The organism is Coleofasciculus sp. E1-EBD-02 (assembly GCF_040218245.1).
Taxonomy (GTDB): Bacteria; Cyanobacteriota; Cyanobacteriia; order Cyanobacteriales; family Coleofasciculaceae; genus Coleofasciculus.
Genome location: NZ_JAVJQN010000155.1, coordinates 1 through 57,671, shown reverse-complemented (window position 1 = coordinate 57,671; position 57,671 = coordinate 1). Strand labels below are relative to the sequence as shown.

Annotated in this window: 48 protein-coding genes (1 of these 48 running past the window's edge); 25 read left to right on the top strand and 23 right to left on the bottom strand. The window is 46.4% G+C overall.

Going from position 1 to position 57,671, the window contains the following annotated elements; translation table 11 throughout:
* Both RIC07_RS25375 and RIC07_RS25370 read right to left on the bottom strand, forming a co-directional pair.
* Window positions 1-274, bottom strand: partial view of a serine/threonine protein kinase gene (locus RIC07_RS25375; RefSeq protein ID WP_446396929.1) — the beginning only. Its footprint begins 743 nt before the window's first position; the window shows 274 of its 1,017 coding nt (coding positions 1-274); it begins with the start codon at window positions 272-274; its stop codon lies beyond the left edge, outside the window.
* Window positions 275-480: 206 nt separating this feature from the next.
* Window positions 481-1,941 (bottom strand): sensor histidine kinase, encoded by a 1,461-nt coding sequence (locus RIC07_RS25370; RefSeq protein ID WP_446396928.1) that lies wholly within the window; start codon window positions 1,939-1,941, stop codon window positions 481-483.
* Window positions 1,942-2,488: 547 nt separating this feature from the next.
* On the opposite strand from RIC07_RS25370, the gene petJ reads away from it, so the two are divergent.
* A complete protein-coding gene (gene petJ / locus RIC07_RS25365) occupies window positions 2,489-2,821 on the top strand; it encodes a cytochrome c6 PetJ (RefSeq protein ID WP_446396927.1) in 333 nt (110 codons plus the stop codon).
* Between the two features lie 273 nt (window positions 2,822-3,094).
* On the opposite strand, the gene RIC07_RS25360 is transcribed toward petJ, so the two are convergent.
* The 9 genes from RIC07_RS25360 to RIC07_RS25320 form a co-directional block, all read right to left on the bottom strand.
* Window positions 3,095-3,565 (bottom strand): DUF29 domain-containing protein, encoded by a 471-nt coding sequence (locus tag RIC07_RS25360; protein ID WP_446396926.1) that lies wholly within the window; start codon window positions 3,563-3,565, stop codon window positions 3,095-3,097.
* 129 nt (window positions 3,566-3,694) lie between these two features.
* The gene (locus tag RIC07_RS25355) at window positions 3,695-4,645 is read right to left on the bottom strand and encodes a F0F1 ATP synthase subunit gamma (protein WP_446396925.1); all 951 of its coding nucleotides are present in this window, start codon (window positions 4,643-4,645) and stop codon (window positions 3,695-3,697) included.
* 74 nt (window positions 4,646-4,719) lie between these two features.
* Window positions 4,720-6,237: a F0F1 ATP synthase subunit alpha gene (gene atpA, locus RIC07_RS25350; protein WP_446396924.1), complete on the bottom strand. Its 1,518-nt coding sequence runs from the start codon at window positions 6,235-6,237 to the stop codon at window positions 4,720-4,722.
* A gap of 134 nt (window positions 6,238-6,371) precedes the next feature.
* On the bottom strand, window positions 6,372-6,929 hold the full coding sequence (gene atpH, locus RIC07_RS25345; RefSeq protein WP_446376836.1) for an ATP synthase F1 subunit delta: 558 nt from the start codon (window positions 6,927-6,929) through the stop codon (window positions 6,372-6,374).
* A gap of 5 nt (window positions 6,930-6,934) precedes the next feature.
* Window positions 6,935-7,462, bottom strand: coding sequence for a F0F1 ATP synthase subunit B (locus tag RIC07_RS25340; protein ID WP_446396923.1), 528 nt, complete (start codon window positions 7,460-7,462; stop codon window positions 6,935-6,937).
* A 414-nt stretch (window positions 7,463-7,876) separates the two neighbouring features.
* Window positions 7,877-8,368, bottom strand: coding sequence for a F0F1 ATP synthase subunit B' (locus tag RIC07_RS25335; protein ID WP_446396922.1), 492 nt, complete (start codon window positions 8,366-8,368; stop codon window positions 7,877-7,879).
* A 147-nt stretch (window positions 8,369-8,515) separates the two neighbouring features.
* The gene (gene atpE, locus RIC07_RS25330) at window positions 8,516-8,761 is read right to left on the bottom strand and encodes an ATP synthase F0 subunit C (RefSeq protein WP_006102085.1); all 246 of its coding nucleotides are present in this window, start codon (window positions 8,759-8,761) and stop codon (window positions 8,516-8,518) included.
* 147 nt (window positions 8,762-8,908) lie between these two features.
* Window positions 8,909-9,649 (bottom strand): F0F1 ATP synthase subunit A, encoded by a 741-nt coding sequence (gene atpB, locus RIC07_RS25325; RefSeq protein ID WP_446376840.1) that lies wholly within the window; start codon window positions 9,647-9,649, stop codon window positions 8,909-8,911.
* A 194-nt stretch (window positions 9,650-9,843) separates the two neighbouring features.
* A complete protein-coding gene (locus RIC07_RS25320) occupies window positions 9,844-10,197 on the bottom strand; it encodes an ATP synthase subunit I (protein ID WP_006101893.1) in 354 nt (117 codons plus the stop codon).
* A 201-nt stretch (window positions 10,198-10,398) separates the two neighbouring features.
* Between RIC07_RS25320 and RIC07_RS25315 the strand changes: the two genes are divergently transcribed.
* From RIC07_RS25315 to RIC07_RS25275, 9 genes are all read left to right on the top strand, one after another.
* Complete coding sequence (locus RIC07_RS25315) at window positions 10,399-10,629, top strand: hypothetical protein (protein WP_446396921.1); 231 nt, start codon at window positions 10,399-10,401, stop codon at window positions 10,627-10,629.
* 305 nt (window positions 10,630-10,934) lie between these two features.
* Complete coding sequence (larC, locus tag RIC07_RS25310) at window positions 10,935-12,224, top strand: nickel pincer cofactor biosynthesis protein LarC (RefSeq protein ID WP_446396920.1); 1,290 nt, start codon at window positions 10,935-10,937, stop codon at window positions 12,222-12,224.
* Window positions 12,225-12,437: 213 nt separating this feature from the next.
* The gene (locus RIC07_RS25305) at window positions 12,438-12,650 is read left to right on the top strand and encodes a DUF2997 domain-containing protein (protein ID WP_446396919.1); all 213 of its coding nucleotides are present in this window, start codon (window positions 12,438-12,440) and stop codon (window positions 12,648-12,650) included.
* A gap of 13 nt (window positions 12,651-12,663) precedes the next feature.
* The gene (locus tag RIC07_RS25300; protein ID WP_446396918.1) at window positions 12,664-13,206 is read left to right on the top strand and encodes a nucleotide exchange factor GrpE; all 543 of its coding nucleotides are present in this window, start codon (window positions 12,664-12,666) and stop codon (window positions 13,204-13,206) included.
* A 387-nt stretch (window positions 13,207-13,593) separates the two neighbouring features.
* On the top strand, window positions 13,594-15,180 hold the full coding sequence (locus RIC07_RS25295) for an Hsp70 family protein (protein ID WP_446396917.1): 1,587 nt from the start codon (window positions 13,594-13,596) through the stop codon (window positions 15,178-15,180).
* Between the two features lie 163 nt (window positions 15,181-15,343).
* On the top strand, window positions 15,344-16,159 hold the full coding sequence (locus RIC07_RS25290) for an aminotransferase class IV (protein WP_446396916.1): 816 nt from the start codon (window positions 15,344-15,346) through the stop codon (window positions 16,157-16,159).
* Window positions 16,160-16,323: 164 nt separating this feature from the next.
* Window positions 16,324-18,162 carry an ATP-dependent zinc metalloprotease FtsH3 gene (gene ftsH3 / locus RIC07_RS25285; protein ID WP_446396915.1) on the top strand — a complete coding sequence of 613 codons (1,839 nt, stop codon included), beginning with the start codon at window positions 16,324-16,326 and terminating at the stop codon, window positions 18,160-18,162.
* A gap of 260 nt (window positions 18,163-18,422) precedes the next feature.
* On the top strand, window positions 18,423-18,563 hold the full coding sequence (locus RIC07_RS25280) for a hypothetical protein (RefSeq protein ID WP_446372777.1): 141 nt from the start codon (window positions 18,423-18,425) through the stop codon (window positions 18,561-18,563).
* 588 nt (window positions 18,564-19,151) lie between these two features.
* Window positions 19,152-20,240: a hemolysin family protein gene (locus RIC07_RS25275; protein WP_446396914.1), complete on the top strand. Its 1,089-nt coding sequence runs from the start codon at window positions 19,152-19,154 to the stop codon at window positions 20,238-20,240.
* Window positions 20,241-20,304: 64 nt separating this feature from the next.
* Here the strand turns inward: RIC07_RS25275 and RIC07_RS25270 are convergent, their stop codons facing one another.
* The 5 genes from RIC07_RS25270 to RIC07_RS25250 all read right to left on the bottom strand — a co-directional run bounded on the left by RIC07_RS25270 (window position 20,305) and on the right by RIC07_RS25250 (window position 29,806).
* A complete protein-coding gene (locus RIC07_RS25270; protein WP_446396913.1) occupies window positions 20,305-20,775 on the bottom strand; it encodes a DUF3368 domain-containing protein in 471 nt (156 codons plus the stop codon).
* Window positions 20,772-21,038: a UPF0175 family protein gene (locus RIC07_RS25265; RefSeq protein WP_446396912.1), complete on the bottom strand. Its 267-nt coding sequence runs from the start codon at window positions 21,036-21,038 to the stop codon at window positions 20,772-20,774. The genes RIC07_RS25270 and RIC07_RS25265 overlap by 4 nt, the downstream gene beginning before the upstream one ends.
* Before the next feature lie 258 nt (window positions 21,039-21,296).
* Window positions 21,297-24,425 (bottom strand): MFS transporter, encoded by a 3,129-nt coding sequence (locus RIC07_RS25260; protein WP_446396911.1) that lies wholly within the window; start codon window positions 24,423-24,425, stop codon window positions 21,297-21,299.
* Between the two features lie 738 nt (window positions 24,426-25,163).
* Window positions 25,164-26,516, bottom strand: coding sequence for an MFS transporter (locus RIC07_RS25255; protein ID WP_446396956.1), 1,353 nt, complete (start codon window positions 26,514-26,516; stop codon window positions 25,164-25,166).
* Window positions 26,517-26,605: 89 nt separating this feature from the next.
* Window positions 26,606-29,806: a cyclic nucleotide-binding domain-containing protein gene (locus RIC07_RS25250; protein WP_446396955.1), complete on the bottom strand. Its 3,201-nt coding sequence runs from the start codon at window positions 29,804-29,806 to the stop codon at window positions 26,606-26,608.
* 299 nt (window positions 29,807-30,105) lie between these two features.
* On the opposite strand from RIC07_RS25250, the gene RIC07_RS25245 reads away from it, so the two are divergent.
* Window positions 30,106-30,639 (top strand): hypothetical protein, encoded by a 534-nt coding sequence (locus RIC07_RS25245; RefSeq protein WP_446396910.1) that lies wholly within the window; start codon window positions 30,106-30,108, stop codon window positions 30,637-30,639.
* An 81-nt stretch (window positions 30,640-30,720) separates the two neighbouring features.
* Here the strand turns inward: RIC07_RS25245 and RIC07_RS25240 are convergent, their stop codons facing one another.
* On the bottom strand, window positions 30,721-30,921 hold the full coding sequence (locus tag RIC07_RS25240) for a hypothetical protein (RefSeq protein ID WP_446396909.1): 201 nt from the start codon (window positions 30,919-30,921) through the stop codon (window positions 30,721-30,723).
* Between the two features lie 317 nt (window positions 30,922-31,238).
* Here RIC07_RS25240 and RIC07_RS25235 point away from each other — a divergent pair, with 317 nt between their 5' ends.
* The 4 genes from RIC07_RS25235 (at window position 31,239) to RIC07_RS25220 (ending at window position 39,939) form a co-directional block, all read left to right on the top strand.
* Window positions 31,239-36,767 (top strand): trifunctional serine/threonine-protein kinase/ATP-binding protein/sensor histidine kinase, encoded by a 5,529-nt coding sequence (locus RIC07_RS25235; RefSeq protein WP_446396908.1) that lies wholly within the window; start codon window positions 31,239-31,241, stop codon window positions 36,765-36,767.
* Between the two features lie 56 nt (window positions 36,768-36,823).
* Window positions 36,824-37,219, top strand: coding sequence for a response regulator (locus tag RIC07_RS25230; RefSeq protein WP_446396907.1), 396 nt, complete (start codon window positions 36,824-36,826; stop codon window positions 37,217-37,219).
* A complete protein-coding gene (locus tag RIC07_RS25225) occupies window positions 37,216-38,901 on the top strand; it encodes an adenylate/guanylate cyclase domain-containing protein (protein WP_446396906.1) in 1,686 nt (561 codons plus the stop codon). Before RIC07_RS25230 ends, RIC07_RS25225 begins: the two co-directional genes overlap by 4 nt.
* 168 nt (window positions 38,902-39,069) lie before the next feature.
* On the top strand, window positions 39,070-39,939 hold the full coding sequence (locus tag RIC07_RS25220) for a sugar kinase (protein ID WP_446396905.1): 870 nt from the start codon (window positions 39,070-39,072) through the stop codon (window positions 39,937-39,939).
* Here RIC07_RS25220 and RIC07_RS25215 read toward each other — a convergent pair.
* The 5 genes from RIC07_RS25215 to RIC07_RS25195 form a co-directional block, all read right to left on the bottom strand.
* Complete coding sequence (locus tag RIC07_RS25215) at window positions 39,923-40,195, bottom strand: hypothetical protein (RefSeq protein ID WP_446396954.1); 273 nt, start codon at window positions 40,193-40,195, stop codon at window positions 39,923-39,925. The two genes, RIC07_RS25220 and RIC07_RS25215, sit on opposite strands and share 17 nt — an antisense overlap.
* 543 nt (window positions 40,196-40,738) lie before the next feature.
* Window positions 40,739-42,268, bottom strand: coding sequence for an RNA-guided endonuclease InsQ/TnpB family protein (locus RIC07_RS25210; protein ID WP_446396904.1), 1,530 nt, complete (start codon window positions 42,266-42,268; stop codon window positions 40,739-40,741).
* Window positions 42,246-42,374 carry a D-galactonate transporter gene (locus tag RIC07_RS25205; protein WP_446396903.1) on the bottom strand — a complete coding sequence of 43 codons (129 nt, stop codon included), beginning with the start codon at window positions 42,372-42,374 and terminating at the stop codon, window positions 42,246-42,248. The genes RIC07_RS25210 and RIC07_RS25205 overlap by 23 nt, the downstream gene beginning before the upstream one ends.
* Window positions 42,374-43,660: a WD40 repeat domain-containing protein gene (locus RIC07_RS25200; protein WP_446396902.1), complete on the bottom strand. Its 1,287-nt coding sequence runs from the start codon at window positions 43,658-43,660 to the stop codon at window positions 42,374-42,376. The genes RIC07_RS25205 and RIC07_RS25200 overlap by 1 nt, the downstream gene beginning before the upstream one ends.
* Before the next feature lie 223 nt (window positions 43,661-43,883).
* Window positions 43,884-44,369 carry a hypothetical protein gene (locus RIC07_RS25195; protein WP_446375980.1) on the bottom strand — a complete coding sequence of 162 codons (486 nt, stop codon included), beginning with the start codon at window positions 44,367-44,369 and terminating at the stop codon, window positions 43,884-43,886.
* Window positions 44,370-44,476: 107 nt separating this feature from the next.
* Between RIC07_RS25195 and hetZ the strand changes: the two genes are divergently transcribed.
* The 10 genes from hetZ (at window position 44,477) to chlG (ending at window position 56,568) form a co-directional block, all read left to right on the top strand.
* Window positions 44,477-45,640, top strand: coding sequence for a heterocyst differentiation protein HetZ (hetZ, locus tag RIC07_RS25190; protein WP_446375982.1), 1,164 nt, complete (start codon window positions 44,477-44,479; stop codon window positions 45,638-45,640).
* Complete coding sequence (locus RIC07_RS25185) at window positions 45,633-46,748, top strand: hypothetical protein (protein ID WP_446396901.1); 1,116 nt, start codon at window positions 45,633-45,635, stop codon at window positions 46,746-46,748. Before hetZ ends, RIC07_RS25185 begins: the two co-directional genes overlap by 8 nt.
* A 130-nt stretch (window positions 46,749-46,878) precedes the next feature.
* A complete protein-coding gene (locus RIC07_RS25180; protein ID WP_446396900.1) occupies window positions 46,879-49,194 on the top strand; it encodes a transglutaminase TgpA family protein in 2,316 nt (771 codons plus the stop codon).
* Window positions 49,195-49,282: 88 nt separating this feature from the next.
* A complete protein-coding gene (locus tag RIC07_RS25175) occupies window positions 49,283-49,591 on the top strand; it encodes a P-II family nitrogen regulator (RefSeq protein ID WP_446396899.1) in 309 nt (102 codons plus the stop codon).
* A 994-nt stretch (window positions 49,592-50,585) separates the two neighbouring features.
* Window positions 50,586-52,043: a SpoIIE family protein phosphatase gene (locus RIC07_RS25170; RefSeq protein ID WP_446396953.1), complete on the top strand. Its 1,458-nt coding sequence runs from the start codon at window positions 50,586-50,588 to the stop codon at window positions 52,041-52,043.
* Window positions 52,044-52,066: 23 nt separating this feature from the next.
* Complete coding sequence (locus tag RIC07_RS25165) at window positions 52,067-52,306, top strand: hypothetical protein (RefSeq protein ID WP_446396898.1); 240 nt, start codon at window positions 52,067-52,069, stop codon at window positions 52,304-52,306.
* A 44-nt stretch (window positions 52,307-52,350) separates the two neighbouring features.
* Window positions 52,351-53,742: an argininosuccinate lyase gene (argH, locus tag RIC07_RS25160; RefSeq protein ID WP_446396897.1), complete on the top strand. Its 1,392-nt coding sequence runs from the start codon at window positions 52,351-52,353 to the stop codon at window positions 53,740-53,742.
* A 200-nt stretch (window positions 53,743-53,942) separates the two neighbouring features.
* Window positions 53,943-54,137: a cytochrome b6f subunit PetP gene (gene petP, locus RIC07_RS25155; RefSeq protein WP_006103502.1), complete on the top strand. Its 195-nt coding sequence runs from the start codon at window positions 53,943-53,945 to the stop codon at window positions 54,135-54,137.
* 32 nt (window positions 54,138-54,169) lie between these two features.
* Complete coding sequence (locus tag RIC07_RS25150) at window positions 54,170-55,270, top strand: Get3/ArsA fold putative tail anchor-mediating ATPase NosAFP (RefSeq protein ID WP_446396896.1); 1,101 nt, start codon at window positions 54,170-54,172, stop codon at window positions 55,268-55,270.
* A 317-nt stretch (window positions 55,271-55,587) separates the two neighbouring features.
* Window positions 55,588-56,568, top strand: a complete 981-nt coding sequence (gene chlG / locus RIC07_RS25145; protein WP_446396895.1) for a chlorophyll synthase ChlG — start codon at window positions 55,588-55,590, stop codon at window positions 56,566-56,568.
* An 83-nt stretch (window positions 56,569-56,651) separates the two neighbouring features.
* Here the strand turns inward: chlG and RIC07_RS25140 are convergent, their stop codons facing one another.
* The gene (locus tag RIC07_RS25140; protein WP_446396894.1) at window positions 56,652-57,596 is read right to left on the bottom strand and encodes a PAS domain-containing protein; all 945 of its coding nucleotides are present in this window, start codon (window positions 57,594-57,596) and stop codon (window positions 56,652-56,654) included.
* Between the last annotated feature and the right edge of the window lie 75 nt (window positions 57,597-57,671).

Here is a 57,671-nt window from a genome sequence, read left to right as displayed (position 1 = left end):
AAAACTGTCCTTCAACGAATGTCTTGTACACCTGGATGACATGAGGATGCCGACAGCCTTCTAGCCGCCGCGCCTCATTGACAAACTTACATTTGAGACTTTCCCGACGTAAAGGAGTTAGCTTTTTGAGTCGATCCTCATTCAGCGTTTTGATGACCAGTTCGTTTCCTTGTGCATCTGTCGCTAGGTAGGTAATACTGAAACCCGCCTTGCCTAATGTCTTTTCAATGGTGTATTGACCATTGTGTAGTTTCTGCCCTATTATCCACGCCATCGCCTGTGCATTTAAACCCTTTGTTCTTATTTTGGCAGATTTGTCATTTGTCAGGGAACAGGGAACAGGGAACAGGGAACAGGTAAGCGTTTTGAGTTAACTTCCCCATCTCCCCCAGCTCCCCCAGCTCCCCCTGCTCCCCCAGCTCCCCCAGCTCCCAGACGTAGCATGCTACGTCTCTACAAGCTTCCCCATCTCCCCCATCCCTACTGCACCAAGGGAATCGCCACGATAAACTGGGTTCCCTTTCCCTCCTGGGAGATACAGCGGATTTGACCCTGATGCTTGTCCACGACGATATTATGGGCGATGGATAACCCTAACCCTGTCCCTTTCCCCGTGGGTTTGGTGGTAAAGAAGGGATCAAATAAGTGATCCTGAGTCGCTTTTGGCATTCCGGGTCCATTATCGGCAATGGTAATCACCGCCCACGGCGTCTGAGACGCGCGATCGCACTCTGAAAGTATCCCCTGATTCTGCCAATATTCCCCACTTTGTACGGCTGTAGAAATTGTGATTTTTCGCGGTTCCGGCTGATTTTCTAAGGCATCAATCGCATTGGCAATCAGATTCATAAATACTTGATTAAGCTGACTGCCATAACACATTACAGGCGGCAGATCTCCATAATTTTTAATCACCTGAATTTCCGGGCGTTCCGCTTTGGCTTTGAGGCGATTGTGCAGAATCAATAAGGTACTCTCTAACCCTTGATGAATATCAACAAACTTCATCTGCTGCTCATCCAGACGCGAGAAGTTCCGCAACGACAGCACAATGTCTCGGATGCGGTTGGCTCCGATTTGCATAGACGACACCATTTTGGGTAAATCTTCAACAATAAACTCGATATCCTCTTCTTCGACAACGGCTTCAATCTCCGGTATTTCCACGGGACAATGTTTCTGGTAAAGCGCCAAAACCTGTAACACACTGTTAACATACTCGCGAGTATGAACCAGATTGCCGTAAATAAAATTGACCGGATTATTAATTTCGTGAGCAATTCCAGCCAGTAGTTGACCCACGCTGGACATTTTTTCGCTTTGAATCAGTTGACTCTGGGTTTGTTTAAGCTTCTCCAATGCTTCTTCGAGTTGTTGGGCTTGTTGTCGTGCCTTCAGTTCCGATTGTTGCAAGGCTTGTTCTACCTGCTTGCGCTCGGTGATATCAAAGCGAATGGCTAAATATTGGTAGATTTCTCCCTGTTCATCCAAAAAAGGAACAACGGTAGTATCCACCCAATAATAGGTTCCGTCTTTAGCTTTATTTTTGATTTCGCCTTTCCAGACTTTGCCCGATGCGATCGTCGTCCAGAATTCTTTAAAAAATGCTGGCGGATGATGACCCGATTTGATCAGGCGATGCGTTTTGCCAATTAACTCTTCTCGACGATATTGTGATATTTCGCAAAATTTATCATTGACATAGTGAATCACGCCCTGTTTATCGGTAAGCGCCACAATTGCGGCTCGATCTAACGCAAATTCTAAATCGGATAATTCCTTAAGCGTTCGCTCCAAATTCCTATTCACAAAGTTTTGCTGCCCAATCCCTAGATTCGCTAAAGTCTCTATACCTACAGCGTCTTTGAATCCTGTATTTATCCGTCCATTGGTTTGATAATTATAGGAACTCTCTTGCTGATGAAGCTTTTTGGCTGTCATTTTAGCTTTCCCTTTACTTAACTAAATATATTTAGGTTCACAGCTTAACCGCCACGTTTATAATATTTTAGGCGTTTGCCAATCCGTAAGGTGTGATTTACTTCACCAATTGGGGATATTTATCGTAAAAAAAATCGAGCATATTTGAGTTTTGTATCAAATAGTATGAGATTTATTACAAACCGTTTTCAAACTTAATCTTTCCTTAAAATTTAATCAATGTTCCGGATTGCTGATTCATCGTTCAAGCTCTAATTTAATTTTTTCTCCCCCGGCTCCCAGACGTGCCATGGCACGTCTCTACATTGGCTCCCCCAGCTTCCCCAGCTCCCCCAGCTTCCCCAGCTTCCCGGTGTCTCGGCTATTTGACTTTGGGACGAAACTCTGGATTAGGCGCGTATCCTGGTAAAATTTGTAGAAAGGCAGACACTATTGCATCATGCCTATAGCATCGGATTGATGGATTAGGTCAATTCTGTCCCACATTGCTGCAATTCATAATTGAGCAATAATACTTACTGTCTGTTTTGAGAAGAGGAGAACTACTGTGAAGAAAATTCTGTCCATCATTTTACTTGCCGTCGCTGTGTTTGGTTTGGCATTCAGCCGTCCGGCTCTAGCTGCTGATACGGTAAATGGCGCCAAAATTTTTGCTGCCAACTGTGCTGCTTGCCATATAGGGGGCAACAACATTGTTATGGCACAGAAGACCCTGAAAAAGGATGCCTTGGAGAAGTATGGCATGGACTCCATCGAGAAAATTGTCTACCAAGCCAAAAATGGCAAAGGGGCTATGCCTGCCTTTATTGGACGCTTAAAGGATTCTGAGATTGAAGACGTTGCGGCTTATGTGTTAGAGCAAGCTGAAAAGGGCTGGTAATTCAGATCCGTCACCCTGTAGAGACGTAGCATGCTACGTCTCTACATTCTTGTTTGGGGTGGGTTAATTCTTGGGAGCAGGGCGGGTTTATTCACATCTGTTGTCAGGAAACATAAGATCAATGATCATAGTCAAACCTGCCCCTACTGATACCAAATCCTGGTTAACTACCCCCTTTATGGGTGCTGAATGGGGTGTAGGGTGTGAGGAATAGCAGCCAAGGAATAAAGGGGGTGACAAAATCGGGCGCTCAAGTTTACACCAATGGCGCCCCTACAAGTCTTCAAAAAACCAATCTTCCTTTAACACATCTTCACTCGATGCGGGAGGAGCTTCTGGGAAAAATTGTATGGGTTTATCCATTAAACGCGCTATGACTTTTTTGGCATCCTGATACGTGTGAGGGAAAATTTCTACTAAGTAAGGTTTTAAGCTGGGACTATCTGACAATTCATCTCGAATCTGTTGCCGAAATGTAGTGATTTCGGATTTCCACTTATTTTTATTGTATTCTTTTTCTGATTCCCAGTAACGCAGCTTGAGCAAGTGTTCCCAAAGTCGGGTCAAGAGACTTTTAACCGCTCTTCTGTTATTTTTTCCCATGCTTTCCAATTCATCCAATAAATTTTCCCAATCAACATGGGTAAATTCTCTGGAGCGGAGTTGTTGTATCGTTGTCTCTAGCCAGAGGTGATAATCTTTATTGTATAAGGTTGAGGTATTTTGCTCTGTTGATGTTTTCATCAGCTTTTGGCAATTATTGGGAAGGGGCGATATTAGTGGTAGAGACGTAGCCTGCTACGTCTCTACATAAATATTAAACTATGGCGCTGGGCGCGGGCGCAAAGCTTTGCGCCCCTACCTCCCCTACGGCTAACCACCAAGAGCGCTGGCACCGCCGACGACTTCCAGAATTTCTTGAGTAATGGAAGCTTGTCGCGCTTTGTTGTACGACAGGCTGAGCGTGCCAATCAATTCAGTGGCATTATCACTGGCGTTGTTCATCGCCGTCATCCGGGCGGCTAATTCGCTAGCGGCTGACTCTTGTAATGCCCGCAGTAACTGGTTGTTCAAATACAACGGCAGTAAGGCATCCAGAATTTGTACCGGATCTTGTTCAAAGATCATGTCACGGGGTAAAGGACGGTTTTCCGTCGTCACTTTTTCCCGTTCTACCTCAAAGTTACCACCGCGAGTGGTGAGGCGGAAGATTTCGTCATCTTGGGCTTCTAATCCTTGGGCGGTTAAAGGCAACAAGGTTTGTACCACGGGGCGAGAACTAATTAAGGAGACAAACTTGGTATAAACCAATTCAACCCGATCCACGGTATCCGATAGGAACAATGACAGCAATTCATCGGCAATCATTGAGGCTTCGGTTGAGGTGGGAATTTGTTCTAAGCCCGTGTATTTGGCATCAATCGGCTGCTCCCGGCGCTCAAAGTATTGGATGGCTTTGCGCCCGATTAAGACATATTTGTAGTCGATGCCTTCTTTCTGGAGTTCCTTGGCGCGGTTTTCGGCACGGCGGATCACGTTATTATTGTAACCGCCACACAAACCGCGATCGCCAGACACGACGAGTAAGCCCACCGACTTGACGTCCCGTTGTTTGAGCAAGGGTAAGTCAGCCTCTTCAAACCGGAGACGATTCTGCAACCCGTAGAGGACTTGTGCCAACCGATCAGCAAAGGGACGAGTTGATGTCACCTGTTCTTGGGCGCGACGCACTTTCGCGGCTGCCACTAGACGCATCGCTTCGGTAATTTTCTGAGTATTTTTGACGGATTTTATGCGATCGCGAATCGCTTTTAAATTAGGCATAGTTTGTTTATTGTTAACTGTTGATTGTCCATGGTTCATGGCGTCTTACCGATGAACCATGAACGATGAACGCATTACGCAGAGACTAAGAATGTCTGCTTGTATTCAGCCAGGGCTTCTTTGAGCAGGTTTTCGGCGTCTTCGGTGAGGACTTTCTTCTCCTTGATAATCTCACCAAACTGTTGCTTGCTGGTTTTCAAGTAGTCCCGCAGTCCCTTAGTGAACGCGGTGACTTTCTCCACCTCAATGTCATCTAAGTAGCCATTGATCCCCGCGTAGACGAGGGCGACTTGCTCATACACAGACAAGGGTGAGTATTGGGGTTGCTTGAGCAGTTCCCGTAACCGTGCGCCCCGTGACAATTGGTCTTGGGTGGCTTTGTCTAAGTCTGAGGCAAACTGGGCGAAGGCTTGCAGGTCATCAAACTGTGCCAAATCCAGTTTCAGTTTACCTGCCACTTTTTTAATGGCTTTGGTTTGAGCCGCAGACCCCACCCGTGATACGGAAATACCGGGGTTAATCGCCGGACGTAGACCGGAGTTAAATAGGTCAGCCGACAAGAAGATCTGACCGTCAGTGATCGAAATCACGTTGGTGGGAATATAGGCGGATACGTCACCGGCTTGGGTTTCAATAATTGGCAGCGCGGTCATACTGCCCCCACCCAAGTCGTCATTCAATTTAGCTGCCCGTTCTAATAAGCGAGAGTGGAGATAGAATACATCCCCAGGATAGGCTTCCCGACCCGGTGGGCGGCGCAGCAGCAAGGACATCTGGCGATAGGCTTGGGCTTGCTTGGACAGGTCATCGTAGATCACCAGCGTCGCTTTGCCGTTATACATAAAGTATTCGGCAATAGAGGCTCCGGTATAGGGTGCCAGATATTGCAGGGTGGCAGGATCACTGGCGTTAGCGGCAACGATCACGGTGTAATCTAATGCGCCTCTCTCTTCCAGCGCATTGACCACTTGAGACACGGTAGATGCCTTTTGACCGACAGCGACGTAGACACAGATAACGTCTTCTTCTTTCTGGTTGAGAATTGTATCAATTGCGATCGCGGTTTTTCCGGTTTGGCGATCGCCAATAATTAACTCCCGTTGTCCCCGTCCCACGGGAATCATGGCGTCAATCGCGGTAATTCCGGTTTGCAGGGGTTCATACACGGAACGCCGTGCAATAATACCCGGTGCTGAGGATTCAATTAGACGAGATTCGCCGCTTTGAATCTCTCCCTTGCCATCAATGGGTCGTGCTAAGGCATCGACAACCCGACCAATGAGTGCTTCACCCACGGGAACCTGAGCGATTTTCCCGGTAGCCGTGACAGAACTCCCTTCCTGGATGTCGCGCCCTTCACCCATGAGTACCGCGCCGACATTATCTTCTTCTAAGTTCAGGGCAATCCCAACTGTCCCATCTTCAAACTCGACCAATTCCCCAGCCATGCACTGATCTAAGCCATAGATCCGGGCAATACCGTCACCAACTTGCAGAACGGTACCAACGTTAGAGACTTTGACCTCTTGGTCGTATTGTTCGATTTGCTGACGAATAATGCTGCTAATTTCGTCGGGTCTAATGCTTACCATTCAACTAATCCCTCTAATTTTTTGTCATTTGTCATTGGTCTTATGTCATTGGTCATTCGTCATTTGCCTTGTGAATTTAGCTTATGACTTATCACAGACGTAGACTGCTACATCTGGAACATGACGTTTGACATTTAAGTCGAACGACTCAAGCTCACACCAATACGACGCAGTTGTCCACGCAGACTGGCATCAACAACTTGAGACCCCACTTTAATAATCACACCACCGAGTAAATCGGCGTCAACTTGGGTATCTAGTTCTACATCTTGGGCATTGGTCATGGTGAGAACTTTCTGACGCACCGCCTGCTTTTGGTCGTCATTGAGTTCAACAGCGGAGACGACTTCAGCTAAAACCGTCTGTTTTAACTCCCGCAAGAGTGCTTGATACTGCTTACATACGTCTCTCAGAAACAGAATGCGCCGCCGCTCTACGAGAATCTTTAAAAAATTCACCATGTAGGGGTGAATTTGATCCCCGCTGATTTGTTCTAAGACGGCTTTTTTGTCATCGGCTTTGACAATCGGATTGCCTAAAAATTGCTCCAATTCCTCTGATTCTTTCAAAGTATCGAGCAAAGCTGCAACGTCTTCACCGAATTTATCCACGAGGTTATGTTCTTGAGCCACAGACATCAACGCCTCTGCATACGGCTCAACTACCTCCGCGCTAAATGAACTTCCTTTCATAATTATCAGGCTCCTACTCGCTCGATGCTGCGGTCAACTAAGGTATGCTGTGCTGAGTCATCCAACTGACTTTTGAGTTGCGACTCGACACGCTCCATAGCTAGGGCGACCACTTGCTGGCGAAGTTGTGCGATCGCACGTTCCCGTTCTGAGTTTAAATCCTGAACGGCTGACGCTTTCATCCGTTCCACATCTTTAGCCGACGCAGCCAAAACTGATTCTCTAGCGGCGTTGGCATTTTCTTCTGCTTTTGCCCGAATCTTTTCGGCTTCCGCTTGCGCTTGTGCCAGCTTTTGCTGAGCATCCGCTAACGAGGCAGCGGCGTCTTTTTGCTGCTTTTCTGCATCGCTGATGGATTCTTCAATACTGGAACGTCGCTCCGATAGGGTATTCCCTAAAAATGATCGCCCAAAGTAAATCAGTACCCCGATAATAATCACCAAATTAATCACATTGGTTTCTAAAATATCGAGGTTTAGACCAACTCCTCCTTCGGCGGTAGCTAAAATTGAAAAACTACCCATAATAGCCATATACACCTGCTTTAATTGAGAACTGCTATGCGGCTTTACCGCTAACGCTGGGTAACGTTTAAACGGGCTAAAAATTTCGTCCGGCGTTATTTGTGATCACACCCCAGACAAAAGACTATTTGACATCTTCTGTCAACCAATTAAGTAATGTTTGCCTCGACAATGTTAAACGGGCTTTTTATGAATTCAGCACTACAGCTATAAACCTGTTCACTGATTACTTAACTGAATTCGACAGAGCATGATGCTGGCGTTCACATCAAGGTGTCGTGACCCGTCTAACGTAGACTTCAATGAGTCTTAGTCTGCACGTTCCGAGTACAGATATGCCTAAATATGCATAGTTCTGTATAGGTTTTTCAGAACGGTTAACCTCTCGCAAACCCCTGCTTCGCTACCCGGATAAAGCCGACGTTACTTAACCAACTCTGGTCCTACAAGTTTTTCCAGAATCTGACGCGAAAGCGAATCCACTTCTTGTTCTAAGGATGTCATCGCTTCAGCTTTTTGTTGGTCAATTTCTTTTTGGGCTTGCTCTCGTTGTGCTTGGGCTTCCGCTTGAGCTTGAGCCATTTTTTCAGCCGCTATTTTCTGAGCGTCAGCTGTAGCCGCGGCAATAGTCTCTTGTGACTTGCGACGAGTGTTTGCTAGTTCTTGCTCATACTGTTTCGCCAGACTCTGAGCTTTTTCTAAACGTTCCCGTGCTTCTAATCGGTTCTGGCGGATGTAGTCATCCCGTCCATCAATGGCTTTACTGAGTGGCTTATAAAAAACCGCATTCAATATCGCCACCAAAATTAAAAATTGCAATGCCATCAGAGGTAGGGTGGCATCAAAATCAAATAAGCCTCCTTCGGCTGCCTCTTCTGCTGCTTCAACAGCTAGTAAAATTGTCCAATGTATCATGATGTTTTGGTAATCCCACAGCGCACAAAACAAAATTGTTAGCTTTTCAGTTGGGATGGGATAGCGTTTTCGATTTCAATAGCTCTCCAGATCAATAGCATCCAGACCTCAGTCGTTGGGGTCTGAATGCTCTTGTGGCATAAAGCGTTACGAGAAGGGGTTAGCGAATAATAAGACGAGAGCAACCACCAGACCGTAAATTGTCAGCGCTTCCATGAATGCCAAACTCAGTAGTAAGGTTCCCCGAATTTTTCCTTCAGCTTCAGGCTGACGGGCAATCCCTTCTACAGCTTGTCCTGCCGCATTACCTTGACCGATTCCTGGACCGATTGCCGCTAAACCAACAGCTAAAGCAGCAGCAATAACAGATGCAGCAGAAATTAATGGGTCCATGATATTTTTCCTCGCTTTTGACTTTTGACTAAATAACAAACAAACGTGCGTGAAACGCTTACCCTAAACTAATTCGCTAGACACAGCCGAATTCTTTGATTGTTCACCAGACGGAAGTGGCAAATCTTGATCACTAGCTTAAAATCGCTAGTGATGGTCTTCCATCGCCTCCCCGATATAAGCCGCTGCTAGGGTAGCAAAGATCAGCGCCTGAATCGCACTGGTAAATAAACCCAATGCCATCACCGGGAGAGGTACGAACAGGGGAACCAACAGCACCAATACTGCCACCACCAGTTCATCTGCCAAAATGTTGCCAAACAGACGGAAACTGAGGGAGAGAGGTTTGGTAAAATCTTCCAGAACCTTAAACGGCAGCAGGATGGGAGTTGGTTGGGCATAACCAGCAAAATACCCCAAGCCCTTCTTGCTCAGACCCGCGTAAAAATACGCTAAGGAGGTCAGCAGCGCAAACGCCACTGTAGTATTAATATCACTGGTTGGTGCCGCTAATTCACCTTCGGGTAGCTCAATCAGCTTCCAGGGAACAAGTGCCCCAGACCAATTTGCCACAAAAATGAACAAAAATAACGTCCCCACAAACGGCACCCAGGGACGGTACTCTTTCTCCCCGATCTGATTTTTGGCTAAATCCCGCAAAAATTCCAGGGCATACTCCATAAAATTTTGGAGACCACTGGGAACTCGCTGAATGTTACGGGTAGCAGCAATCGAGGCAATGACAAGAATGGCAATCACGACCCAGGAGGTAATAAAAACCTGACCATGAACCTTCAAATTACCAATATGCCAGTACAGATGCTGACCAACTTCTAATTCAGCAAGGGGGAAAGCATTATAGAACGCCAAACCATCTATCATTTCCATCCGGAGTTCCCCAGCTATCTTCTATCCTTTGGTTGAAACGACTACACAGAACGGATTAGCAATTGTCCATCGAACAATTGCTGAGTCTGTTTCCTGCTTCATCCAAAGGAATTGTCTCCTTTGTCCACAGGCGTTAAGTTCGGGTGTAGCCTACCCTACTGTTTGGATGCGTTGGCTGCCCTGACCAGGGGAACTTACTTCGACGTAGGCAACAAGGTGCTTTGCAGCATATAAGCGATAAGCGCAGCTTTATACGTCAGAAATCCTAAAAATATGGGCAGAATGCGTAAACTCTGCCATTGACTGGCAACGACTAATAGCCCAATCAATAAAGCTAACCGAGTTGAACTCGGACGCCTCTTTTGGACACCTAACCGCTCAACGTCTTTCGCCAACATTCTCAAGTAAACCACACCAACACACGCCCCGATCAAATAATTCAAGGCGATGTTGAGTGAGTAGAAAATCCAGACAGAGACAAAAATCACCCCTGTCATTACCAGAGTGACCGCCAACAATGTTTGTTTAAGTTGGTAGTACTCTTGCATTGAGGAACTTTCAGGGGAAGTCTGAGAACTCCCTGGCGGACTTTCCTCCAGTGTGGGCTTAGGTTGTACAGAGTTGTCTGACAAGTTCACAGGCAGCAGCAAACGCTAGTCCATCAAAATTGGCTGGATCGCATCTAGCCATAGGCGATCATACCACGCACCAGTAACATTACTTAAAACATTTTTAATCGTTATTAGTCATTGGTCATTGGTCATTGGTCATTGGTCATTGGTCATTGGTCATTGGTCATTGGTCATTGGTCATTGGTCATTGGTCATTGGTCATTGGTCATTGGTCCTTTCCTTGCCCATCTCCCCCTACATAAGAAATGGGGTTTGGAGACCAAACCCCTACAACCCCATCTCCCTCATCTTCCCTATCTCCCAAATCCCCCACCCCCCCCATTCTCCTTTCCCTACACCCTACAATAGATGTAGACCGTTACATAAGATCTACCCAAATCTGTCCACTTATGGACACATCTGGAACTTACTTCCTGCTTCACTCTGGCGGTGTCGGCACCTTCCCAGTCCACAGGCTAACACCACCTAACTGGCGGCTATCTCTCTCACCTACCTAGCTGTGGTTTTTGGCTGGATAGGTATACCAATAAAGTATACATACTCTTGGCAGACCCATTCTCTCAGAACAAATCTCTACCCAATTTTGGGCAATAATGGGTAAAGGTTTCCAGCCTTTTGGTTACAGCTAATCACCCTTCAGGATTCAAAACGTAATGCCAAAACTCGCCTACCTAGACTGTCAGAGTGGAATTGCTGGTGATATGTGCTTAGGGGCACTCGTGGCAGCAGGAGTGCCGTTAGAGTATTTAAGTGAAAAATTAAAAGGGCTAGGAATTGACCATGAGTATCGGTTAAAGTCAGAATCAGTCCACCGCCAAGGTCAATTAGCCACTAAAGTCCATGTAAATTTGCTCACTCAAGCTCATCACCATGATCACGCTGAACCGTCAGACCATGAGCATAGCCGACACCTGGCAGATATTGAACACTTAATTACAACCGCTGGATTACCCTCACAAGTCGTGGATTGGAGTTTGGCAATCTTTCGCAACTTGGCGGAAGCAGAGGGGGCTGTTCACGGGATGGCACCCGAAGCCGTGCATTTCCATGAAGTGGGTGCTACAGATGCCTTAGTGGATATTGTCGGCACTTGTTTAGGGTTGGATTGGTTGGGCATTGACCGACTCTACTGTTCTCCCTTACCCACAGGAGGCGGTACAGTACAAGCCGCCCATGGTCGATTGCCTGTTCCGGTTCCCGCTGTTTTAAAATTGTGGGAATCTCGGCAAGTCCCTATTTATAGTAACGGCATTGATCGCGAATTAGTCACGCCCACGGGTGCAGCCATTGCGGTCACCCTTGCCACCCAATTTGGACCTCCTCCGGCGATGATTCTGCACAAGATGGGTCATGGCGCGGGAAGCAGTGAGTTAGCGATTCCGAATATCCTGCGACTCTGGATTGGAGAAGCCTCCGAGTTTGGCATTCAGCTTCAGGGAAGAGATACAGCTAATCTCATCAATGATGACCCTTGCCAAGAAACCGTTTGTGTGATAGAAACCCAAATTGATGACTTAAATCCCCAAGTGATTGGGTATGTATTCGAGGTGCTATTTAATGCTGGGGCATTGGATGTATTTACCCAAGCCATTGGCATGAAAAAATCTCGTCCTGGGGTATTACTCACAGTGATTTGCCCACCGGAAAAATTAACCGTTTGTGAAGATATTTTATTTAGGGAAACCACAACCCTGGGTATTCGCCACTTTACCCAGCAACGCACGATTTTGCAACGGGCAATTCAGCGAGTCGAGACGAAGTATGGCAAAGTGCGGGTAAAAGTTGCCAGTCGCGCCTCAGGCGTTCAAAACGCCATTGCCAACGTTCAACCTGAATATGAAGACTGTGCCGCGATCGCACGAGAGTATAATTTATCCTGGCGGGAGGTGCATCAATTGGCACTTGATGCCTGGTATCGTGCTAATAATCCACCTTTGCCATGATGTCGGTTGTGGAGTGTGGGGTGTAGGGTGTAGGGTGTCGGGTGTCGGGTGTCGGGTGTCGGGCGTGGGGTGTAGGGGCGGGTTTTACCGATAACGTTTTGCTATAAACCGATAACTTGACTAAACCCGCCCAGATCGGGAAGCTGTAACCAGCCCTAGTTGCTTCGTCTCAGTCCTTTAAACTGTAGTTAATTATTGGGTTCGGAAAGAAATATGGCAGAGTATCACCAGATCGAATATCGCATTGGCAAAGATGGCAAAATCACCGAAACCGTCATCGGTGCTACCGGATCAAGTTGTACCGAAACTACCAAAGGGATTGAAGCGGATCTCGGAGAGGTAGAAACCCAAGAATTGCTGCCAGAATATTATGAAGGTGACGAAACCCTAACTACAGATCAAACCACGAGCCTAAATCAATATTAAGAGGAGCGGTAACATGGCTCATGATCTTAACCTCTTGGGGCTTGGTTTACTGCTGTGGTTTGTCTTAACCACTTTCCTCATTAGTCGCTTTAGTCCCAAAAAAAGACCTGAAAACCATTCTGCCTCAATTGCAGTTGCTGACCCCAGTCAAATCGAGGAATTAGAGGCACAATGTCAGCGGCTGCGCTATGAACTCGAAGCGCGATCGCAGCAACTATCCACAGATATCCAAGATACCACCTTTGAACAACTACGCCCCCTACTCACCAATTATCCCACCGCTTGCCGGATGATTGAAGCCCGCCCAGATTTACCCGCTAAAAATTTAGTCGCACTCTTTACTCCATTAGAGAATCTGATCCAGAATTGGGGATATGAACCCATTGGTCAACCTTGGGAACAGGTTCCTTATAATTCCCAACTGCACCAACCTGATGTTGACGATATCACAGAAGGAGAACTCGTTTATATTCGATTTGTCGGCTATCGAGATCATGATCGAATACTTTGTCCCGCTAAAGTAAGTCGCACCTTACCTAGGGGAGTGTCTCATTAGGGAAGCAGGGGAAGCAGGGGGAGCAGGGGAAGCAGGGGGAGCAGGGGGAGCAGGGGGAGCAGGGGAAGCAGGGGGAGCGGGGGAAGCAGGGGAGATGGGACGAGCGTCGGGTAGGGGAGGGGGGGGGGTGGGGGGGATGCGGGGGGAGCGGGGGGAGCTGGGGGAGCAGGGGAAGCAGAGGGAGCAGGGGAAGCAGGGGAAGATGAGGGAGCAGAGGGAGCAGGGGAAGCAGAGGGAGCAGGGGAAGCAGAGGGAGCAGGGGAAGCAGGGGAAGATGAGGGAAGATGAGGGAAGATATAACAAATGACGAATGACGAATGACGAATGACGAATGACAAATGACAAATGACAAATGACAAATGACAAATGACAAATGACAAATGACAAATGACGAATACAGTTGCCATTGACTTCGGTACGAGCAACACAGTTGTCAGTATACTCGAAGCCGATACCAACAATCCCAAAACTATCCGACTCGGTTCACTCTCTCGCCTGTTTAAAACGAACTCAAGTGAATCGGATATCCCCGTCATTCCCACCCTCGTTTTCATCAAAGACAATAACCAAATACTTCTGGGAGAACAAGTTCGCTCCCAGCGCCTCGGACAATCCCAACCGACTCGCTTTTTTAAAGGCTTTAAACGAGATCTAGCGGCTGATTTTCAACCGCCTCCCCGTCTCATTAATGGTGAATCCTACACCGCTGAATCAGTTTCCGAACAATTTATCCAATCCATCTGGCAGCAACTCAAAGCCCAAAAAATTAACCCCTCACAGCTTATTTTAACTGTACCTGTGGGCGCATTCGATCGCTATTTAGATTGGTTTCGCGAGGTGGCACGTCGCCTGGATGTGGAGCAAATCAAACTGGTAGATGAATCCACAGCAGCGGCGTTAGGCTATGCAGTACAGCGTCCTAGTTCCTTAGTATTAGTGGTGGATTTTGGTGGCGGGACACTGGATTTAAGTTTAGTTCGCACTGCACCCCAATTGGATGCAGCCAAGCGCGATCGCGAAACCGTATTACGGGCAGAAGTGTTAGCGAAATCCGATGCATACATCGGTGGGGAAGATGTGGATAGTTGGATTGTTGAAGACTATTTGCATCAGCAAGGATGGTCAAGGGAAGAGATTGGTGAGGTGGGGTGGCAGAATTTATTAGAGTTAGCTGAACGATTGAAAATTCGCTTATCCAATACTCAGGAAGCGAAGGAGAGTTGGTTAGATGAGGAGACATTTACCTCATATAACTTGCAACTGGATCGGGATAAGTTAGAAGAGATTCTGGAAAATCGCCAGTTTTTGGAACAATTGCGGGAAGCGTTGGATGAAGTTTTGACGATCGCCCTAGGGAAAGGAATTAGTAAGAGTGATATTGAACAGGTGTTGTTAGTGGGGGGGAGTTGTTTAATTCCGGCTGTCCAGCAGTTGATTCGGTCTTATTTTGGCAAGACAAAGGTTAAGCTAGATAAGCCCTTTGAAGCCGTGGCATACGGGGCGTTAGCGTTAAATCAAGTGGTGAGTGTGGATGATTATTTGCGCCACAGTTATGCCATTCGCTTATGGGAACCGTATGCTAAAAGTTATTCCTATTTCACCTTATTTGAAAAAGGGATGCAATATCCCTGTGAACGGGGAGAACCGTTAACGTTACAAGTCGCCCTGGAAGGACAACGGGAAATTCGTTTGGATATTGGCGAAGTCGCAGAAATGGCACAAGCTGAAGTGACCTATGATACCTTAGGACGGATGACCAGTAGTCAGTTATCCAAGCAAGCGGCGTATCGTTCTTTGGATAGCGATCGCGAACAGGTTTGTGTAGCGCATTTAGATCCACCGGGACAGGTGGGAGTTGACCGAATTTCCGTTCAATTTGAGGTAGATGAACGGCGGGTTCTGGTGGCGACAGTTAAGGATTTACAGACGGGGAAACTGTTAGTTGAAAAAGGCGCGATCGCGAAATTACAATAGGGCGTTTCTTGGTATAATAGGGTCTGCTGAATAAGTCTTGTGGTGGCGAGAGGGAAACAAAACCCGCCCTCCCTTACGAATGACAAATGACAAATGACAAATGACAAATGACAAATGACAAATGACAAATGACAAATGACAAATGACAAATGACAAATGACGAATGACGAAATTCAGTTATTGGTATAACGGTAAACTAATTAAAGGCGATCGCATCGAACTCGCCATCAATGATCCCGGTTTGATTTACGGCGCGACAACCTTTACCACCCTGCGTGTTTATCACCAGTCCCTCACCCACCCCTTAACCCATTGGGACGCCCATTGTGCGCGTTTACGTCACAGCTTACAGGTGTTTGGCTGGCAATTCCCCGACTGGGAACGCATCCGCTACGGTGCAGAACAATTACTCCCCTCGTTTCCGGTGTTGAGAATTGTGATTTTCCCGGATGGGCGAGAATGGATTACGGGGCGTCCTCTCCCCGCTGATTTGAGTGAACGCCAACAGCAGGGAATCATCGCTTGGTTAGCTGAAGTGTCACATTTACGCCGTTCTTTACCCACCTATAAAACGGGGAATTATTTAGGCGGATGGCTGGCGCTGCAAACGGCACAACAACTCGGCGCTCAGGAGGCTATATTAGTTGATGATCAGCGGAATTGGTTGGAAACGAGTACGGGGAATCTGTGGGGCGCTAAAGACGGCTGCTGGTGGACACCACCGATTGATGGGGGGATATTACCGGGAGTGGCGCGATCGCACCTTATTAGTCGCCTTGAACGACAAGGATTAAAAATTTGCCAAGTTCCTTGGACTCCAAAATTAGTGCAGGAGTTTGACGCGATCGCTTATACCAATAGTGTCATGGAAATCATCCCGATTCACACCGTTCTCACGGCAGATCAACGGTTTGAGTATCGTTCCTGTGCTGGTGGTTTAGCACCGTTGCAGCGTTTATTTGGGGAGTATCAAAAATAATTACAGCCTCTTATTATACCACATCAAGAGAAAATTTGCGAATTCCCCCAGTTTACCAAGAACCAACTTCGCCAAATAGTCTGATAGACGTTAACATTAGTTAATATAATCAGCCGATTCGACGCCATCAGATCACATCCTAAGTCTTAGGAGGAAATTCAGTAGTGAATAAGAAATGGAGAAATGCGGGGCTTTATGCACTACTAGCGATAGTAGTCATCGCCTTGGCAACAGCATTTTTAGACCAACCGTCCCAAACGCGGGAAACCTGGAGATACGACCAGTTCATTGATAACGTTAACAGCAAGAAGGTCGAGATCGTTCAACTCAGTTCTGACCGCACTCAGGCAATGGTAACCGCTCAAGACGGTACCCAGTACCAGGTCAACCTGCCTAACGATCCAGAACTAATCAGTATTCTCACCAACAATAACGTAGATATTAAAGTTCGCCCTCAGAGTGATGATGGGTTCTGGTTCAGAACCCTGAGTGGACTCTTCTTCCCGATCCTGCTTCTGGTCGGTTTATTTTTCTTACTGCGGCGGGCGCAAAATGGTCCGGGTTCTCAAGCGATGAACTTCGGCAAATCCAAAGCCCGAGTTCAAATGGAACCGCAAACCCAGGTCACGTTTGGTGATGTCGCCGGGATTGAGCAAGCCAAGCTGGAACTCAACGAAGTGGTTGACTTCCTCAAAAACGCCGATCGCTTCACCGCCATTGGTGCGAAAATTCCCAAAGGCGTGTTGCTGGTTGGTCCTCCGGGAACAGGTAAAACCCTCTTAGCGCGTGCTGTTGCTGGGGAAGCTGGTGTACCCTTCTTCTCCATTTCCGGGTCTGAGTTCGTGGAAATGTTCGTCGGTGTGGGTGCGTCTCGTGTCCGCGACTTATTCGAGCAAGCCAAGAATAGTGCTCCCTGTATCGTATTTATTGATGAAATTGACGCCGTAGGTCGTCAACGGGGTGCTGGCTTAGGCGGCGGTAACGATGAACGGGAGCAAACCCTGAACCAGTTACTGACGGAGATGGATGGGTTTGAAGGCAATACGGGTATCATTATTATTGCCGCCACCAACCGTCCTGATGTTCTGGATGCAGCATTATTACGCCCCGGTCGGTTTGACCGTCAGGTGGTCGTGGATCGCCCCGACTACGCCGGACGCTTGGAAATTCTCAACGTTCACGCTCGCGGCAAAACCTTATCCAAGGATGTAGACTTAGAGAAAATTGCCCGTCGGACTCCTGGCTTCACGGGTGCGGATTTATCGAACTTGCTCAACGAAGCCGCGATTTTAGCCGCACGGCGCAACCTCACTGAAATCTCTATGGATGAGGTCAATGACGCCATCGACCGGGTATTGGCTGGACCAGAGAAGAAAGACCGGGTGATGAGCGAGAAGCGCAAGCGGTTAGTGGCGTATCATGAAGCGGGTCACGCGCTAGTGGGTGCGTTAATGCCCGATTATGACCCAGTGCAGAAAATTAGCATTATCCCACGCGGTCGGGCGGGTGGATTAACCTGGTTTACGCCCAGTGAAGACCGGATGGATTCTGGGTTGTATTCCCGTTCCTACCTGCAAAACCAAATGGCGGTTGCGTTGGGGGGTCGAATCGCTGAGGAAATTATCTTCGGTGAAGAAGAAGTGACGACGGGGGCGTCGAATGACTTACAGCAAGTCGCCCGTGTCGCCCGACAAATGATCACCCGCTTCGGAATGAGCGATCGCTTGGGTCCTGTGGCACTGGGACGACAGAATGGCAATATGTTCCTAGGACGGGACATTGCCTCTGATCGCGATTTCTCCAACACCACGGCGGCGACAATTGATGAAGAGGTGCGTCAGTTGGTGGATGAAGCCTATCATCGGGCGAAAGATGTCTTGGTGGGTAACAAACACATCCTGGACAAATTATCTGCCATGCTGATTGAGAAAGAAACCGTCGATGCAGAGGAACTGCAAGAACTGTTAGCCGAAAACGACGTGAAGATGGCGGCGATCGTTTAATGATCAGGTCGGTAATAATAATCTTTAAGGCAGCGTTAGCATACGCTGTCTTTTTTTTGGTAACAACGTTCCAGACGTGTCATGGTGCTATGGTGAGCAGGAGAAGGGGTTAGGGGATGAGGGGGAAAATGTCGAGAAGTAGATAGACACAGATTAAAATTCAGCAACCCCTAAATGGAATTTTGTGATCAAAACCGTCAAGGCAGGATATATTCAAGTTGGGAAATCCCTTCAATCAGAATAGGAGTGTGTAACAGGATATGTCAGACCTAAATCGTGGCATCATGAAGTTTAAGGGAGCAGATAGTCCTCTGGCGATCGTGATTTCAACGGTGTTAGTTCTGGGGGGTATTGGGTTCCTACTTTGGTGGGCATTACAGACGGCTTACAATGTGGGTTAACTGTCAATCTATGACAGAAGGAGTAGGATACTGATCACGTCACGTCCTACTCTCTGTCTGTTTGCCAACCCAAACATTGCCGCCGAGGTTCCTCGCGATCGCGAATACGCACCAATCAATTCCGGTATGTCAACAAACGTTAAGGGACTAAAACCAGCTTCCCTTCTGCCCTCTGCCCTATACTTTGCCCCATTTCCCCTGCCCGATTTTCCCTAAGGGCTGCCCTGGCAATTGCCAGAAGAGGAATGAAGTATAGTGAGAGATTGCCGCGCTCTGTGTCCGCCTATCTTGGAGTGAATCCGAGAAAGCACGTATGGAGCGCTCTATATCAATTTAATAATTTTATTGGTCGATGCCCTGTAGTCAATCGTAGACACGATTATTACAGTGTCTCTAACTGGGAACCGTTGGTTAAGGCTGATATCGAGCAACAACGCCGGGTATCAGCCAAGCGTAAGCGTTAACGGTTATCGACCAAAAGTTACACCGTGGACTTATACCAAGACAGAATTACTTATGGGTAGGTTTGTCTAGGTTTTTAGAAGCGGTTTGGTAAGATAGCCTTCGCCAAAATTTCGCCATTTCAGCATGATTGCCTTGCCAATCCCCATTTATTTACTTGCGGCGTCAGACATCGGTCCTCTTTTGGGCAATGTTTGGCTTGATATTGCCGTACTGATTGTGATGTTCGTACTTTCGGGCATGTTCTCAGGTTCAGAGACAGCAATCACGGCATTAGATAATCTGAAACTGAGGGCGCTGATTAAAGACAAAGGTGATCCCAGTGGTATATTTCGCCTGGTTTTAGAGAAGCGATCGCGCTTTATTACGACGCTGCTGGTGGGCAATAATTTAATCAATAATTTTTCGGCAATTCTCACCAGTAATCTGTTTGCCTTGTGGCTGGGAAATGCAGGGTTAGGACTTGCGACTGCGGTTGTCACTTTTGTTGTCTTGATTTTTGGCGAAATTACGCCTAAATCCTTGGCAATTAATAATGTTTTGCCTGTGTTCCAGACTGTGGTTCGCCCGATCTATTGGCTCTCGCGATTTTTATCCTTTTTTGGCATTATTTATTTTTTGGAAACTATTGCCCAGGCAGCGATTCGCTTTTTTCAGGGCGGGATTGTCCAAGAGGGGGAATCGGTGCGGGATCTTAAGTTAATGATTGAGGTATTAGGAGGGAAAGGAATTCTCGATCTGGATAAGCATCAATTGTTGAGTAAAGCATTGATGTTAGATAATTTAAGCGCTAGGGATGTGGTGAAACCCCGGATTGAAATGCGGACAATTTCCCACGAGGAAACCTTGCAAAATTTAGTTAATTTTTGTTTAGAAACTGGATATTCTCGGATTCCGGTTCAGGAAGAATCCAAAGATGAAATTGTCGGCATCGTTCACCTGAAGAAAGCGCTTCAGTATTTAAGAGTCGCCCAACCAGAAGAAGGGGATATTTCCGTGACGGCTGCTATGGACCCACCGATTTATGTGCCAGAAACGAATCGAGTGGCGAATTTACTAAAGGATATGTTACGACAGCGTTTTCATATTGCCATCATTGTGGATGAATACGGCGGTACGGTGGGATTGGTGACATTAGAAGACATTTTAGAGGAACTGGTGGGTGAAATCTATGATGAGAGCGATCGCCTGGTTCCGAATCGTTCTAGAACCTAATTTGTCATTTGTCATTTGTCCTTGGTCATTCGTAAAGATTTGAGGACTATTGACCGAATTTAAATTAATTATCTTTCAGCAATTGTTCCAACAAACTTGGTGCAACCCAAAAGCCAACTTCTCGCAACTGTTCAAAAGTTATCCCTAAATCTAGTAAACCAGCTCTAGCCGCGTCTTTCAAAATACCCAAAAGTCCAATAATTCTTAATCCGCGTTCCAACGCAATTCGTCTTGCTGCTTTATCATCCAAAATAACCAGATTAGCTTTAAGTTCTTCTGCTAGTAAAATTGCCTCTCGTTCACCCGGATCAAGTTTGTCCAGTTCAATACCTTGAGAAGTGCTGAGTAGCCGGATCTGAAGCCAGCTGGGAGGATGAGCTATCCAACGTTTCACTACAGGAGGTGACTCAGACGCACTCAGTTCATCTGCAACAGTCTGAGGAATGGTCACAACATTGTACAAGACTGGTAATATTTCAATTTGGTTAATTAGCAACAAATAACAAATTGGAGAAGTGTCAGAGATAACAATCATGTAGATCTGAACTCCTTAAGAGTTTTAAGATCCTGTTGTAATTCAGATTCGTCATAGTTCAGATAAACTCTCATCCGCTTCAAAAAGGCATGAGTTTCAAGACGAGATGGTAAATGGAGTATTTGACGCACTTCAGCCGTGTTTATTTTGCCACAGTGGTAAGCATCAGCAATAATAACTTCTAGCAGACGACGGGAGAGACTCCCCCTTGTTTGGTCGAGTCGTTGGGCAATTTCATCAGGAATTTCAATGGTGATTTGCATACTCTATTTCATGACATGAACTCTGCACCCCCGCAGAGGAGACTTTTGACGGTGTTAGTAGCGCTGTATGTTACGACAGCGTTTTCATATTGCCATCATCGTAGATGAATACGGCGGTACGGTGGGATTGGTGACATTATAAATCGTCATTTCTATTTCCGCGATCGCATCCAAAAAATGTAGGGGCGGGTTTAGGGATTAACTGAGTAGACAAACCTTAAACTGAACAACGAAACCCGCCCTGATAAGGTGTGATCACTAACTAAACATGGCTAAACCGCCTACGGCTAACATGCCCGCAAAAGCCGCAACCGCGACGGACGTAAGCGCTGTACCAAACAACCACCAAGCCGCCGTTGCAGCAGCTTTTCGGGTTTCTTGCACTTGTTTGTTCGCATTGTGCTTGAGTTGTTTAACCCGTTTTTGAGCTTCCTCTTGCAGGCGTTCGGCGCGGCTGAGTACGCGATCGCGCACCCCTTCAATTTGCTCGATCAGCCGATTGGCATCGGCTTGGGAGATGTCCTCGCGGGAACTCAACAGAGCCACCAACGTGTCTCGGTCAAACTGATCTAGCCGATCACGCAGCGCATCAAATCCGGCTTCTGGATCATCAAACAATTTACGGATGTCTCGCTTAATCCCCTCATAGTTGAGTTCGGGACGCTTTAGAGAGTTGAGGTAGGTGCGAATTCGGGCAAAAATGCTGTCAATTGCCGATTGTAGTTTATGCTGAACCGCTTGTGCTTGTTCGACTAACTGATTGCGGACAGAATCAATATTATCTGCAATCTGGTTCGCTTCCTCGGAGGATATATCCTCCCGTTGTGACAGCAGCGCCACCAGCGTTGAACGGTCAAAGTGAGAGAGGCGATCGCTCACATTCTTCCAGCCTTCTGATGGCTGATTGAATAACTGTTGTAGCTCCCGCTTGATGGCTTCAGGATTGAGTTCTTCCTTATCCGTATTCCGCAGATACGCTTCAAAATTGGCTTGGACATCCTGTATCTTATCTTTAGCACGACTTGCCAAGCGTCGCGGTGCTTTGACAATGCTTTGAATCGCATTTTGCACTTGGTCAATAATTCGATGAACTTGCTCCTCGCTTAAGTCGTCCCGTTGACTGAGGAGTTTGACCAAGGTTTCGCGATCAACCTGAGCGAGGTGTTCGCGCACTGCTAACGCTCCCTGTTTCGGGTCATCTAGGAGTTTCGCTAAATCCTGCTTAATCCCGTCTGGATCGAGTTCCTCCAGATTTGTGTTCCGCAGATATTCAGCAATCTTGTGGGTGATTTGCTCGTACTGCTCCTTCGCATTATCCGCTAATTCTCGTGGTGCATTCAGGATAGTATCCCGCACATTGAGGAACTGATCAATGACCTGATTAATCTCTTCCTGGTTGAGATCCTGGCGCTGATTAAGCAATTGCACTAGCGTATCCCGGTCAAACTGAGATAACCTTTGCCGTAATGCCGAGAATCCTGCCTGTGGGTCATCTAGGAGCGTTTGTAACTCGTTCTCAATCGCGTCGGGATTTAGTTCTTCTTTGTTCGTATGACGTAGATAGTCTTCTACCTTACCACGCAGCTCATCGGCTTTGGATTTCGCTTGGTCTTGCAATTCCTGAGCTTGGGACAAAACGCGATCGCGTGTACTCTCAAGTTGACTAACCCGTTGCTCGATTTCCTCTTGACTAAAGTCTTTCCGTTGAGAGAGCAGTTGGATTAGGGTATCACGGTCAAACTGGGATAGGCGATCGCGGAGTGCGTCAATACCCGCCTCTGGATCATCTAGAAGTGCTTGGAAATCCCGCTCAATCCCTTCCGGATTCAGTTCTTCCTTTTCGGTATGGCGTAGATAATTTTCCACGCGAGTGCGGATGTCTTGGGACTGTTCTTCCGACTCCGCATCTTGAACCGTTTCTAGAACCTCCTGGCGAATACCTTCTAACTGATCGGCAATATCCGCTATTTTTTCAGAGGTGAAATTATCCCGTGATTCCAGCATGTTCACGAAATCATCTCGATTCAGTCGCTCTAATTGCTGCCGAACTGCCTTGGGAGCAGCTTCCGCGTCATAGATAACGTCTTTAAATTCCTGCTTAATTGTCTCTCGGTTCAAGTGCCAAGGCTTAGAATTGAGCAGGTAGTCTTCTACATCGGTCTTAATTGTATTAAAGGGTTGTCCAGGAACTCGTTCAGCTACCTCCGAGGAAAGATGTTTAGCTTCCTCTGTGGCTTGATCTTTAAACTGTTGCAACTGGCTGGAAATTTTTTCCACATCTACGTCAGACAAATCCGTCCGCGACAGGACTCTATTCATGAGAGCGCTGACACCGATTTGCGCGGCTTGCTCCCCGAAGCCACCATTGCCATTACCGCCATCGGATTTACCCGCTCCAACGCCAACGAGTTGTCCCAGCTTATCACCAAGCTGATCTGAGGTTAGCTCTTCGGGACTGGCAGACTGGAGGAAATTGAGCAGTTTTGTCTGGGGTTCGGTTTGGTTTTGTTGACCCAATACGTTCTGCCAAGCGGCTTCGAGTTGATCGGCAATCCCATTAATATCTTGTTTGGATAAATCGGTGCGACTGCTGACTAAATCGACGAACGTCTGACGGTTCACGTTTTGCAGAATATCACTCTCAGCGATAGACCTCAATTCTGAACCACTGAGCAAATTTTCCAAATCATTGCGAATTTGTTTGAGATCGAGGTTGGGTATAGGCAAATCTGTCACGTAGTCTTGTACAGTTTCCTGGAGGCGGGTAGGGTCAACCGTGGAACTCAATTCACGGCGAACGGCTGCGACAGATTCCTCAACTGTATTCACAATTTGAGCATTTGCCGCTCTTCCACCCAAAGCGGTAGTGGCTACACCGATGACTCCTTGCAAGCCTGAACTCGCCGTATTTGCAACGGAACCCACAACAGAACTCATTGCCGTCGAACTTACCCACAGTAGCAGCAAGAAGTAGGCAGACCAAATCACCACGCCTGTAATCGCTCCCAGAGTCAGGCTGTTAATTAGGGTCAGTTTTACCGCCAGAAAACAGGCGATGAATAAGGCAATATTGACGGTAACTAAAGCCAATGCTCCTAGTTTGAATTCAACTGCCTTAATCTTGCCACCCCAGGTTTCAGCGTCCTCTAATGGATTATCTGCCGCTGAAATGCCTGCGGCAAGGGTGAAATTGGTTAACAAAAATTGGAAGGCAAACGCCATGAGTATCCCAGCAATCAAGGCGATAAAAAACTGCGGTCCGGAAAAGACCAAAGCCGCCTGTTCTGGAGTATTCGCGACTGGAGACACCGTTGGAGCGGCTGAAACTTTAGCCAGCCACAGATGCCTGTTACCCAACTCCAGCATCATTGCCACACGTTGAACCATTGTTTTTTCCTTTTTAATATAGAATAGAAGGCGCAAAGGTGGCGTTATCTTCACCTCTGTTCACGTCTTTCTGTAACGTCATAAGACGCCTAACTATAGGTTTATCGCTAGACTGCCCAAGTTAACTCCTTCTCAAGTCTGATTCATATCCACGATGTCACCCAATAGGGTTTTGCGTTACCAAGTACAAATGGCAATAAAATAAAACCAGGTTGTGTATAATTATTATATTTGAGGCGGATTAAACCTCGATGACGCCCTGATTCAAGGCGCGATCGCATTCCCAAGATGTAGGGGCGGGTTTAGGAATTAAATTAGCAGACAGACATCAAACTGAACAACAAAACCCGCCCTGATCCGAATCTGGTATACAGTTGATTAACCTCAAAAAAAGCCTATTACATCGGGGTTGATTTGGAATTGAGGTTATCGGTTGGCTTACATACTGGGGAAGGGCGGGTTTTGTAGAAAGGTTATTGGTTTGTCGGTTAAGTTTGTCCCTAAACCCGCCCCTACATTGCACGGCTTCTAAGAAGCTGTTCGACATTTAAATCTTAATGCCAATAATGGCTCTCATTCTTGTAGTGCGAGCATCTTGCTCGCTACTAATACCCAATTTAAACAGAACTTACACAGGTACATTATGGTGGCAATGGTGCGTTACGCTACGCTAACGCACCCTACGATAGAGGCTTTGCGTCATATCAAACTAGGGACTTGGTGACCAAGCCCCTACGGTTAAACGGCTGTTTCTTCTGACAACTGCACCTCTGGTTTGGGTAAATCTTGTGCGGGAATGGTTTCTACCCGTTGGGTCAAAAATGCCGCAATCACCATAAATACACCGCCAATCACTACGGCTAAGAGGCGATTATTGTCCAGAAAGTTATCCATCACCCAACCAAATCCCAGAGATACGGCAATCTGAGGTAGGACAATAAAGAAGTTAAAAATGCCCATGAAAATGCCTGTGCGCTTGGGGGGTAAACCGCCAATTAACATCGAATAAGGCAGAGTCAAAATACTTGCCCAGGCAATACCAACTCCCACCATCGATAGGAATAGCAAATATTGATTGTCAATCACCATCAGCGACATAAACCCTGCACCACCGCAGAGGAGACAAAAGCCATGGGTGAGTTGGCGACTGGTGGCTTCTGCCATTCTCGGTAATAACAGAGAGACGCCAAAACAAACTGCATTATAGAAGGCAATGCAAATTCCTGCCCATTCAATCCCATCGTTATAAAGTAATGATTGCTGGTTCGTCGCGCCAAAAATATTCCAGGCGACGGCGGGGGGAAAGTATAGGAAGAAACAGAACATCCCTAACCAGGTAAAACACTGCACCCACGCTAATTGTTTCATCACCGGGGGTATCTCTTGCAGCGCGATCCAGGCTTCGCGGATACTGTTGATTACACCACCTTTTTTCTCTTGCTGTTTCTCAAAGGCTTCTAGATTTTGGGGGGGATATTCTTCGGTGGAAAGAACCGTCCACAGTACCGTACCAAAGAAAAAGGCAGCACCAATGTAAAACGAGAGTTTTACCGTCAGGGGAATCGCCCCTTCATTGCTACTAAGGGAGGGAATATGAAAGACGTTATTTAAAATCCAGGGTAATGCGGACGCACTAACCGCACCTAAGCCGATAAACAGACTTTGCATGGCAAATCCCATCGTCCGTTGGCTTCTCGGCACTAAATCCCCCACAAACGCCCGGAACGGCTCCATGCTAATGTTGACTGAGGTATCTAGAATCCACAGTAATCCGGCTGCCATCCACAGCGCCGATGAATGAGGCATGGCAATCAGCGCCAGGGTACTCAAAATTGCCCCAACCAAAAAATAGGGTCGTCGCCTACCCAGAGATCCCCAGGTATTATCGCTCATATTGCCAATAATCGGCTGCACGATTAACCCCGTCAGGGGGGCGGCTAACCAGAGAATCGGGATTTGATGGGCATTAGCACCCAGATACTCGAAAATGGCGCTCATATTTGCCATTTGGAGTCCCCAGCCAAATTGAATGCCGAAGAATCCAACGCTCATATTCCAGAGCTGCAAAAAATTTAACGGTTGTTTTTTCATCACAAATCAGTTGTCTGACGACAATCGGCGATCGCTCATCATCATCTGTTCAGGTTAATCACCCTGTATAGCCCGATCGCCTTTGATTATTATCGACTTTCTACAGGAACCTCCAATGATGAGGGTAATTTTCTAGCCAGCCGATACTTATCGGTTTCTCGCAGTCGCTGACTCAAAAATCGACAAATCTCTAATACAATATGAGGACGTTGGGTGATCAAACTGATGAAACGGTTTTTCTCTAACTTGAGCAGCGTACAATCCTTCACCGCGATCGCACCATCCCAGTGCGGGGCATTATCAAATAACGTCACCTCCCCAAAATGCTGCCCTGCTGATAAGTATTTCAGATCACATTGCACCTCGTCCATATCCTTGACCAAACGGACACTTCCTTCACCAATAATATAGAAGTGGTTGCCCCAACTCCCTTCAGTATAAATGGTTTCACCCGCCAGAACATGCTCTTGTTCTAGGGTTTGGTCAATCAGAAGCAGTTCATCGAGGGATAAATTTTTGAACAGAGCAACATTTTTGAGTAAAAGTAGACGACTCATAAAGAAATCCTTGAGTGACGGCTGCTGATCAAGGGGCTGGAAAACTTGCTGGACTACGGCTTTAACTAAAGGGTCTGGATCTTTCATTAAAGCAGAAGGCACCCCGGCTAAGGCAATCAACGCGCCAATCTTAATCCAGCGATCGCGCGATTCTAGGGCTTCGAGGAGTAGCTGATATCCCTTGGTTCGCATCCACTGAGAATTAACCCGAATCCGAGTTCCAGGTTGATCATCACTAATCAATTGTTCCAAAACAGGCATCAGGGGAAGCACAAAGCGGCGATGACTCAACGACGCCAAGGTTTCGATCGCATTGGCTAAATCCCTAGAATCCGTGGAATAGAGCAGCCGTTGCACCACATTCACAGTACGGGAATGACCCAGACAGGAGAGAATATAGAGAACCCGTTGAATCAGCCGTTGATGATAATCCGCGATCGCAATGGCTAAGGGTTGCCAACTGGGATTATTCGGGGGAATCTGTTGTTGCCATTGACGGCTGTGTGTCACCTGCTGAAAATCCGGACTCAGATACTCAAACAGGATATCACTCGCCTGTTTCGTCCGCACTTGACCAATGGCTGCAATCGCCGCGTCTATAATATCTGGATTAGACGAAGATAAACTATCTTGGGCTAACGTCAATCCCGGTTCCCCATACGTCGCCAGCGCCACCGCCGCACAACGGCGCACTTGCGGGTGAGGATCGCCCAAACCAATTGCCACATAGCGCAACATCCCTTTACAGCGCGTAATTCCCAATAAATTAAACCCCGCCGCCCGTACCCAGGGATCGGGATGTTCCAATTCCGAGACAGCCAATTCTGCCAGTTCCCAATCCCCCGGATACGCCAAGGTTGCCAAGGTTTCCAATCCCTCCCGTTTCACCTCTGGGGTAGCATGGGTGAGAATCCGCGTTAAGGGAGGAATTAATTCCGGATTACCACTACAAGACACCACCCGCACAATTGCCTGTCCCGTGATACTATCTAAGTCCGATTGCCATAACTGTTCGCAGGTGGTTTTGATTTGGGGATTATTAATTGCTCCCATTTGAGTCGCCGCGACTGAGGCTAATAGGCTGACTTCCTGACTAATATCCCCCAAGCGAGAGCGGAGTTGCTCCTGTTCCAAGGGCTGCTGATTGGCAATTAATACTTCTAACGCCGTGGCTCGAACCTGGGGATTTGGGGCGTCTAACAGCCGCTCAAAGTGATGAATTGTCTCTACATCGGGTTTATGACTAAACAGTTTGACAATCCCGCGTCGGATACCCGGATCGGTTTCCGGTAAAAGTTGCTGCACATCGGCGAAAAATTGGCTCGGTTGTCCCAAACCTGCGGCTAATTCTAGTCCTTTAATTTGCGTGTACTGTTCATCACTGTTGAGCAAATCGTGAATCATTGGACTGGATTGGGGCGGTAACTGCATCAATCCCTCACCAATTTCATCCAGATTCACCGCATCGGAGCGTAACATGACTTCTAAGCATTGGACATAGCTATTGCCTAAAAAGAAGCGCACCACCAGCAATAGCCCGGTTAAACTGATGCCAATCCAGATAATTTGCTCCAGGGTGAGAAAGGATTGAACAATCCATAACAGTCCCCCAGCCAACGTCAACCCGATCGCATAAAATAAGCCATCACTGAGCGATCGCACTCGCCCCATAAATTCTGGAGGGACGGCATTATAGTTTAATTGATGGACGGGTAAGTTAATCCCTTTATATAATCCATCACTATTGACATTGGTCGCGATCGCGGCTTTTAAATTAAAGTTAAACGCAAGTCCCAGTAAACTGGCTAAGGTTGTCACTGGATAAACCAGATTCATTCGTCCCACGCCTAATCGTTGCAACAGAGGGCGAGTGAAACAGTAGAGGATTACCATCTGTAGGATACTATTCGCCACTCTCAGCAATCCCAGAAAACTGGTTAATTCTCTGTCATTGGTGAAGGTTTGGGCATAAATGCTTAAATATTCAAACTCTGATGTAATATAGATGATCACTAACAGAAAGCTACTACTTGCCAAAAATAGGATAATTGGATAGCGCTTGACTAAATCAGGAAACGTCCTTAACGCTTCGATGATATTCACCGGGGTTTGACTCCGATTTGTCTCGATGCGCCGTTGAGAGCGTTCTAGATAAATCAGTTGCGCGATCGCCACCGCACAGACAAACGGCAAACTCAGCAGCATATCTTCCGTGGTGAAAAACTGGGACAGCAAACTGGTCAAACCACCGCCCAACAAGATACCCACCGCCTGAGCCATCCCCATAAACGGCGCATAGCGTTTGTACTCCAACGCTGTGAAATAATCCATCAACAGGTTGGGCAATAAGATATTGTTATACAGATCCCATTGGAAGAAAATCGCGATAAAGATGAGATAATAGACCCATAATGTATCCAGGGTGATCAACAGTCGCATTCCCAGCGCCATAGCGATGGCAAAGACCAACATATAGCGGAAAAGCTGGGGACGGCTAAAACGGTCAACCACTTGGGAAAACACCGCATAAGCGGGCATGGAGACTAACCCAATCAGCACATAAAACAGGGGCAGATTCTCTGAACCCGCATGACTCAGAAACAGGGAATTAGCGATCGTCATCGCCAAAATGTTATAGGTGAGAATCGTCACCCCCAGAAATAATAAATGAGCCAGCCGTTGTACCTTCCAAATTGAAAGACCACAACGTTGCTCAATCAGTTGACTTAGCATGGGCATTCGGGTTAAGAGTATTGCATTATCCAGTTAAGTCTCGTCAGGATTTGATCTAGTTTTACATAACGTAACATAATTGGGGAAACAAACGCTGCTTACCCAATTCAATTGTTGAAGCGGATAACCCGAGGCAGAATCAGCTCAAGAATCACCCGGTTAAAATGCGGGTGAGTGTCAAAAGCATTAGGGGATCGTCATTCGTCATTCGTCATTCGTCATTTGTAAGGGTTTGAGGCTTGTTAACATAACTTAACATGGTTGAGTTTATTTCCACCAACCTACTTAGTATCAAAGCTATGTTCAGTCAATTAGGGCTATTTAAAATTTGCTTCATCGGGATTTCTTCCCTTCTGTTGATTACACCAACAGCAACGGCTCAACGCAATTCTGCACCAATACCGTCCTTAGTTCCTCTAGAAACAGAATTATTAGAACCCGATATTATCCTACCCCCCAACATAGTTACAGCCAATACAATATCCCAGCAACACATTACAATTCCTAGCCTTTGGTGGGCAGAAGAGCAATTTGATGAATTTGGCGGTAAACTGCTCGTGAACTGGCTCGCTTACCAAGATAAACAACGGGTTGATTTGGTGGTTAGCCGTCAACCTTGGACACTGCTCAACTATTTAGAACGATACAGCTTTATTAATCATTTCGGAACGGTTGCTAGAGACTATAACTACAATGTCAGAGTCTTCAATGACCGAGCCGAACCCTTAGCTACCTATACTTGTGATTATACGACTTCAGGGCTACCCTCTTGTGAGGTCTTGATATTTGAGGGTTTGGGACCTGCGGGTTTACCTGTGCAACGAATTCCCTGAATGGAAGATGATCTAATGAATGTACAAGAACAGGCGAATGATAATGAGCAAATCACATAACAGTCATTTTGTCAAGCCAGATTACTTGACCGACGCCTTGAACTGTACCATAATTATCTGAACAAGGGTGTCTAACTGATTCCCACTATCAACCTGTTCCAGAGATGGCTTGCTATCCTGATGAATTGGTGCAAGTGTGGAAGAACTTAATTTACGATGCCGTTTAAGCCATGGATGGCAAAGGGGTAATTGACTGACATCGAAGTGCGTCAGTAAAGTCAAGACATTTTTGTCCAAAGTCCAGATTCCGGTTGGGGCATTCTGCCAGAAGTTCAGGATAAAATCCGTCAGCCTTTCTTCACCACTAAACTGCCTGGAGAAGGGAGTTGATTAGGTTTGGATATTGGGCAAAAGAGTATTGCCAAACATCAGGGAACCATTACATTTACATCTGTACCTCGTAAAACTATTTTTACAGCTACGCTGCCAAGGCACTAAAGGGCAAAAGTGACAATAAATATTCTACCGTCTGACTTCTGCATTTTTGATTTTCAGTCTTTGATCTAAATCGGCGGTTTAACCCTATCCCTGATGAGGTGATGATGCTCAATCTTTCCCAATATCAAGAAACCAATCAACTCTATACCGGAAGCCGCACCCTGGTTTATAAAGCGATTAGAGCCAGCGATCGCCAACCCGCCATCATCAAAGTTTTGCGGAATCCTCATCCCAACTTCAATGAGTTAGTCCAATTCCGCAACCAATACATTATTGCCCGTAATCTGGAACATCCTGGTATTGTTCAACCCCTTGCCCTAGAACGCTATGGTAATGGTTATGCTCTGGTGATGCCTGATGAAGGCGCGATCGCACTGTTGGATTATTGGCAGCAATCATCCCGTTCTCTTGACGAATTTTTTACCATTGCGATTCAATTGGCAGAAGCCCTGCATTATCTTAACCAACAGCACATTATCCATAAAGATATTAAACCAGCTAATATCCTGATTCACCCGGAAACTCGCCACGTCAAGCTGATTGACTTTAGCATTTCCAGTCTACTGCCCAAAGAACAGCAAACGTTAACCAATCCCAACACCTTAGAAGGAACCCTCGCCTACATTTCCCCTGAACAAACAGGACGAATGAACCGGGGGATTGACTACCGCACAGATTTCTATTCCCTCGGTGTCACTTTCTTTGAACTTCTAACGGGAAAGCCACCCTTTGATACCAGTGATCCAATGGAGTTAGTCCATGCTCATATTGCCAGAATACCTGAAGGATGTGGAAATGGGGAAGGAATTCCTCAGATTATTTCTGATATCGTCCTGAAATTGATGGCAAAAAATGCAGAAGATCGCTATCAAAGTGCCTTGGGTTTGAAATATGATTTAGAGCAATGTCTTCAACAGTGGCAAGCTACGGGAGGTATAATCTCCTTTAAATTAGGGCAGCGAGATATCTGCGATCGCTTCCTGATTCCCGAAAAGCTATACGGGCGAGAAAACGAAGTTCAAACCTTGCTAGATGCCTTTGAGCGAGTGGCTGATAGAGCAACAGAAATGATGCTTGTAGCTGGGTTTTCAGGAATTGGTAAGACGGCTGTCGTCAATGAAGTTCATAAACCCATCGTTAAGCAACGGGGCTATTTCATTAAGGGGAAATTTGACCAATTCAATCGCAACATTCCCTTCTCTGCTTTCGTGCAAGCCTTCCGAGACTTGATGAGTCAATTGCTCGGTGAATCTGATGCAGAGTTAGCCAATTGGAAGGCAAAAATACTGGAAGCGCTGGGAGAAAGTGGGCAAGTTATTATTGAGGTGATTCCAGAACTTGAACAAATTATTGGTAAACAGCTTCCTGTACCTGAACTGTCAGGCAGTGCTGCCCAAAATCGCTTTAATCTCCTATTTGGGAAATTTGTGCGCGTTTTTACGACAAAGGAACATCCCTTAGTTATTTTTCTCGATGACTTACAGTGGGCAGATTCCGCTTCATTGAACCTGCTAAAGTTGTTGATGGATGAGTCAGAGAAAGGATATTTATTAGTGTTGGGAGCCTATCGGGATAATGAAATTTTTGCAGCTCATCCTTTAATGTTAACGTTGAATGATATCAGTAAACAAGGGGCGAGTATCGACACCTTAACGCTAACTCCATTGGTCGAAGAGGATATCACTCGTTTGGTTGCCGATACATTGCTATGTTCAACGGAAATTGCGACCCCCTTATCCCAATTGGTCTATCAAAAGACACGGGGCAACCCATTCTTTGCCACTCAGTTTTTGAAAGGGTTGTATGAGGATGGCTGGATTACCTTTGAAGCAAAAGTAGGATACTGGCAGTGTGATTTGACACAGGTAAGACTGTTAGCCCTCACAGATGATGTGGTAACATTCATGGGGGAGCGATTGCGGAAATTGCCAGAGACGACACAGGAAATATTAAAACTATCTGCCTGTATTGGTAATCAGTTTGATCTAGAGACATTAGCCGTGGTTTGTGAAAAGTCCCAGGACGAGGTTGCCACAGATATTTGGGACGCATTACAAGAAGGCTTAGTTTTTCCTGTGACTGAAAACTATAAGTTTTTTCAGGGTGGTAAAGTAGGCGAACAACAAACAGATAATGTATACGTTATTTATCGTTTTTTACATGATCGCGTACAGCAAGCTGCTTATGCGTTAATTGAAGAAGATAAAAAACAGCCAACTCACCTCAAAATTGGTCAGTTACTTCTAGAAAATACTCCACCAGCCAAGCGTGAAGCACACTTATTTGAGATAGTTAATCAGCTTAATTATGGTGTTGACCTGATCACAGATACAGCCCAACGTTATGAATTAGCTCAACTTAACTTAGAAGCAGCCGCCAAAGCTAAGGCGTCAACTGCCTATGCAGCAGCCAAAGAATCCATAGATGTGGCACTGACACTGTTACCACCGGATAGCTGGGAACAAACCTATGAGTTCACCAGTAAGCTTTATGAACTAGCTGCTGAGGTTGCCTTTCTTCAGGGTGAGTTTGAGCAGATGGAGGCGTTTGCGGATCAACTGTTGCACCATGCGAAAGATGTTCTTGATACAGTCAAGATTTATGACATCAAAATTCAAGCCTATTACGCACAACGCCAATTTATTAAAGCGATAGAAGTGGGGCGAGACATCCTAACTCAGCTTGGCATTGACTTACCTGAAAACCCAACTATTGAGGATTTTCACCAGGAGCAAGAACTCACTTTAGCACAGTTAAATCAACGACAAATTCGAGATTTTGCCCAATTACCACTCACCCAAGATCCTTATGTCAAAGCTTGCTTGAGCCTCTTGGCAAGTATGACTATCGGCTCAGGTATAGCGAATCCTAATCTCTTTGCTTTAATTAGCTTAAAGCAGGTTAATCTTGCTATAAAACATGGCAACACCGATACTTCTCCCTTTGCCTATGCTTGTTATGGCACGATTTTGTGTTCAGAAGGTCAAGAAACTGCGATGGGTTATCAATTCGGCAAATTAGCTCTTAGGTTGTTGGAAGTCAATGAATCGCCAACAGTCGCTGCTAAAACCCTAATATATTGCTATCTCTTTATCAATCATTGGCAAGAATCCCTGCATCAAACCCTGGAACCTTTCCTCCGTAGTTATCAAATAAGCTTATCTGTAGGAGACTTAGAAACAGCCACGATGGCTGCTCAAGTTTACTGTGCTCATGCCTATTTCTGTGGTTTGCCGCTCCCGGAACTAGAGTCCGAGATGTTGAGCTACAGCCAAGTGATGCAACAGTTTAAACAAGAACATTGTCTAGAATCTCATCAAATCTATCATCAAGCAGTTTTGAACTTACTGGGTAAAGTTGATGATCCTTGCTGCCTAGCCGGGGATGTTTACCAGCTAAAGACAGATAGTGAGGGAATGTACACCTTTGAAAGCACCTTACATCAACTGATTCTCTGTTATCTGTTTGACAATCATTCTCATGCTTTAGGTCTGGCAGATCAGGCAAAAGCCAACCTAAATCAAGCCCTGGCTTTGCTCTATACACCTTTAGTTTATTTTTATGATTCTTTAGCTAGATTGCAGTTGCATCATCCGTCTGAACAGGTTTTAAGTGAATCTGACTTAGAGATAATCCAAGTTAATCAAGAAAAGCTGTACAAATGGGAATGTGATGCACCAATGAATTATCTCCATAAATACCAAATTGTTGCGGCAGAAGTACAGCGGGTGTTAAAGCAAAAAATTGAGGCAATAGAACTGTATGATCGCGCCATCGCCGGAGCCAAAGAAAACCGATACATCCAAGACGAAGCTCTTGCTAACGAACTCGCCGCCAAATTTTATATCAACTGGGGCAAAGAGAAAATTGCCGCCACTTATATGCAGGAAGCCTACTACTGCTATGCCCGTTGGGGAGCCAAAGCCAAAATCGACCACCTCAAACAAACCTATCCCCAACTCCTCACCCCTATCATTCAACAATCTGAAACCATTCCCCATTCCAGTAATCGTCAAACCTCTACCCAAAGCTTCGGTACAGTCACCACCACAACATCTGTCCTTGACCTCACCTCCGTTATTGAAGCCTCCCAAGCCCTCTCTGAAGAAATTGAACTCAATACTTTACTCCCTAAATTGATGCACATCGTTCTCGAAAACGCTGGAGCTAATCAAGGAGCCTTACTATTAGAGAATTCCGGTCGTTGGGAAATTGCCGCCCAATGTGTTAACGGCAACTGCCAACTATTAACTACTCCTCTTGAGCAAACTGAAACCTTACCCAGTAGCATTATTAATACCGTTAAACGGACGCAACAGACTCTGCTCATCAACAACCTTGAGCAAGACAAAACCTTCGCCGGAGACCCCTACCTCATCCAACACCAACCTCAAAGTCTCTGCTGTACTCCTATCTTCAACCAAGGTAAATTAGTCGGCATCCTTTACCTGGAAAACAATGTCGCCACCGAAGCCTTCACCCCAGACCGAATCAAAGTTCTCAACCTCCTCACGACTCAAGCCGCTATCTCTATCGAAAACGCCCGACTTTATAATCGTCTAGAAAATTACAATCGTACCCTAGAGCAACAAGTTACCCAGCGGACGGAGCAGTTGCAGCACAAAAATCAAGAACTCGCTCAAACGTTACAAGAACTTAAAGCTACCCAAGATGGATTAATTCAATCGGAAAAAATGGCAGCACTTGGGCAATTAGTTGCTGGCATTGCCCATGAAATTAACACGCCTTTGGGAGCCATTCGTGCCGCAATTGGCAACACCGATAAAGCATTAGAAGACTCCTTGTCTCAACTGCCTCAACTGTTACCCCAACTCAACGCGCAACAACAAACGAATTTTTTCAGTTTTCTAGAACAAGCTCTTGGTAGTCAAACCAGCCTCAGTACCCGCGAAAAACGCCAAATTAAGCGCACATTGACTCAACAGCTTGAATCTCATGGGATTGCTAATGCCAAACAACTTGCTCACCTGCTTACAGAAGGGGCATTACATCAAAGCGTTGACTCTCAACTGTCTCTGCTGCAAACGCCCCAAGCTAACCAAATTGTACAAATTGCCTATGATATTGCCCGTCTACGTACTAACAGCAAAAATATTAATAACGCCGTGGAACGAGCTTCTAAAATTGTTTTTGCTCTCAAGAGCTATGCCCGTTATGACCACAGTGGCGAAAAACAATTAGTTCAGATTACTGACGGCATTGAAATGGTACTGGAACTGTACCACAACTATCTCAAAAAGGGTGTCACTGTCATTCGCCAGTATCAACCTGTTCCAGAGATTGCTTGCTATACTGATGAATTGGTGCAGGTGTGGACGAACTTAATTCACAATGCTGTTCAAGCCATGGATAGTAAAGGGACGCTTCACATCAGCGTGGGTCAACACAATCAAGAAATTGTTGTTGAATTTACCGATTCTGGTGCTGGTATTCCCTTAGATATTCAGGATAAAATATTTCAGCCGTTCTTTACCACCAAACCCGCTGGGGAAGGTAGTGGTTTAGGGTTGGATATTGTGCAGAAGATTGTAGCTAAACATCAGGGGACGATAACCTTTACCTCTGTTCCTGGTAGTACCACGTTCACGCTGACTCTGCCGCTACAGTAAACCAGCCATAAACTTGACTCAAAATCTTAAACCTTACGCTCAACCCGTCTAAAACTATGAATGAAGTCGCAATTTTATGTGTTGATGATGAAACCGTGATTCTGGAAAGCCTCCAGGAACAAATTAGCCGTCACTTTGGCGAACAATTTATGTATGAGGCGGCTGAAAGTGCGGAGGAAGCCCTAGAAATTCTTGAAGAACTCGATGAAGAGGGAGTCAAGATTGTTGTGATTGTTTCTGACTGGCTAATGCCAGGAATGCGGGGAGACGAATTGTTAGTAAAAGTCCATCAGCAATTTGGTGATATTACGACCATTATGTTAACCGGGCAAGCGGATGAGGAAGCGATTGAGCGAGCAAAGCGGGAAGCTAATTTATACTGCTGCGTTCATAAACCCTGGCGGGAAGAAGAGTTACTTAAAATTATCACAACAGCACTAGAGTCAGTATGAATGAACTAGCAATTCTTTTAGTCGATGACGAACCCATGGTGTTGGAGGGTCTTGCCGAAGAGTTACAACGGAACTTTGGTCGAGATTACCAGATTGAAGCGGCTGAAAGTGGTGAAGAAGCCCTAGAAATTCTTGAAGAATTGTATACAGAAGGCATCGAAATTGCTGCCGTTGTTTCTGATCATCTGATGCCAGGAATGAAAGGGGACGAACTTCTCATTCAGATTCATGTCCAGTATCCCAATATATTAAAGATTATGCTCACGGGTCAAGCGGGGGTCGATGCCGTGGGCAATGTTGTCAATTTAGCTAATCTTTATCGCTATATTGCTAAACCCTGGGATGCCACTGATCTTAATCTAACGATTAAAGAAGCGCTCAATAAGTATAAGCATATCAAACAACTGGAACAACAGAATGCTCAACTGCGAGAAAATGAGCGTCGCCTGAATCAGATTTTAGAAGCAATGCCAATTGGTGTGACAGTTCACAACACCATGGGAAACATGACTTATGCTAATCATAAAGCTAAGGAATTACTGAAACTAGACATTTTACTGAAGACGAAGACGGATCAACTCTCCACGGATTTCAACGTTTATCAAGTGGGAAGTGACACATTATATCCTACAGAGCAATTGCCAATTGTGCGTTCCCTAGCTGGAGAAACGGTTTATGCTGAAGATATCGAAATTCGCGACCCCTATCAAACTATTCCCTTAGAAATCTCAACTACTCCCATTCGAGATGAAACAGGTCAGATTTTCCAGGCGATCGCTACTTTTCAGGATATCAGCGATCGCAAAAAAGCAGAAGCGGAACGAGAGCGATTTACCCAAGAATTATTTCAGCTCAATGAAGCATTTTCCCAGTTTGTTCCTCGTCAATTTTTACACTCTCTAGCCCGAAAAAATATCACCGAGATTAAACTAGGAGAATCCATTGAGAAAAAAATGTCGGTTTTGTTTGCCGATATCCGTGGATTCACTACTCGTTCGGAGCAAATGAACCCAGAGGATACATTTAAGTTTATCAATGGCTATCTCCGACGTATGGAACCTGCAATTGTTGAAAATGGTGGTTTTATTGATAAATATATTGGGGATGAAATTATGGCACTCTTTGAAGGGAGTGCTGATCGTGCGATCAAGGCAGGAGTAAAGATGTTGAAAATTCTCGCTGACTATAACTTAAGCCGACAACAACTCAAGCGCCAACCTATTGAGATTGGGATTGGGATCAATACAGGAGATTTAATGCTAGGAACAGTGGGTGGTGGTTCTCGCATTGATACTACAGTTATTGGTGATACAGTTAATCTCGGTTCGCGCCTCCAACAGTTGACCAAAATCTATCAAACTCCACTGCTAATTTCCCATAACACCTTTGCTCAACTCGAAGAACCGATGAACTATGATCTGCGTTTAATTGGTCAGGTGCAAGTGCGGGGAAAAATCCAAAAAGTGGGGGTATTTGAGGTATTTGAGGCTGATAATCCTGTCCAAAAACAAGTTAAATTAGCAACAAAGCCAATTTTTGAAGCCGCTCTGATTCACTACTATCGAGGCTCAGTTGAGAAAGCTAAATCTCTTTTCAATCAGTGTGTAAAAGAAAACCCGGGTGATTGTGTTGCCCAAATCTATCTGGAACAGTGTGTACAAAGTAATGGTGATTTAAAATAATCTTATTTTAAATCACAAAAATAAGCTCAATTATATTAGTTTTTGTAAAGATACCTCAAGCCCTGGCAAAGGATAAATGACGGTCCCCGCCGTTAATTTTCATTGTTCCCACCTACTTAAACTCCAGTATGATGATCTCGTTACTCAATAGTTCTCAAAAGATAGTCAATGGCAAACAATGGGCTTTTTGTTGGCATGGTCACATTAGACCTGGTTTACCTTAGCCCTAAGCTACCCGGTCAAAATGAAAAAATTGCTGCTTCTGACTATACAGTGGCGGCTGGGGGTCCAGCAACAAACGCGGCGGTTACGTTTAGTTATTTAGGCGATCGCGCGACAATCTTAGGGGTAGTGGGAACTCACCCGATTACACCCCTGATCCGTTCCGATTTGCAAGATCAGGGGGTAACTCTGGCTGATTTAGATCCGACAGCAACCAATCCCCCACCCATCTCTTCAATTATTGTCACCCAAGAGACGGGCGATCGCGCGGTGGTTTCGATTAATGCGGCGAAGATTCAAGCCGGGATTGAGCAAGTACCGCCGGATATTGACCAAGATATTACGATTGTGATGATTGATGGTCATCAAATGGAAGTGAGTCGTGCGATCGCGCAATCGGCAAAATCCCGTCAGATTCCAGTTGTCCTCGACGGGGGGAGTTGGAAACCTGGATTAGAAACGCTTTTACCCTTTGTCGATTATGCCGTTTGCTCGGCGAATTTTTATCCCCCAGATTGTGATACTCACCAAGATGCGATCGCTTATCTTCGCGCCGCTGGAATTCCCCACATTGCAATTACCCATGGGGAAAAACCAATTGAGTATTTCTCCAGTGGAACATCGGGTCAATTATCAGTACCTTGTGTTGATGCGGTTGATACATTGGGAGCTGGTGATGTTTTTCATGGGGCATTCTGTCACTCTATCCTTAAGCATACCTTTACTGACGCCCTAGCCGCTTCAGCAAACGTTGCTGCCCACTCTTGTCAATTTTTTGGCACTCGCCAGTGGATGGCATCTAATTTTTCAGCGTGAAGTTAGCGATGGCTAAAGGTGACTCTGAACAAGAACAATACGGCTGTGCTGAAATCTCATTAACCATTTGCATTCGTCCCTTGCGAAACGCCCGCAGCAGTCTATCAATGGACTCTCTCTCTTCCTGTGTGATCGAGTCTTCTAAGATGGCTGCCATGAGTCCATATCGATCAGCCAGCGTAATTTTGCCCGAACAACTGACTTGAGCAAATAAATCCGCGATCGCACCCGGTATAAGTTGGACTTGAAGTTTCATGTTACTCCGCATAAATTCAACCCTTCTACTATGAGATAGTTGTTCTCGAACTAAAGTGATTGACATTTTATCTGATTAGTGATAATCATCAAATATTAAGGTAATTCAAGTCTCCTTAGTAAAGTGACTACGTTTGGATTTTAGTGTAACCAAAACGCTATAACTTTGTGATTACAATTCGTTTGATTGAGTGAGATAGATCACAAAAGTTTAAGGTCAACTGTAAGTTTAAAGAATGCTACCCGATTTCATTGAATCAAACCCTCTGTCAATAAAGCTCAAAGTATTGATGGGCTTTGCGGTTTTGGCTTTGTGCAGCAAGCCCTAAATTAAGAGACGTTCCTTAATATTAAGAAACGTCTCCACGGGTGAGGCAACCATTTTTAATTTTCTAAGACATGTATCTTAGTTAGACAATTAAGTGAGAGTAAGAACTATCACGAAATTTTTGAAAGTTCATTGACGATCTGCATACGTCCACGACAGAGTGCATGGAGTAACCTATCGATGGAATTTCTTTCTTCTTCGTTGACACTCCCCCTTTTAGAAAAAGGGGGATTCTGCGGAACTCGCATTCCACATATCCTGAGAAAACAACTCTAATTGTCTTCCCAGGTTCCCAGGCACACGACGTTTACCCTTGCGGGTGTCGTGTTCTCTCCCTTTAGGCACTGTTAATTCAGTGCTGGGCGTTTCAAACAGACTTAGCTGCTTGGGTTTCCCACAGTCCGTGGGTACCTTTTTTATTACTAATTTCAACACCTCGACTCCGCTCGGTGTTGACGCTGAGCGGAGCCGAAGCGTCAAGCCATATTCAGCAACAGCTTTACGCTTGATATTTCGTGCCGCCTGCTTATCTGCATGGTCGAAGTGTCCACACCTGGTACAGATAAAACGCTCTCTGTCCCGGTTGGCTTTATCGATATGACCACAGGCGCTGCACTCTCTGGATGTATCTCGCGGGTTCACTTTGAGCAAGACTTTTCCCGACTTCGCAGCCGTGTACTGAATCTTATTAATCAACTCTCCCCATGAGGCATCCAGAATAGAACGATTTAACCCCCGCTTAGCTGATTGACCATTGGGCAAAAATCTCCCTGTCCCTTCCTCCAATTTTGGCTTACACCGCCTTACCATTCCTTGAATGTTGAGGTTTTCTACAACAATTGCGTCGGCTTTTTTGACCAGCTTATTGGCGACCTGCCATTGGTAGGCATTTCTGCGATTAGAGACTTTACTGTGTAGCTTGGCTACCTCAGCAGCCCGTTTCTTGCGCTTCCTCGAACCTTTCTTAGTCCGGCTAACACGCCGTTGTCGAATCCTCAAAGTCCGCTTAGTCTTCTGATTAGTGGCAAACCTGGGGTTGGGGACATCACTCCCATCGGAACAATGCACCAGTCGCGTTAACCCCATATCTAACCCAACCGCCGTTTTAACCTCGGAAGTGGGGCGGGGCATAAGCTCTGGAATTGATTTGTCCTCCAGGCGCACACTTATGAACCATCCATCAGTTCGGCGACGAATTGTAACGCTTCTAACGGCAAACCGATCAGGGATGGGGCGGGAATTGAAAAAGCGCATCCAACCGATTTTAGGCAGATAGACTTTGCTCCCCTTGAACTTGACCCGACCTGGCTTGTACTCGAACGACCGGAAATTACTGCGGTTTTTGAATACTGGGAATCCCCCCCCATCAAAGAAGTTTTTATAGGCAGTGTTCAACCTGGCAATATTGCGTTGCAATACGTCTGAGTCGATCGATTTATACCAGGGACGGGCAGCTTTCAGGTCTACCAGTGCGGCATCCTGAATCGTGCCAGCATTACGTTTTTTGCCGTTGTTTTTCCAGGGATTACCCGTCGCACCGTTTTTAACGATGCAGCAGGTTAATGGGTAAGCCTCGGCTTTAGTCCTTAAACTGCAATAGGGTCCCTGAATAAAAGAGTAATGATAAGTTTCAATCCGGTCAGCTAAACACCAGTTGTAGGAGGCTCGGAGCATATCAAGCCACGACTGCATCTTGGCAGATTGGTTGCCAGATGGACGCAGTTTATAGACGTAGCTTAATATCATAATTGGCTGATGTTAGGTTGACCTTACCAATGACCAATGACCAATGACCAATGACCAATGACCAATGACTAATGACAAATGACAAATGACCAATGACCAATGACATCAGCTCAAAACGTGCCAAACCTTGATCGTTTTATCAGAACTGCAACTGGCGATTGTTTTACCATCTCGGCTCAACGCCACGGAAATAACCGAGCTAGAATGACCCCTTAAAGTGTGGATTTCTTCGCCTGTTTTCAGATGCCAAACCTTAACGGTATTATCAGAACTGCCACTAACTAACATTTGCCCCGCTGGACTGACAGCAACCGATAAGACGGAATCTTCATGACCTGTAATTGTGCGGATTTCTTCTCCGGTCTTCAGATTCCACACTCTAATCGTATCGTCATATCCCCCACTCACGACTGTTTGTCCATCGGGATTAATTGCCACCGACAACACTGAACTTCTATGCCCAGTTAAGGTGCGGATTTCTTTCCCCGTTTTCAGATTCCAAACTTTAATCGTATCATCAGAACTGCCACTGACTAGATTCTGTCCATCTGGACTAATCGCCACTGACAATACGGCATCGGCATGACCAAATAAGGTGCGGATCTCATAGCCTGTGATCAAATCCCACAGCTTAATGGTTCCGTCAGAACTGGCACTGGCTACGGTTTTACGATTTGGGCTAATCGCTACCGATAATACTGAGTCCAAATGTTCATCAGCCGTCATTATTTCTGTGCCAGTGTTTAAGTTCCACATTTTCAGAGTATTATCAGCACTGCCACTGACTAAGGTTTTACCATCCGGACTAATGGCAACAGAAACAACGGAGTCGGTATGTCCGGCAAGTGTGTGAATGATCTCCCTAGTTTGGAGATTCCACACTTTAATCATATTGTCATAACCGCCGCTAACTAAGGTTTCGCCGTCTGGACTAATGGCAACCGATAATACTGAGTCAGAAAAATCATTGAGCGTGAATTGATGTTCAATTAATTCATAATTTAAAACGGCGACCTCTAGGGGAGGTAATGGTGTTGACTCTTGATGACTTTCGGTGTTTAGTGTGGGTAAGGGCTGATCCAGTTGCGGCAGCAGTTGTTGGAGTTGCTCCCGTAAATCCTGCCGTTCCTGTTGTGCCTGCTGAAGCTGTTGTTCAATCTGGGCTAACTGTTCTTTCAGGGGAGAAAGCGTCTGCCAAACCCCTTGGGAAAATGACCATTTCGCCCACATATGTCTCGCCCAATCTAATTGAACGGACTGCTGCTGCCAAAATTCTGAGGGTACAGACTGCGCCAAGGCAGGTGGATAGGGGGTCAAATCCCACCCACAGACAGAGCAACGATGCACATTACCTGGGATATATTGGGTTTGACAAACAGGACATTCAGACATGGTTATCCTCTGTGATATAAATTACAGGCGTTGACACTGGATAACGACTATAACCGCTTACAATAGAAAAGCCAGGGTTTTCAGGAGAAATAACAGCGCCAAAGCTGACCAAAAGCTTAAGGTTAGAGAAACCTCCAGCACCGAATTGGCGGTTTGTCGATCGCTCTCCCCTCAAGTCTCTAGAATTTTAGCGGCTGTAGGTTAATTTAAATTAAGCGATATCTTAAGCGATATCTGGGGGGAGGTTGCTAGGATATGACCGAGGTGCTGATTGAGTATGCTGGAGCTGAGTTTGAACCAAGCGTTGCAGATCCTCTCGACGCACCTCGGTTCCGGCTGTTAAATTACCAGGTGTATCAAAGAAAACGGTGCTATTTACCGTGTTAAGGGCTAACATCTGGAACAAAATGTGAGTGACTGGCACGGGCATCGCGATGATTTGAGGGTCCCAATTGGATTGAAAATCAGCCGCGTCTTTGAGTGTAGGAAAAGCATAGACAACATTTTTTTCGACCTCAGGCTGGGCACGATTACTCAGGGTCGTTACCACCCAACCTTGATCTAGGGTTTGGAGAATATGATAGTCCGAGTGGTGTAACTGACTGGCAAGCGTGGTTAGGACGGGGGCAATCGCCTCAACCATTTTCGGCGTCGTCCCGTCAGCCGGGGCATTGTCAATCAGAGCTTGAATTTGTTGGGTTAAATCCATCGAGCGATCCTCTTTTCGAGTACCTCTTACTGCTATGTATGAGTCTAAACCCAGATTAAAACGGTTGTTGATATGTGTGTTAGGGTCTTTGTGAAAGAATGAACATCATGAGGGAAGTCTGCCAGGGCGTGGAGGCTATTTTTCAACTGCTATTTAACGAACTCCGGCAGTCTACGACTGCATCCGAGCAGAACTGCCGGGATGTAGCAGCGCGTTTAGCAAATGAAGTCACTCGAATTTGTAATGAAAGCCATCGAATTAAGACGTCTGGAGATGTTGAAAGCTGGGCAAAGACCCTAGCCAACCATCGCCTCAAACAAGTCTTAAAGTATTACCGCCTTGGATCTCACCGGGGACGAATCGACCTTCAGAGTACGTTGAGTGCGATCGTCTACCGCTATATTACCCCGTCTCAAACCCCCGCGAGCTATCAAGCCCGCGTTACCCTGATTGAAGATTTCTTACAGGGATTTTATGTCGAATCCTTAAATGCCTTTCGGCGTGAGACATCCATTGACGAGAATTATCGTCCGCGATCGCTACTGGAGTTGTCGGAGTACATGGCGTTTACCGAACGGTATGCCAAGCGCCGTATTCCTTTACCCGGACGGCGATCCCAGCAACTGCTGATCTTGCGGGCGCAAACCTTTTCTCAACAGCAACCCCCAGAAACCTCGGTAGACATGGATACCGCCGCCGAAGGGGGTACTCCCGATTCAGAAAATACCTGGAACGATGCCGCGATTCAGCAGGTGCGAGAGGTGATGGTGGCGTCTGAACCCGAACCTCTGGAAGCGAACCTGCGGGATAAAGTTGTTGAGGAATTGTTCGCCTATCTCGAAGAACGGCAACAACACGATTGTGCCGACTACTTCACCCTGCGTCTACAAGACTTGCCGACGAGCGAAATTGAGGAGATATTAGGATTAACCCCCCGTCAGAGGGATTACTTACAGCAACGATTTAAGTATCATTTAATTCGGTTTGCCCTTTCTCACCGTTGGGAACTTGTTCATCAATGGCTAGAAGCCGATTTAGAAAAAAATCTGGGGTTGACCCCCCACCAGTGGCAGCTATTTCAGAATAAAATTGATCCCCAACAGCGGGAATTGCTGCACCACAAGCAGCAGGGTCATTCCACCCAAGAAATAGCCCAAGCCCTAAGTTGTACAGTGACTCAGGTTGACAAGCGATGGTTTAAATTGCTGGAAATTGCCTGGGATATTCGCAATCGTTCAGTATCCGGATCAGGTGCATCTGAAGATGAATAGTGACATAAACAATAACTCGGACACCCTATACAGCCGCTTAATGGCTTGGCTGCTACAAGAGTCCGTTCCTGCTGCTACACCATCAGTCCATGGGCAACCCGACGGGTTAGACCCTATCGATGAGCTAGAAGCAGCAAATTTTCAATTTGATGAGTTAGATCCACTGGATGTTGAAGAGGTGAACATTGCACCCACTATAACTGGCGACACCGCTAATGACCACACACGAGTGGGTTCAGAAGACATTCCTACTCGTGAGGACATTGAACCGGGCGGTACAACCCGCCCCTACAACTTGGGAGATATGCCGATCGTGCAAAATCGTTTTGAGGCGCTAATTAAGCGCAAACTGCAAGTAGAAATTGAGCGTCATCCCCCCTTATTCCCCTGGGAGACGAATATTCATGAATACGAACCTGATATCTCAGACAGCGTAGCCTCGACTGGGGTTCCATCGGTTCAAGTCTGGACACCCCAACTCTTGAACCTACCGCTACCTGTCCCCATCCCGGAAAACGTTTTAGTCACCCTATTTAACGCTTGTTCGGAGTCAGTCTATTCCCCCTATCAATTGGGGCGAAAAATGGTCAAGGCTGTGGAAAACTTATTCCCCGCCCAATTCCAGTTGCTGAATAATCAAGCGCAAATGGTACTTTTGTCTTCGGGATCGGGTCGTGACCCTGAACAACTGCAACTGTTGCTCAAGGAACTTCCATCTCCATCCTATGACGAGGCAACTCCAGAGCAACAAATGATTCTGGCATTGTTAGCGGCTAAAGAAATTATTAGCACGTTAACTGTATCCCTTTCACCCAACCAGCCTTCGGTTGAACGCCAATGGCAAACCTCTGTCGGCGTGATCACCGTCCAGGCAGAGTACCAGATCCAAGAAGGTGTTCCCACCCTGCGGGTGATCAGCAATCTACCCGAAAGTGGCAGTTTGACCTTGCGTACACCTGAAGGTTCAGCCGTATCAGAGCGCACCTATCCCGGCTATGTGAGTGTTGAAGCCTTTGATTTGCCGCCGAATCAAACCTATCCCCTGGAAATTCGGTTCCAAGACTCAGACCAAAACCCCTTGGTTTTTGCGATTTACCCAACGATGTAAGGGGTAAGGGTTAAGTGCTAGCTGTTAGACTTGGGAGCTTCTCTCACTCCCGACTGTGGACTTAGATACAATAGATTGAACCCGTGAATTTAACCTAACAGCCATCTCGCACACAAGAGAGTCAATTGTTATGTCGAACCCTTCAGGGATGCAGCGAATCCGGCGTCTACCTGGTCTAAATCAGGTGTGGCAGCGTCTTGGCACAATGCCACTGCCTCAAACCGAAGACTCGATCGGATTACGAGTCCTAGTCCAGGGGCTAGTGATTGTGGGAATTATCGCCACCGATATTGCTGCTGAAACCCAGATGAGTGTCTGGGCTGTACCCCTCTCTATCCTGGGAGCAACCTGGAGTTGGTATCGTCGCCGCCATCGCAACATTGCGGTTAAGTTCTTTTTGGCGATTGGGATGCTAATCGCTATGGGGGTATTCTTTAATAATTTATTAGCCAGCCTCAATGATACCCGCCTCGTTCTCGCAGAATTATTGATTCAAGTACAAGTCCTCCACAGCTTTGACTTGCCCCGGCGCAAGGATTTAGGCTATTCGATGGTAATCGGGCTGATTTTGTTGGGGGTAGCAGGAACCCTGAGCCAAACCTTAGCGTTTGCACCGCTACTGTTGATATTTTTAGCGATCGCGTTACCCACACTCATCCTCGATTACCAATCCCGCATCGGTTTATCACCAAAACGGAAAACGTCTAGGAAAAAAGCTAAACGTTCTTCGCCGCTGTCACTACGACGGTTAAGTATTTTTTTGTTAGTCGTTATCGCCCTGGGTTTAGGGATTTTTGCCCTAATGCCTCGATTTCCCGGTTATCAACTGCAAACCTTTCCGGTGAGTGCGCCATTGGATTGGGATGATCTAGATGGGGATACTGGAAACGTGAATAATCCCGGATACGTGAGTGAGGGTGAAGGCGAGGGGACAGGTGGTGAGGGAACCTCTCCCAGTCGGGGTGCGGGTGAAATGGATGAAACGTTTTACTATGGCTTTGGTACTCAGATTAACCAGAATCTCCGAGGTGCTTTAAAGCCAAAAGTCGTCTTGCGGGTGCGTTCCCAAGCCCCCGGATTTTGGCGCGTGCAGGCGTTTGACCAGTATACAGGTCAAGGATGGGAATTGTCTCGCGAAGATCAGGTGCTGGAGGTGACTCGTCCGCCTTGGTCTTATCGATTTGCACTCTATCCGACTAGCTTTAATTTGGGTCGGACGAAAACGGTGATTCAAAGTTATACCGCCGTATCGGAACTGCCGAATATTATTCCGGCACTGAGTTATCCGAAAAGCCTTTATTTTCCCACAAAGGAAGTAGGAATTGATACAGAAGGTAGTTTGCGATCGCCCCTAGCTTTACTCGAAGGATTAACCTATACCGTAGTATCGGAAGTACCCCTGCGCGATCGCACCCGACTCCAACAAGCCCCGGAAACTTATCCCGATAATATTCAAAAATACTATCTTGATGTTCCGCCAGACATCGCGGATAAGGTGCGTGAAAAAACCGAACAACTTTTAGCTACCTCCCCCAAACCCCTCACCTCCGCCTACGAGAAGGCGCTGTATTTAGCTCAAGCCCTGAAACAACGGTATCGAATTCCCGATAATCCCTTTGGACTTCCCTATTTACAAGAAGACGAGGATTTAGTTGAAGCGTTTCTCTTTAAACATGAAGGTGGTTATCCAGATCACTTTTCCACCGCGTTAACCATCATGCTGCGTTCGATTGGGATTCCGGCGCGGTTAGTCGTAGGATTTGGTACGGGTCAGTTTAATCCATTCACGGGCTTATATGTGGTCAAAAATACCGATGCTTTCGCCATGACTGAGGTCTATTTCCCAAACTATGGCTGGTTTGCCTTTGACCCCATTCCCGGACATGAAATAGTTCCCCAAAGTGTGGAAGATACGGCAACCTTTAGTGTTTTGCGTCAGTTTTGGCAGTGGGTAGCGGGATGGCTTCCCTCACCCGTCAGCAATTTTATCGGGGAATTGTGGAATCTGGTTGTGGGTTCGCTGCTGCGGCTGATTGTGCGACTGTGGGTGATATTCTCAAGTAGTTGGATGGGATTGTTTGGCGGATTAATTTTCGCGATCGCGCTGGGGTTCGTGGGTTGGTTAGGTTGGGTACAATGGCAAACGTGGCGTTACCGTCGCTGGTTAGGGAAGTTACCACCAATGGAACGGCTTTATCAGCAAATGTTAAAGGTTTTGAAAGCGAGAGGATATATTAAGCACCCCGCCCAGACGCCGTTAGAATATGCTAGGGTCATGCGTCAGCAGCAATCCTCTGAATCAGCCACCGTGATTGATGACATTTCTCAAGCTTATGTACGCTGGCGTTATGGTAAACAAACGCCGAATATCGATGAGCTGCGACAGCGACTGCGGCAGTGGATTAAAACGACTCGCCGATTGCCAAACAGAAGTCTGAGACGGTGAACTTTTCCGGAAAATCTCGAATTGGTACAGGAATTGAGTTATTCTTTGCCTGTTATCTTTCCCTAAACAAATATTTTAGGAGTTTCTTATGTCTACTGAAGCCATTCCCGTCAAACCCGCTGTCTTAATCACGATTATCAGTGAATCTGTACTCAAAGAGCGTTTAATCAAACTGCTCAAAAGCAAAGGGGTAACGGGATATACCATCAACGATGTCCTTGGTGAAGGGGGTCATGGCAGGCGCATGGGAGATATTGTTGGGTATAACACCAATATTGAGATGAAAAGCGTTGTCTCCGCAGAAGTCTCTGACGATATTTTCCAAAGCTTAGCCGAAATGGAGAATAGTCATGCCTTAATTGCCTTCCGTCATGATGTAGAAGTGTTGAATAATTAGGGGCTGCTGGATAAGTTTTATGGTGAGGGGAGGGAACAGGGAACACCTCGGCTTACCTCGACTTCGCTCGGTAACACGCTCGGTGTGTAACAGGGAACAGGGAACACCTCGGCTTCGCTCGGTGTGTAACAGGGAACAGGGAACAGTTTCACCTCCCTGTCTCAGACAAATTCTGCTTACACATCCTTTAAAAATGCCAGGATTTCTAGCTTATGGGTTTCAAAACCTTGCACCTGATGCACCTTTAATCAGCCGCTAACCCTTGATTTGCAAGGGTTTCCGGGTTGTGCCATAAGTTAGGACAAGTAAACTGTGGTAGGGACGTTCCGCCGGAACGTCTCTACTAAATTCTTATGGGTTTTGTCCGGTATCAGCGGTTGATCTAAGTAGGTTGGTGGAAATAAACTCAACTATATTAAATTATGTTAACAAGCCTCAAACCCTTACAAATGACGAATGACGAATGACGAATGACGAATGACGAATGACGAATGACGATCCCCACCGTTAGCTTTTATTGTGTCCATCTACTTATTATCCTGGTCGAAGAAAAGGGTAAATGTACCTTTTATTTTCCAATCGATAGAAAAAATGGGGGATTCCTGAAGAGCTAATCGTGATTTTGGAGGCTTGATTGAAGACCAAAAACAAGACAGAGTTTAACTAATCCCCCAGATAGACGTTGGCAGAATACTCAATTGGCGCTATGATTGACACCTAAAATCAGTCAAATACTTATACAATAACCGGAACAGACTTCAGTACAGCGCCAAAGACCAACAGCGTTAAGATAGGATGTCATCGGGATTTTCCCACGCTTTTTATATTTTCCTATTCATGCCTGCAAGAAGGCTGTCCGGACGTTTGCAACTTACTTATGGAAGCATGGATGGTCAAAAGTGTTTCAATAGCTACTTGAAGACCATAAGTGTAGAGACTACCTCCGATTGGACTATATCTTTAGTAAAAAGTGATGCTCCCAAACCCTGATGTAATGACAGCACGCCCCTTCCCCAGCCAACCCCCTAATTCAGCGAATGGCACACCCTATATCGCGGCTTCTGACAGAACACCCGTTTCCGCCCTGAAAGAACTTGTGGCTTGCCTACACCGAGAACAACATAAAATCCAAGATTTGTTAAGCTCACTGGGATTTGCCCTACGCAGCTTCAACAATTTGAATCAATTTTTAGAACTAATTCCCTTGATGTCAGCACGGGTTACCGATACGGAGGGAGGCGCATTGGTTTTGTTAAAACCAAATGGTAAACTCCGGCTAGAACAGGTGCATTGCCAAGATAATCAAGAGTGTCAAACCTTGCGTCCAGCACTTGAACGGGCAACTCAGACGATCACGGCTCAAGGCAATGAGGATGGAAAATCGGCAATGAGTCCAGAACAGTTGGACGCCATTTGGTCATCATTTGACGATCAGGTCAATCGCTATTTAGACACAGATATTCAGTTATTTGGCACACCGATTTTAATTAAAAATGTCGAACGAGGACGTTTATATGTGTTTACTGATGACCTAAATTATAGCTGGACGCCAACTCGACAGAAGCTAGTGCGTTTGGTAGCCGATCAAACAGCCGTCGCGATCGCGAATGATGAACTGACTGTAGAACTTCGCAAAAAAGAACGCTTAGATCGAGAGTTAGAAATTGGCGCGGAAATCCAATTACGCCTCCTCCCCCGTCAATGTCCCTCGATTAAAGGAATTGAACTGGCGGCTCGGTGTCAGACGGCAAGTCGAGTCGGTGGGGATTATTATGATTTTATTCCCACCAATTATGATCAGCTTCGTCCGATCCCGCCTTGTGACAATAAACATATTGATGATCACAAAGCCTCTGTACCTTGGAGCGTGGTTATTGGTGATGTCATGGGCAAAGGCGTGCCAGCGGGCTTGATTATGACAATGACGCGGGGTATGTTGCGAGCAGAAGTGCTAAACCGTCATACCCCTGCCCGCATCCTGGAACATTTGAATCGGGTGATGTATGCTGATTTGGAAAATTCCAATCGATTTGTCACCCTGTTTTATTCGGAGTACGATCCTCAAACCCGGATTTTGTCCTATAGCAATGCTGCCCATAACCCCCCTTTCTTATGGAAAGCGTCCACCCATTCCATCCAACGTCTGGATACCGATGGGATGTTGATTGGCTTAGAGGCAGATTCTCAGTATGAAGATGATCAAATCCAACTCGATGTAGGAGACACGATTATCTATTACACGGATGGATTTACTGATGTCGCCAATCAACACGGCGATCGCTTTGATGAGGAAAATCTGATTGAAGCCTTTCGGTGGGCGTGCGAACATCGCCAAGGCTCCCAACCCATCCTAGATTACCTATTTGAGCGGGTGGGAGAGTTTATGGGCGGGAAAAACCGTAACGGAGATGATATGACCTTGGTCGTGTTGCAGGTAAAATCTTCCGAGTAACCTATTTAAAGGCAATCATCACCATGGCTGTTGTGGAAGTGCAAGCTCTAACGTCTGTTGTCACTGGTCTTCATCCCTTGATTGACTTGGTAAGTCCATGGCTAACTGATGGACTGGTGTTAGCCCAGCAAGTTGAAGATCCGGATGTTTTGGGTCAAATTCAACAGGCGTTTAATAATTTCATTGAATCGGGTCAAGTCTGGGCATTTTTGATTGGTTTAGTTATCGGTTATATTTTTCGGGGGATGAGTTCGTTTGGGTGATTTGTCCTTTGTCATTTGTCCTTTGTCATTGGTGAATCGGTATTGTGACGGAACAAACAACGTGGAGTCAGCGATTTGAATCGGCACTACATCCGGCGATCGCACAATTCAATGCCAGTATTGGGTTTGATATCGAGCTGATTGAGTATGATCTGACGGGTTCGGTGGCTCATGCGAAGATGCTTGCCCACACTGGCATTATTTCAGCCCTTGAAGCGGAACAACTGGTGAATGGGTTAGAACAAATTCGTTCAGAATACCGCCAGGGAAAATTTAACCCCGGTATTGACGCTGAGGACGTTCATTTTGCCGTAGAACGACGCCTCACGGAACTTGTTGGCGATGTGGGGAAAAAGCTGCACACGGCGCGATCGCGAAATGACCAAGTGGGTACAGATACGCGACTCTATTTGCGGGATCAAATTACCCAAATTCGGACTCAGTTGCGACAGATGCAAGGGGTTTTGCTGACTCTGGCTGAATCCCATGTCGAAACCCTAATCCCAGGCTACACCCATCTCCAACGCGCCCAGCCGCTGAGTTTAGCCCATCATTTGCTGGCGTATTGGGAAATGGTGCAACGGGATTGGCAACGGTTGGGGGAAATTTACCAGCGGGTGAATATTTCTCCTTTAGGGTGTGGGGCGCTAGCGGGGACGACATTCCCCATTGATCGGCACTACAGCGCCTCCCTGCTCGACTTTGGCGATGTTTATCGTAATAGTTTAGATGGGGTGAGCGATCGCGACTTTGCCATTGAATTTTTGACGGCGGCGAGTCTGATTATGGTTCACTTGAGCCGACTGTCGGAGGAAATTATTCTCTGGGCGTCTCAGGAATTTGGCTTTGTTACCCTCAAGGATAATTGCTCGACAGGTTCGAGTATTATGCCGCAAAAGAAAAACCCGGATGTGCCGGAATTGGTACGGGGCAAAACAGGGCGGGTGTTTGGGCATCTGCAAGCCATGCTGGTGCTGATGAAAGGATTGCCTTTGGCGTATAACAAGGATTTGCAGGAGGATAAAGAGGCGCTATTTGACAGCGTGAAAACGGTTAAAGGATGTCTGGAAGCGATGACAATTCTGTTGCGGGAGGGGCTAGAGTTTTGTCCTCCGCGTCTCGCCTCAGCCGTGGCGGAAGATTTCTCCAACGCTACCGATGTGGCGGATTATTTGGCAAGTAAAGGGGTTCCCTTCCGAGAAGCCTATAACTTGGTGGGTAAAGTGGTGAGAACCTGTCTAGGGGCGGGTAAACTGCTGAAAGACTTAACGGTGCCAGAGTGGAAAGAAATCCATCCTGCCTTTGAGGAGGATATTTACGACGCGATCGCACCAACTCAGGTAGTTTCTGCCCGTAACAGTTATGGGGGAACAGGATTTGAGCAAGTCCGACGCGCCTTGGCTCAAGCCCAGGAGCGGATGGTAAGTGGGAGTTGAAGAGAGCTGGGGGAGCAGGGGAAGCAAACCTTGGTCGGGGCGGGTTTAGTTAAGTTAGTGGTTGGAACCGCAGCGTTATTCGTCAAACCCGCCCCTACATGTTCAAAACTATCTCCTCGAAGCTTGTAATCGGGTCAAAACTTCCCAGATTCCGGTACACTTTGGAATGGTTCATCCTATTAAAAGTACTAGCAGCAATAATGGAGATTGGTCAAAAAGTTCAAGTTTGTCGTCTCAGAGACCGGGTGTCGGGCGATATCGTGAATAAACTAGGGAAAGTTGGCATCGTCAAAGACTTTAAAATGACAGATGGCAGCGGTGTCGGTGCGATCGTCGAATTTGACGACAGCACGGCAACCTGGTTTTTTGAAGATGAACTCAAACCCGTCAGTTAGTGACGACTTCCCCAGCAGCGTCCAGCAAAATTATGGCTTTTATTCTCACCTTTTTAGGCAAAGGCGGCACCGGTCGCACCACAATTGCGATCGCGGCGGCTAAAAAGTTCGCAAATCTTGGTCAGCGTGTCCTTTTGGTCGGGCAAGATCCCACCCCGGCGTTTGGACTGTTACTGGGAACATTCCCCAGGGCTGATCCGACGGAGGTGGAACCGAATCTGAAAGCGGTTCAGCTTCAGTCTACCCTCCTCCTGGAACAGAGTTGGGACGAGGTGAAAAAGCTAGAGGCAGAGTATTTGCGATCGCCAACCCTGAAAAATGTCTATGGTCAGGAATTGGGCATTTTACCAGGGATGGATAGTGCGTTAGCCCTGAATGCGATTCGCGAGTATGATGCCAGTGGTGAGTATGATGTGATCATCTATGATGGCAGCGGCGATCAAGCCACATTGAGGATGCTGGGGATGCCAGAAATTCTCAGTTGGTATTTTCGCCGCTTTCGCCAAATCTTTACCGAGTCGGATCTGGGTAAGGCAATTTCCCCATTTATCCAACCGGTTACCAGTGCCATTCTTAATGTGACCTGGACACCCGACGATTTTGCCAATAAACCGACTCAGCAAACTAGCCAAATGCTGGAACAGGGTAAAACCGCTGTGGCTGATCCGAATCGGGTGGCGGCGTATTTGGTGACAACCGGAGATACGGCGGCTTTAGCAACGGCTAAGTATTTCTGGGGGAGCGCCCAGCAGGTTAATCTGACGGTGGGGGGGGTTCTGTTGAACCAAATTCCAGCAACGGATACGTTAGCGGCTGATTTTGCCCCGTTAACGGTTAGCGCTTTGCCCCAGTTATCTCAGGTGGCTGATTGGCAACCGTTGATGGATGCCTTACCTGATTTTAAACAAGCGATACAAGCGCCCAAGGCGATCAGCATAGATGTGGCAAATCGTCAAGTCAGTTTATTTTTACCGGGCTTCGACAAAAAGCAGGTGAAACTCACCCAATATGGTCCAGAGGTGACAATTGAAGCGGGCGATCAGCGGCGTAATATTTGGCTTCCGCCCCAATTAAGCGGTCAAGCTGTGAAAGGGGCGAAGTTCCAAGATCGGCATTTAATCATTTCGTTCTGATTGTCTTATGTCATTCGTCATTTGTCATTTGTCTTATGTCATTCGTCGGGGTGGGTGTAGGGTGCGTTAGCGGAGCGTAACGCACCATTTCAAACGATAATAGTGAAACCTGCCTCTACTTATCGGTTAGGGCGGGTTTTGAGGTAACGTTATCATTAAATACGCAAATACGCGAAATTCTCTAAATCAGCCCCTACAAAACAGGTTCTCTTGAGCCAAGCGAAGGTTAAGTCGGGGCGGGTTTAGTTAAGTTAGTGGTTTGATCCGGAGCGTTATTGGTAAAACCCGCCCCTACACACTCAACACTTAATACTAAAATGTCTAACTCTCCCTCAACCGAACAAACCGATAAAACGGGTAAAACCCGGCAACTTCTAGGCATGAAAGGTGCCGCCCCCGGTGAAAAATCGATCTGGAAAATTCGTCTCCAGTTAATGAAACCAATTACCTGGATTCCCCTAATCTGGGGGGTTGTCTGTGGCGCGGCGTCGGGCGGTGGATATACCTGGACGCCGGAAGATATCCTGAGAGCGGTGACGTGTATGTTACTGTCGGGTCCGTTGATGGCGGGGTATACCCAAACCCTGAATGATTTTTATGATCGCGAATTGGATGCGATTAATGAACCCTACCGCCCGATTCCCTCTGGGGCAATTTCGGTTCCTCAAGTGGTGACTCAGATTGTCTTGCTATTGCTGGCGGGTATCGGTGTGGCGTATGGGTTAGATCAATGGGTGGGTCATGAGTTTCCCACGTTAACCTGTTTAACCCTTTTTGGGGCATTTCTTGCCTATATTTACTCAGCGCCGCCATTGAAGTTGAAAAAGAATGGCTGGCTGGGAAACTATGCCCTGGGTGCGAGTTATATTGCCCTTCCCTGGTGGGCGGGTCATGCTTTATTTGGGGATCTGAATTGGACGATTGTAATTCTTACTCTGTTTTATAGTCTGGCAGGTTTAGGCATTGCCGTGGTAAATGACTTTAAGAGTGTGGAAGGCGATCGCCAATTGGGGCTGAAGTCTATTCCGGTGATGTTTGGCGTGGGGACAGCGGCTTGGATTTGTGTGCTGATGATTGATATCTTTCAAGCCGGGATTGCGGGGTATTTGATTAGCATTCATCAAAATCTCTATGCGGCAATCCTGCTGCTGTTAATTGTGCCTCAGATTACATTTCAGGATATGTATTTTCTGCGATCGCCCCTGGAAAATGATGTGAAATATCAAGCCAGCGCTCAACCGTTTTTGGTTCTGGGGATGCTGGTTGCAGGCTTAGCGTTAGGTCATGCGGGGATTTAGGATTGAATTGTAGAGACGTTCCGCTGGAACGTCTCTGTTGTTGATAGTAGCCAGTCAGATCACATTATTCATTTACAGCGTTTTCAGACTCGATATGACACACCATTTCCAAGAGTAGAAAAGCACTGTTTCATCGTTCCTGTACTACACCGTGTTATATTTTGGTCGTTATAACCTAGCATTTGTGCTAAGTAAGCTGAAACAAACATTTCGTCAGTTGTCATATTCCAGTCGATACCATCTTTAGTACCTTGTAAAACTAACTGCCAGCGTTCTTCACTTTTACGTAATGCCGCTTCGGTTTGTTTTTGAGCAGTAATGTCTGTAATTAAACCTTCTAGATAAAGCAATGTACCATCAGAGTCAAAAATGCCTTGTCCTTGTTCCCCAACCCACTTTAATTGCCCAGTCGCGGTAATAATTCGGTAAGTCAGTTGGTAAGAACGGTGATGATCTAGGGCAGTTTGGACTTGCTCAAATACAGCCTCTTGATCGTCAGGATGAATCAGTTGATTATAAGTGAGTATTTTTTGTTGTGTGAACGCTTCAACGGAATAACCTGTGAGGTTATAGCACCCTTCACTGATAAACAGCATTGTCCAATCAGAGTCATTCAGACAACGGTAAGCAATACCGGGTATATTGCTCATTAAGGTTGCCAAACTCCGTTGACTTTCCGCTAAAGCTAACTCAGTTTGTTTGTGTTCTCGCGCTTCCATTGCCAAAGACACTAAATCAGCCAGTGATCGGGCAAAATTCTGGTCTTCTGCTGTCCAATGGCGAATGGTTCCCACTTTCCCTAAACAGACAACTCCGGCGATTTCTCCTCGGATCTGAATTGGCACATCCAGAACCGAGGTGATATTACAGGGAATCAAATAAGACGCCGATAATTCTTGAGTTTTGGGGTCAGTTTGGGCATAATCGGCGGCAATCAGTTGGTCGTGTTGTAAGGCATTAAACTGAAGTTCCCCCCATCCCAATTGACTCAAGAAGCCTAAACCCAGACTATGTAAGCATTTTAGCAATTTCGTTCCCTCAAATCGTACCCATGTATATTTAAGATTTTCTTAATAATCTTGGGAGAAAATCTGTGGGATAAT

Bases quoted from the DNA above. Each gene is read 5' to 3' on its own strand.
- RIC07_RS25370 (WP_446396928.1), bottom strand. From the start codon at position 1,941: ATGACAGCCAAAAAGCTTCATCAGCAAGAGAGTTCCTATAATTATCAA.
- RIC07_RS25360 (WP_446396926.1), bottom strand. From the start codon at position 3,565: ATGAAAACATCAACAGAGCAAAATACCTCAACCTTATACAATAAAGAT.
- RIC07_RS25355 (WP_446396925.1), bottom strand. From the start codon at position 4,645: ATGCCTAATTTAAAAGCGATTCGCGATCGCATAAAATCCGTCAAAAAT.
- atpA (WP_446396924.1), bottom strand. From the start codon at position 6,237: ATGGTAAGCATTAGACCCGACGAAATTAGCAGCATTATTCGTCAGCAA.
- atpH (WP_446376836.1), bottom strand. From the start codon at position 6,929: ATGAAAGGAAGTTCATTTAGCGCGGAGGTAGTTGAGCCGTATGCAGAG.
- RIC07_RS25340 (WP_446396923.1), bottom strand. From the start codon at position 7,462: ATGGCTATTATGGGTAGTTTTTCAATTTTAGCTACCGCCGAAGGAGGA.
- RIC07_RS25335 (WP_446396922.1), bottom strand. From the start codon at position 8,368: ATGATACATTGGACAATTTTACTAGCTGTTGAAGCAGCAGAAGAGGCA.
- atpE (WP_006102085.1), bottom strand. From the start codon at position 8,761: ATGGACCCATTAATTTCTGCTGCATCTGTTATTGCTGCTGCTTTAGCT.
- atpB (WP_446376840.1), bottom strand. From the start codon at position 9,649: ATGGAAATGATAGATGGTTTGGCGTTCTATAATGCTTTCCCCCTTGCT.
- RIC07_RS25320 (WP_006101893.1), bottom strand. From the start codon at position 10,197: ATGCAAGAGTACTACCAACTTAAACAAACATTGTTGGCGGTCACTCTG.
- larC (WP_446396920.1), top strand. From the start codon at position 10,935: ATGCCAAAACTCGCCTACCTAGACTGTCAGAGTGGAATTGCTGGTGAT.
- RIC07_RS25305 (WP_446396919.1), top strand. From the start codon at position 12,438: ATGGCAGAGTATCACCAGATCGAATATCGCATTGGCAAAGATGGCAAA.
- RIC07_RS25300 (WP_446396918.1), top strand. From the start codon at position 12,664: ATGGCTCATGATCTTAACCTCTTGGGGCTTGGTTTACTGCTGTGGTTT.
- RIC07_RS25295 (WP_446396917.1), top strand. From the start codon at position 13,594: ATGACGAATACAGTTGCCATTGACTTCGGTACGAGCAACACAGTTGTC.
- RIC07_RS25290 (WP_446396916.1), top strand. From the start codon at position 15,344: ATGACGAAATTCAGTTATTGGTATAACGGTAAACTAATTAAAGGCGAT.
- RIC07_RS25280 (WP_446372777.1), top strand. From the start codon at position 18,423: ATGTCAGACCTAAATCGTGGCATCATGAAGTTTAAGGGAGCAGATAGT.
- RIC07_RS25275 (WP_446396914.1), top strand. From the start codon at position 19,152: ATGATTGCCTTGCCAATCCCCATTTATTTACTTGCGGCGTCAGACATC.
- RIC07_RS25270 (WP_446396913.1), bottom strand. From the start codon at position 20,775: ATGATTGTTATCTCTGACACTTCTCCAATTTGTTATTTGTTGCTAATT.
- RIC07_RS25265 (WP_446396912.1), bottom strand. From the start codon at position 21,038: ATGCAAATCACCATTGAAATTCCTGATGAAATTGCCCAACGACTCGAC.
- RIC07_RS25260 (WP_446396911.1), bottom strand. From the start codon at position 24,425: ATGGTTCAACGTGTGGCAATGATGCTGGAGTTGGGTAACAGGCATCTG.
- RIC07_RS25255 (WP_446396956.1), bottom strand. From the start codon at position 26,516: ATGAAAAAACAACCGTTAAATTTTTTGCAGCTCTGGAATATGAGCGTT.
- RIC07_RS25250 (WP_446396955.1), bottom strand. From the start codon at position 29,806: ATGCTAAGTCAACTGATTGAGCAACGTTGTGGTCTTTCAATTTGGAAG.
- RIC07_RS25245 (WP_446396910.1), top strand. From the start codon at position 30,106: ATGTTCAGTCAATTAGGGCTATTTAAAATTTGCTTCATCGGGATTTCT.
- RIC07_RS25235 (WP_446396908.1), top strand. From the start codon at position 31,239: ATGATGCTCAATCTTTCCCAATATCAAGAAACCAATCAACTCTATACC.
- RIC07_RS25230 (WP_446396907.1), top strand. From the start codon at position 36,824: ATGAATGAAGTCGCAATTTTATGTGTTGATGATGAAACCGTGATTCTG.
- RIC07_RS25225 (WP_446396906.1), top strand. From the start codon at position 37,216: ATGAATGAACTAGCAATTCTTTTAGTCGATGACGAACCCATGGTGTTG.
- RIC07_RS25220 (WP_446396905.1), top strand. From the start codon at position 39,070: ATGGCAAACAATGGGCTTTTTGTTGGCATGGTCACATTAGACCTGGTT.
- RIC07_RS25215 (WP_446396954.1), bottom strand. From the start codon at position 40,195: ATGAAACTTCAAGTCCAACTTATACCGGGTGCGATCGCGGATTTATTT.
- RIC07_RS25210 (WP_446396904.1), bottom strand. From the start codon at position 42,268: ATGATATTAAGCTACGTCTATAAACTGCGTCCATCTGGCAACCAATCT.
- RIC07_RS25205 (WP_446396903.1), bottom strand. From the start codon at position 42,374: ATGTCATTGGTCATTGGTCATTTGTCATTTGTCATTAGTCATTGGTCA.
- RIC07_RS25200 (WP_446396902.1), bottom strand. From the start codon at position 43,660: ATGTCTGAATGTCCTGTTTGTCAAACCCAATATATCCCAGGTAATGTG.
- RIC07_RS25195 (WP_446375980.1), bottom strand. From the start codon at position 44,369: ATGGATTTAACCCAACAAATTCAAGCTCTGATTGACAATGCCCCGGCT.
- hetZ (WP_446375982.1), top strand. From the start codon at position 44,477: ATGAGGGAAGTCTGCCAGGGCGTGGAGGCTATTTTTCAACTGCTATTT.
- RIC07_RS25185 (WP_446396901.1), top strand. From the start codon at position 45,633: ATGAATAGTGACATAAACAATAACTCGGACACCCTATACAGCCGCTTA.
- RIC07_RS25180 (WP_446396900.1), top strand. From the start codon at position 46,879: ATGTCGAACCCTTCAGGGATGCAGCGAATCCGGCGTCTACCTGGTCTA.
- RIC07_RS25175 (WP_446396899.1), top strand. From the start codon at position 49,283: ATGTCTACTGAAGCCATTCCCGTCAAACCCGCTGTCTTAATCACGATT.
- RIC07_RS25170 (WP_446396953.1), top strand. From the start codon at position 50,586: ATGACAGCACGCCCCTTCCCCAGCCAACCCCCTAATTCAGCGAATGGC.
- RIC07_RS25165 (WP_446396898.1), top strand. From the start codon at position 52,067: ATGGCTGTTGTGGAAGTGCAAGCTCTAACGTCTGTTGTCACTGGTCTT.
- petP (WP_006103502.1), top strand. From the start codon at position 53,943: ATGGAGATTGGTCAAAAAGTTCAAGTTTGTCGTCTCAGAGACCGGGTG.
- RIC07_RS25150 (WP_446396896.1), top strand. From the start codon at position 54,170: ATGGCTTTTATTCTCACCTTTTTAGGCAAAGGCGGCACCGGTCGCACC.
- chlG (WP_446396895.1), top strand. From the start codon at position 55,588: ATGTCTAACTCTCCCTCAACCGAACAAACCGATAAAACGGGTAAAACC.